The 57,671-nt window shown below is 61.6% G+C and carries 40 protein-coding genes, 1 tRNA gene and 1 pseudogene (1 of these 42 running past the window's edge); 19 read left to right on the top strand and 23 right to left on the bottom strand.

All coding sequences use genetic code 11. The features are described 5' to 3' along the window. A protein-coding gene (locus tag PCO31010_RS23215) for an enoyl-CoA hydratase/isomerase family protein (protein WP_150666345.1) crosses the window boundary here: on the bottom strand, positions 1-83 show its beginning. 1,030 nt of this gene lie to the left of the window's left edge; only the first 83 of its 1,113 coding nucleotides appear in the window; its start codon is at positions 81-83; its stop codon lies beyond the left edge, outside the window. A gap of 158 nt (positions 84-241) precedes the next feature. After that, positions 242-2,065, bottom strand: coding sequence for a translational GTPase TypA (typA, locus tag PCO31010_RS23210; protein ID WP_150666344.1), 1,824 nt, complete (start codon positions 2,063-2,065; stop codon positions 242-244). A gap of 308 nt (positions 2,066-2,373) precedes the next feature. On the opposite strand from typA, the gene PCO31010_RS23205 reads away from it, so the two are divergent. The 4 genes from PCO31010_RS23205 to PCO31010_RS23190 all read left to right on the top strand — a co-directional run bounded on the left by PCO31010_RS23205 (position 2,374) and on the right by PCO31010_RS23190 (position 7,474). Beyond that, a complete protein-coding gene (locus tag PCO31010_RS23205; RefSeq protein WP_150666343.1) occupies positions 2,374-2,883 on the top strand; it encodes a MarR family winged helix-turn-helix transcriptional regulator in 510 nt (169 codons plus the stop codon). A 141-nt stretch (positions 2,884-3,024) separates the two neighbouring features. Continuing rightward, positions 3,025-4,548 carry an efflux transporter outer membrane subunit gene (locus PCO31010_RS23200; protein ID WP_150666342.1) on the top strand — a complete coding sequence of 508 codons (1,524 nt, stop codon included), beginning with the start codon at positions 3,025-3,027 and terminating at the stop codon, positions 4,546-4,548. Positions 4,549-4,635: 87 nt separating this feature from the next. After that, positions 4,636-5,880, top strand: a complete 1,245-nt coding sequence (locus PCO31010_RS23195) for an HlyD/EmrA/EmrK family protein (protein WP_150666431.1) — start codon at positions 4,636-4,638, stop codon at positions 5,878-5,880. 37 nt (positions 5,881-5,917) lie between these two features. Beyond that, a complete protein-coding gene (locus PCO31010_RS23190) occupies positions 5,918-7,474 on the top strand; it encodes a DHA2 family efflux MFS transporter permease subunit (protein WP_150666341.1) in 1,557 nt (518 codons plus the stop codon). Positions 7,475-7,616: 142 nt separating this feature from the next. On the opposite strand, the gene PCO31010_RS23185 is transcribed toward PCO31010_RS23190, so the two are convergent. The 3 genes from PCO31010_RS23185 to PCO31010_RS23175 form a co-directional block, all read right to left on the bottom strand. Continuing rightward, positions 7,617-7,925 carry an AzlD family protein gene (locus tag PCO31010_RS23185; RefSeq protein ID WP_150666340.1) on the bottom strand — a complete coding sequence of 103 codons (309 nt, stop codon included), beginning with the start codon at positions 7,923-7,925 and terminating at the stop codon, positions 7,617-7,619. Next, on the bottom strand, positions 7,918-8,640 hold the full coding sequence (locus PCO31010_RS23180; RefSeq protein ID WP_150666339.1) for an AzlC family ABC transporter permease: 723 nt from the start codon (positions 8,638-8,640) through the stop codon (positions 7,918-7,920). The genes PCO31010_RS23185 and PCO31010_RS23180 overlap by 8 nt, the downstream gene beginning before the upstream one ends. 125 nt (positions 8,641-8,765) lie before the next feature. Further along, complete coding sequence (locus tag PCO31010_RS23175) at positions 8,766-9,944, bottom strand: hypothetical protein (RefSeq protein WP_150666338.1); 1,179 nt, start codon at positions 9,942-9,944, stop codon at positions 8,766-8,768. Positions 9,945-10,269: 325 nt separating this feature from the next. Here PCO31010_RS23175 and PCO31010_RS23170 point away from each other — a divergent pair, with 325 nt between their 5' ends. The 5 genes from PCO31010_RS23170 to PCO31010_RS23150 all read left to right on the top strand — a co-directional run bounded on the left by PCO31010_RS23170 (position 10,270) and on the right by PCO31010_RS23150 (position 16,992). Next, positions 10,270-10,764 carry an acyl-CoA thioesterase gene (locus PCO31010_RS23170; protein WP_039398880.1) on the top strand — a complete coding sequence of 165 codons (495 nt, stop codon included), beginning with the start codon at positions 10,270-10,272 and terminating at the stop codon, positions 10,762-10,764. 119 nt (positions 10,765-10,883) lie between these two features. Next, positions 10,884-11,093, top strand: coding sequence for a cold-shock protein (locus tag PCO31010_RS23165; RefSeq protein ID WP_150666337.1), 210 nt, complete (start codon positions 10,884-10,886; stop codon positions 11,091-11,093). A 155-nt stretch (positions 11,094-11,248) separates the two neighbouring features. Continuing rightward, positions 11,249-16,339 carry an RHS repeat-associated core domain-containing protein gene (locus tag PCO31010_RS23160; protein WP_174985082.1) on the top strand — a complete coding sequence of 1,697 codons (5,091 nt, stop codon included), beginning with the start codon at positions 11,249-11,251 and terminating at the stop codon, positions 16,337-16,339. Further along, a complete protein-coding gene (locus PCO31010_RS23155; RefSeq protein WP_150666335.1) occupies positions 16,266-16,718 on the top strand; it encodes a hypothetical protein in 453 nt (150 codons plus the stop codon). Before PCO31010_RS23160 ends, PCO31010_RS23155 begins: the two co-directional genes overlap by 74 nt. A 61-nt stretch (positions 16,719-16,779) precedes the next feature. After that, a complete protein-coding gene (locus PCO31010_RS23150) occupies positions 16,780-16,992 on the top strand; it encodes a cold-shock protein (protein ID WP_150666334.1) in 213 nt (70 codons plus the stop codon). A gap of 56 nt (positions 16,993-17,048) precedes the next feature. Here PCO31010_RS23150 and truB read toward each other — a convergent pair whose 3' ends face one another. The 7 genes from truB to scpB form a co-directional block, all read right to left on the bottom strand. Beyond that, positions 17,049-18,035, bottom strand: coding sequence for a tRNA pseudouridine(55) synthase TruB (truB, locus tag PCO31010_RS23145; RefSeq protein ID WP_150666333.1), 987 nt, complete (start codon positions 18,033-18,035; stop codon positions 17,049-17,051). Between the two features lie 133 nt (positions 18,036-18,168). Then, positions 18,169-18,612, bottom strand: coding sequence for a 30S ribosome-binding factor RbfA (rbfA, locus tag PCO31010_RS23140; RefSeq protein WP_150666332.1), 444 nt, complete (start codon positions 18,610-18,612; stop codon positions 18,169-18,171). 83 nt (positions 18,613-18,695) lie between these two features. Next, positions 18,696-21,662, bottom strand: a complete 2,967-nt coding sequence (gene infB, locus PCO31010_RS23135; protein ID WP_150666331.1) for a translation initiation factor IF-2 — start codon at positions 21,660-21,662, stop codon at positions 18,696-18,698. Positions 21,663-21,742: 80 nt separating this feature from the next. Beyond that, positions 21,743-23,218, bottom strand: coding sequence for a transcription termination factor NusA (gene nusA / locus PCO31010_RS23130; RefSeq protein ID WP_150577792.1), 1,476 nt, complete (start codon positions 23,216-23,218; stop codon positions 21,743-21,745). Continuing rightward, on the bottom strand, positions 23,215-23,673 hold the full coding sequence (gene rimP, locus PCO31010_RS23125; RefSeq protein WP_039398892.1) for a ribosome maturation factor RimP: 459 nt from the start codon (positions 23,671-23,673) through the stop codon (positions 23,215-23,217). The genes nusA and rimP overlap by 4 nt, the downstream gene beginning before the upstream one ends. A 364-nt stretch (positions 23,674-24,037) precedes the next feature. Next, a complete protein-coding gene (locus tag PCO31010_RS23120; protein ID WP_425495030.1) occupies positions 24,038-25,870 on the bottom strand; it encodes a pseudouridine synthase in 1,833 nt (610 codons plus the stop codon). Positions 25,871-26,023: 153 nt separating this feature from the next. Then, entirely contained in the window at positions 26,024-27,175 is a 1,152-nt protein-coding gene (scpB, locus tag PCO31010_RS23115; RefSeq protein ID WP_150666330.1) for an SMC-Scp complex subunit ScpB, read from the bottom strand. Between the two features lie 338 nt (positions 27,176-27,513). Between scpB and fnr the strand changes: the two genes are divergently transcribed. Both fnr and PCO31010_RS23105 read left to right on the top strand, forming a co-directional pair. Beyond that, complete coding sequence (gene fnr / locus PCO31010_RS23110; RefSeq protein WP_150666329.1) at positions 27,514-28,260, top strand: fumarate/nitrate reduction transcriptional regulator Fnr; 747 nt, start codon at positions 27,514-27,516, stop codon at positions 28,258-28,260. 288 nt (positions 28,261-28,548) lie between these two features. Next, complete coding sequence (locus PCO31010_RS23105) at positions 28,549-28,971, top strand: YybH family protein (RefSeq protein WP_174985106.1); 423 nt, start codon at positions 28,549-28,551, stop codon at positions 28,969-28,971. 28 nt (positions 28,972-28,999) lie between these two features. Here PCO31010_RS23105 and PCO31010_RS23100 read toward each other — a convergent pair whose 3' ends face one another. Beyond that, positions 29,000-29,920: a LysR family transcriptional regulator gene (locus tag PCO31010_RS23100; RefSeq protein ID WP_150666327.1), complete on the bottom strand. Its 921-nt coding sequence runs from the start codon at positions 29,918-29,920 to the stop codon at positions 29,000-29,002. A 140-nt stretch (positions 29,921-30,060) separates the two neighbouring features. Here PCO31010_RS23100 and PCO31010_RS23095 point away from each other — a divergent pair, with 140 nt between their 5' ends. Beyond that, on the top strand, positions 30,061-31,077 hold the full coding sequence (locus tag PCO31010_RS23095; RefSeq protein WP_150666326.1) for a zinc-binding alcohol dehydrogenase family protein: 1,017 nt from the start codon (positions 30,061-30,063) through the stop codon (positions 31,075-31,077). A 105-nt stretch (positions 31,078-31,182) separates the two neighbouring features. Here the strand turns inward: PCO31010_RS23095 and PCO31010_RS23090 are convergent, their stop codons facing one another. From PCO31010_RS23090 to hrpA, 4 genes are all read right to left on the bottom strand, one after another. Further along, positions 31,183-32,022 carry a competence/damage-inducible protein A gene (locus PCO31010_RS23090; protein ID WP_150666325.1) on the bottom strand — a complete coding sequence of 280 codons (840 nt, stop codon included), beginning with the start codon at positions 32,020-32,022 and terminating at the stop codon, positions 31,183-31,185. Positions 32,023-32,125: 103 nt separating this feature from the next. Beyond that, positions 32,126-33,052 (bottom strand): EI24 domain-containing protein, encoded by a 927-nt coding sequence (locus PCO31010_RS23085; RefSeq protein WP_150666324.1) that lies wholly within the window; start codon positions 33,050-33,052, stop codon positions 32,126-32,128. A gap of 76 nt (positions 33,053-33,128) precedes the next feature. Further along, positions 33,129-34,124 (bottom strand): YVTN family beta-propeller repeat protein, encoded by a 996-nt coding sequence (locus PCO31010_RS23080; RefSeq protein WP_150666323.1) that lies wholly within the window; start codon positions 34,122-34,124, stop codon positions 33,129-33,131. Positions 34,125-34,341: 217 nt separating this feature from the next. Beyond that, positions 34,342-38,556, bottom strand: a complete 4,215-nt coding sequence (gene hrpA / locus PCO31010_RS23075) for an ATP-dependent RNA helicase HrpA (RefSeq protein ID WP_150666322.1) — start codon at positions 38,554-38,556, stop codon at positions 34,342-34,344. A 44-nt stretch (positions 38,557-38,600) separates the two neighbouring features. On the opposite strand from hrpA, the gene argA reads away from it, so the two are divergent. Both argA and PCO31010_RS23065 read left to right on the top strand, forming a co-directional pair. Further along, complete coding sequence (gene argA, locus PCO31010_RS23070; protein WP_039398905.1) at positions 38,601-39,950, top strand: amino-acid N-acetyltransferase; 1,350 nt, start codon at positions 38,601-38,603, stop codon at positions 39,948-39,950. Positions 39,951-40,143: 193 nt separating this feature from the next. Next, complete coding sequence (locus PCO31010_RS23065; protein WP_039398907.1) at positions 40,144-40,419, top strand: oxidative damage protection protein; 276 nt, start codon at positions 40,144-40,146, stop codon at positions 40,417-40,419. 217 nt (positions 40,420-40,636) lie between these two features. Here the strand turns inward: PCO31010_RS23065 and PCO31010_RS23060 are convergent, their stop codons facing one another. Together PCO31010_RS23060 and rpiA are read right to left on the bottom strand one after the other, a co-directional pair. Then, positions 40,637-41,710 (bottom strand): serine endopeptidase, encoded by a 1,074-nt coding sequence (locus PCO31010_RS23060; RefSeq protein WP_150666321.1) that lies wholly within the window; start codon positions 41,708-41,710, stop codon positions 40,637-40,639. 15 nt (positions 41,711-41,725) lie between these two features. Beyond that, entirely contained in the window at positions 41,726-42,418 is a 693-nt protein-coding gene (gene rpiA, locus PCO31010_RS23055) for a ribose-5-phosphate isomerase RpiA (protein WP_150666320.1), read from the bottom strand. A 147-nt stretch (positions 42,419-42,565) separates the two neighbouring features. Between rpiA and tal the strand changes: the two genes are divergently transcribed. Then, the gene (gene tal, locus PCO31010_RS23050) at positions 42,566-43,516 is read left to right on the top strand and encodes a transaldolase (RefSeq protein WP_150666319.1); all 951 of its coding nucleotides are present in this window, start codon (positions 42,566-42,568) and stop codon (positions 43,514-43,516) included. A 65-nt stretch (positions 43,517-43,581) separates the two neighbouring features. Here the strand turns inward: tal and PCO31010_RS23045 are convergent, their stop codons facing one another. After that, positions 43,582-46,842, bottom strand: coding sequence for a hypothetical protein (locus PCO31010_RS23045; RefSeq protein WP_150666318.1), 3,261 nt, complete (start codon positions 46,840-46,842; stop codon positions 43,582-43,584). 159 nt (positions 46,843-47,001) lie between these two features. On the opposite strand from PCO31010_RS23045, the gene PCO31010_RS23040 reads away from it, so the two are divergent. After that, positions 47,002-50,517, top strand: coding sequence for a cell envelope integrity TolA family protein (locus tag PCO31010_RS23040; RefSeq protein ID WP_150666317.1), 3,516 nt, complete (start codon positions 47,002-47,004; stop codon positions 50,515-50,517). A 57-nt stretch (positions 50,518-50,574) separates the two neighbouring features. Here the strand turns inward: PCO31010_RS23040 and rlmB are convergent, their stop codons facing one another. Together rlmB and rnr are read right to left on the bottom strand one after the other, a co-directional pair. Beyond that, positions 50,575-51,345: a 23S rRNA (guanosine(2251)-2'-O)-methyltransferase RlmB gene (rlmB, locus tag PCO31010_RS23035; RefSeq protein WP_046291687.1), complete on the bottom strand. Its 771-nt coding sequence runs from the start codon at positions 51,343-51,345 to the stop codon at positions 50,575-50,577. A gap of 632 nt (positions 51,346-51,977) precedes the next feature. Next, positions 51,978-54,206, bottom strand: a pseudogene (gene rnr / locus PCO31010_RS23030) (ribonuclease R); the annotation flags it as partial. A gap of 279 nt (positions 54,207-54,485) precedes the next feature. Between rnr and PCO31010_RS23025 the strand changes: the two are divergent. Next, positions 54,486-54,570, top strand: a tRNA-Leu gene (locus PCO31010_RS23025). A gap of 44 nt (positions 54,571-54,614) precedes the next feature. Here the strand turns inward: PCO31010_RS23025 and PCO31010_RS23020 are convergent. After that, positions 54,615-55,565: a LysR family transcriptional regulator gene (locus PCO31010_RS23020; protein ID WP_246184750.1), complete on the bottom strand. Its 951-nt coding sequence runs from the start codon at positions 55,563-55,565 to the stop codon at positions 54,615-54,617. A gap of 122 nt (positions 55,566-55,687) precedes the next feature. Here PCO31010_RS23020 and PCO31010_RS23015 point away from each other — a divergent pair, with 122 nt between their 5' ends. Both PCO31010_RS23015 and PCO31010_RS23010 read left to right on the top strand, forming a co-directional pair. Next, on the top strand, positions 55,688-56,296 hold the full coding sequence (locus PCO31010_RS23015) for a short chain dehydrogenase (RefSeq protein ID WP_150666314.1): 609 nt from the start codon (positions 55,688-55,690) through the stop codon (positions 56,294-56,296). Positions 56,297-56,597: 301 nt separating this feature from the next. After that, a complete protein-coding gene (locus PCO31010_RS23010; protein WP_150666429.1) occupies positions 56,598-57,512 on the top strand; it encodes a LysR substrate-binding domain-containing protein in 915 nt (304 codons plus the stop codon). Positions 57,513-57,671 lie beyond the last annotated feature (159 nt).

Raw genomic sequence — 57,671 nt, 5'->3', positions numbered from 1 at the left:
GACAACGCATTGAGTGCCTTCGGGCGCGTCAGCGTGATGAAGCCGATACGGCCACGGATTTCGGTTCGAACAAAATCGGTCATGTCAGGCAAGGACTCCGGAAACGTCAACGGATTGGGGGATGAAAGTTCGGGATGACAAAAGCAAAAAGCCGGCGCATGGCACCGGCTTTTCTTCCAACAGACAGATCCCGCAGCGCGACGGACTCTTCATCCGTTGCGCCGCGTTTCCGTCGCCGGCTTTACTTCTCTTCGCGCGAAGCGCGCTTGCGCTCGTGCTCGATCAGATGACGCTTGCGCAGGCGAATCGTCTGCGGCGTGACTTCGACCAGTTCGTCGTCGTCGATGAATTCCACGGCGTATTCGAGGCTCATCGCGATCGGCGGCACCAGACGCACGGCTTCGTCGGTACCCGACGCGCGCACGTTCGTGAGCTGCTTGCCCTTGATCGGGTTGACCACGAGGTCGTTATCGCGGCTGTGAATACCGATAATCATGCCTTCGTAGAGGGCGTCACCCGGCTTCACGAACATGCGACCACGATCCTGCAGCTTCCACAGGGCGTAGGCCACGGCATCGCCGTTGTCCTGCGAGATCAACACGCCGTTACGACGCTCACCCAGCGAACCATCCTTGACCGGTGCGTACGCATCGAAGATGTGGCTCATCAGGCCCGTACCACGGGTCATCGACAGGAAATCGCCCTGGAAGCCGATCAGGCCGCGAGCCGGAATGCGGTATTCAAGACGCGTACGGCCACGGCCGTCCGACACCATGTCCAGCATTTCGCCCTTGCGACGACCGATTTCTTCCATGACGCCGCCCTGGTGTTCGTCTTCCAGGTCGATGGTCAGCATTTCGTACGGCTCGTGCTTCACGCCGTCGATTTCCTTGATCACCACGCGCGGACGCGACACGGCCAGTTCATAGCCTTCGCGACGCATGTTCTCGATCAGAATCGTCAGGTGCAGTTCGCCACGGCCCGACACTTCAAAGATCGAGTCGCTGTCGGTGTCCTTCACGCGCAGCGCCACGTTGTGATTCAGTTCCTTGTCCAGACGGTCGCGGATCTGACGGCTCGTCACGAACTTGCCTTCGCGGCCAGCCAGCGGCGACGTGTTCACGCAGAAGTTCATCGTGAGGGTCGGCTCGTCGACGGTCAGCAGCGGCAGCGCTTCCGGCGTATCCGCGTCGCAGATGGTCACGCCGATACCCACGTCTTCGATACCGTTGATCAGCACGATGTCGCCAGCTTCGGCGCCTTCGTCCGACATCACGCGCTCCAGACCCTTGAAGGTCAGAACTTGATTGATCTTGCGCTTGAGAATTTCACCGTCCGGGCCCGAACGCATCACAACTTGCTGGCCCGGCTTGACGCGGCCACGCGTGATACGGCCAATACCGATACGGCCGACGAACGTCGAGTAGTCGAGCGAGCTGATTTGCAGCTGCAGCGGCGCGTCCGGATCGGCAGCGCGAACCGGCACGTGTTCGAGAATCGCATCGAACAGCGGCTTCATGGTGCCTTCGCGGACATCCGAATCGAGGCTTGCGAAACCGTTCAGGGCCGAAGCGTAGACGACCGGGAAGTCGAGCTGTTCGTTGGTCGCGCCGAGCTTGTCCATCAGGTCGAACGTCTGGTCGATGACCCAGTCCGGACGTGCGCCCGGGCGGTCGATCTTGTTGACCACGACGATCGGCTTCAGACCGAGGCCCAGGGCCTTGCGGGTCACGAAGCGCGTTTGCGGCATCGGGCCTTCGACGGCGTCGACCACCAGCAGAACGCTGTCGACCATCGAGAGCACACGCTCCACTTCACCGCCGAAGTCCGCGTGTCCCGGGGTATCGACGATGTTGATGTGCGTGCCTTCGTATTCGACGGCGCAGTTTTTGGCGAGGATCGTGATGCCGCGCTCTTTTTCGATGTCGTTCGAGTCCATCACGCGTTCAGCGACTTGCTGGTTTTCGCGGAAGGTGCCCGACTGGCGCAGCAACTGGTCGACGAGCGTGGTTTTGCCGTGGTCGACGTGCGCGATGATGGCGATATTACGGAGAGCGCGGGTCATGAAAGGGGTGCTCGAAAAAGCCTTTGAGGAATCCGCGATTCTACCACTTGCGCATGTCTCACGTCATGGCCTTTCTGCATTGCAACAACGGCATGCACCATTGATTCGCCGATTGCCCCTCATTCGTCACGAAACAGACCGGTGATTCTCCCCCCTCCCCGTCCCCGCGTTTTCGATGCCACGCACCAAATTAGAGCGTTAACTCTAATTTTTTCCGCAATATTTGCCTAGTCAACTATTGCATCGACTTGAAATTAATTAAGTACCCGCTATAATCGTGACAAGTCAACTATTGCAGCTGCATGAAAATGTCCGATCCTTCCGTCACTTTCTCCGCGACCGCGCCGACGTCTCAGCCGGAAGCACCGCAAGCCGATCCCCCGCGTAACGGTTACGACATCGATGATTCCCTCGGGTATCTCGTGGCGCGTGTGCGTCAGCTGATCCTGGCGGAACTGACGAAGGAAACCTCGCAGTACGGCCTCACCAGCACGCAGGCGACCATGCTTTACAAGGTGGCGACCGGCAAGAGCAAGACGGCAGCGGACCTCGCCCGTGACTACTGTATCGATGCAAGCGCGGTCACCCGCCTGCTCGACCGGCTCGAAGCGCACGGATTGCTCGTTCGCGAGCGCAGCAAAAGCGACCGCCGCACCGTGAACCTGAGTGCAACGGAGGCTGGCAATGCAATGGCCGACCGGATGCCCGACATCTTCACCCGCGCTGCCGACCACCTGATGGGCGGTTTCAGCGTCGAGGAAATCGGGTTTCTGAAGAGTTTGCTGCGACGGGTGATCGCCAACGGCGAAGGCGGATGACGGCGCGAGCCCCCGAGAAATCCATCCGAATTGCCTCGATTCCCGTTCAGAAATGCTTGTCGAGTCCACTATTGCAAGTCCTCGTCAGCCCCTGATTCCCGATTACTGTCAGTACAAGACTTCACTCGTAAAGGTTTTGCGATGAAAGCGGCCTCACCGTTCCTCCCGCATCTGCGGGCCCGCTCAGCGATTTCCGCCCTCTGTCTGGCGGCTGTGACGCTGGGTTTTGCCGGTTGTGCGAACTTCGCCGGCATCCATAGCGACAAGCAGATCACCACGCCTGAGCACTATCAAACCCAGCGCAGCCTGCCCTCAGAGGGTGGTCAGTGGCCGGGCACCGATTGGGCCCAACGCTTCGGCGATCCGCAACTCGTCTCCCTGATCGACGAAGCGCTCGCAGGCAACCCCGATCTCGCCATGGCCGCCGCCCGCCTGAAGGCTGCGCAGGCGCAGACGGAAGGCGCCGCAGCTGCGTTGCTGCCGTCGGTCAATTTCAACGGCGACGTATATCGCCAGAAATTCACCGAAAACACCATCTACCCGCCGGGCTACGGCGGCGCATGGTTCACGCAGGGCGATCTGAATGCGTCGCTGTCGTGGGAACTCGATCTGTGGGGCAAGAACCGTTCGGCACGAGCACAAGCCACGTCGGCCGAGCGCGCCGAAGAAGCCGGAGACCAGGAAGTGCGTCTCGCGCTGTCGACGGCCGTCGCCCGCTCTTATAACCAGCTCGCGCAGCAATACGCGTTGCACGACGTGCTCGACCGTATCAGCAAGCAGCGCCAGAACCTTGGCAAGCTGACGGCCGATCGCGTGCGCGCCGGTCTCGACACGCAAGTCGAACAGAAGCAGGCCGACAGCAACAGCGCCGACATTCAGACGCAAATCGCACAGCTCGACGGTCAGATTCTGCTCACGCGTCACCAGCTCGGCGTGCTGCTGGGCAAGGGCCCGGACCGCGGTCTGGAAATCGCACCGCCGAAGCTCGCGCAACTCGCTACACCGGCCCTGCCGGACAACCTGCCGCTCGCCCTGCTCGGCCGCCGCCCGGACATCGTCTCGGCTCGCTGGAGCGTGGAATCGCAACTGCAGGGTGTGGACGTCGCTAAAGCGCGTTTCTATCCGGACGTGAACCTGAACGCCGCATTCGGCTTCTCTACCTTCGGGCTTGGCAAGCTGATCGATCCGAGCAGCCAGAACATTCAGGCCGGTCCGGTGATTACGTTGCCGATCTTCGACGGCGGCCGCCTGCGCGCCAACCTGAAGGGTCAGTACGCCGCGTATGAAAGCGCCGTCGCAAACTACGACTCGACGCTCAACAAGGCGCTCGGCGATATCGCCGACCGCATGTCGTCGATCCGTTCCGCCGACAAGCAGATGGTGTCGCAACGCGTGGCGCAAGAAGCCGCACAACGCGCCTACGACCTCGCCATCGACCGCTACAAGGCGGGGCTGACACCGCAGTTGACCGTGCTGACGGCCGAGTCGTCGCTGCTGGCGCAGGAACAGGCTCGCGTGAACATCGACAGCGCACGTCGCGACCAGCAAATCGGCCTGATCAAGGCGCTGGGCGGCGGTTTCGACGCGCAGTCGGCGGGACTCGTCGTGGGCCAGGAGCGCACGGCAAAGACAGACGCAGAGGCGGGCAACGCTCAAACGCACTGAGCGCACTGAACGCACTGAACGCACTGAACGTCACGCAAAACAAGACAAACGTCAAAAGCACATTGAGAGATTAGTACGGAGCAAATGATGAGCGACAACCAACAACAAGCGCCTGCCCAACCGGCACCGAACAACGGCAAGCGCCGCCGCATGATGCTGACGCTGACGGCCGTGATCGCGATTGCGGCCATCGGCTACGGCGCCTATTACGCGCTGTATGCGCGCTACTACGAAGACACCGACGACGCGTATGTCGCAGGCAACGTCGTGCAGATCACGCCGCAAGTGGCCGGCACCGTCACCGGTGTGAAGGTCGACGACACGCAGATGGTCAAGGCTGGCCAGCCGCTGGTCACGCTGGATCAGACCGACGCTCGCGTCGCCCTGCTGCAATCCGAAGCCAACCTCGCGCAGACCGTGCGTCAGGTCCGTACGTACTTCGTGAATAACGATGCGTACGCCGCCACGGTCGCAATGCGTCAGTCGGAACTCGCGAAGGCGCAGGCCGACGTGAAGCGCCGTGAAATGGCCATCGCCACGGGTGCCGTGTCGCGCGAAGAACTGGCCCACGCGCAAGACGCCGTGAAGTCGGCGCAGGCCGCGCTGGAACAGGCGCGTGCACAACTGGTGTCGAACAAGGCGCTCACCGACAAGACGTCGGTGACCACGCATCCGAACGTGCAACAGGCGGCCGCGAAGGTGCGTGCGTCGTACCTCGACTACGCCCGTACGTCCATCCCGGCACCGGTTGACGGCTACGTCGCCAAGCGCTCGGTGCAGGTCGGCCAGCGTGTCGCCACGGGCGCACCGCTCATGGCGCTGGTGCCGCTCAACGAAGTGTGGGTCGACGCCAACTTCAAGGAAGTGCAGATCTCGCACATGCGCGTTGGCCAGCCGGTCACGCTCACGGCAGACGTGTACGGTTCGTCGGTGGAATACAAGGGCACGGTGGCTGGCTTCTCGGCCGGTACGGGCAGCGCCTTCTCGCTGCTGCCGGCACAGAACGCCACGGGCAACTGGATCAAGGTGGTGCAACGTCTGCCGGTGCGTATCGCGCTCGACCCGAAGCAGTTGCAGCAGCATCCGCTGCGCGTGGGTCTGTCGATGCAGGTCAAGGTGAACGTGCGGAATACCGACGGCAAGGAACTGGGCGAAGCGCCGACCCTGCCGGTGTATTCGACCGACGTGTACGACAAGGTCGGCCACGACGCTGACGACATCGTCGCCAAGATCATCACCGAGAACGCCGGTGCTGCGGCTGCCAATGCAGGCGCGAGTGCAGGCGATGCCAACGACACGCGTAACCAGCCGGCCCGCGCTCGTCCCCTGTAAATCGGAGGGGGGTGCCCCCCACCCCCTTTGACAACTCATGGCAACTCAAAACGCTCCTGCCCCGCTCTCGGGAGGGCAGCTGGTACTCGGCACCATCGCGTTGTCGCTCGCCACGTTCATGAACGTGCTCGACACTTCGATTGCCAACGTATCGATTCCCGCCATCTCCGGCGACCTCGGTGTCTCATCGAGCCAGGGAACGTGGGTGATTACGTCGTTCGCCGTCGCCAACGCCATTTCGGTGCCACTCACGGGCTGGCTGACCGAGCGCTTCGGTGCAGTGCGACTGTTCATCACGTCGATCCTGCTCTTCGTGCTGGCTTCGTGGCTGTGCGGCATGGCGCCCACGCTCGAAATTCTGCTGGCCGCCCGCGTGTTGCAGGGCGCCGTGGCCGGTCCGATGATTCCGCTGTCGCAATCGCTGCTGCTCTCGAGCTATCCGCCCGCGAAGAGTTCGATGGCCCTCGCCTTATGGGGGATGACGACACTCGTCGCCCCGGTGATGGGCCCGATTCTCGGCGGCTGGATCTCGGACAACTACCACTGGCCGTGGATCTTCTACATCAACATTCCGGTGGGTATCGCCGCCGCTTACGTCACGTGGATGATCTACAAGAAGCGTGAGACGCCGACACAGCGCAAGCCCATCGACACCGTCGGACTGGCCTTGCTCGTGTTGTGGGTCGGCTCGTTGCAGGTGATGCTCGACAAGGGTAAGGAACTCGACTGGTTCAATTCGTCGACGATCGTCATCCTCGCGCTCGTTGCGCTGGTGTCGTTCTGCTTCTTCGTCGTCTGGGAAATCACCGAGAAGCACCCGGTGGTCGATCTCACGCTGTTCAAGCGGGTCAACTTCACCGGTGGCGTGGTCGCCATCTCGGTCGGTTACGGGTTGTTCTTCGGCAACCTCGTGATCCTGCCGCAGTGGTTGCAGATCTATCTCGGCTACACGGCAACGGAAGCCGGTCTGGTGATGGCCCCGGTCGGGTTGTTCGCGATCATCCTGTCGCCGATCATCGGAAAGTTCCTGCCCAAGCTCGACGCCCGCTGGGTCGTGACCGTCTCGTTCCTGTTGTTTGCGCTCGTGTTCCTGATGCGCTCGCACTTCAACACGCTTGTCGACACGCGCACGCTGATGATCCCGACGTTCCTGCAAGGCGTACCGATGTCGATGTTCTTCATCCCGCTGACAGCCATCATTCTGTCGGGTCTGCCGGGGCATCGCATTCCGGCGGCGGCGGGGTTGTCGAACTTCGTGCGGATTACGTGCGGTGCGGTCGGCACCTCGATTGCAACGACCGTGTGGGATAACCGCATCTCGCTGCACCACGCACAGCTGACGGAGAATCTGACGCCCTACGACGCCACGTTCAACGGCTCGGTCCAGTCGCTCAATCAGCTCGGCATGTCGACCCCGCAGGCTCACGGTTACATCGACCGACTGGTCACGCAACAGTCAGCGATGCTCGGTGCGAACGATATTTTCTGGATCTCGGCGGTGTTGTTTGTGCTGATGATCGCGATGGTGTGGATTACGCGACCGATTCGAGGTGGCGGTGGTGGCGGCGCAGATGCCGCAGCCGGCGCCCACTGAAGTCAAGGCTTCCCCCCGAGTGCCCGGCCCTGCTCTGTACTACCGGGCACTTCTTGAACCCCGCTGAAGTTAGCGGGGTTTTTTTATGGGTGCGGAGAAATGAGCCGCTGTGCGGTTCACCCGGGGGACGGCAGATTGACGCTCAGCCGACGAGATAGCGCAATGCCCTTGTCGCCACAATGCTGATGACCACGGTCGGCAACAGAGAAAAGCGCAGCGAGACGAGTAGCGTCACAGCCAGCGCCAGCAGATCGGCTGGCCGGTCCGACACGAAGGACGGCGCGATGACTGAGATCAGCACACAGCCCGGCAGGCACTCCATCACCGAACGCGTGCGCGGGCTCAGCACGCGATCGCGCAACAACAGGAAGCCGACGATTCGTGTGGCGTACGTCGTGGCCGCCATCAGCGCCACCGTCGCAACGGGCAGAAACACTGCGGCATCAATCATGACGCGGCTCCATCAGCACGGCAGCCAGCAAGCCTGCGACCGCACCGGCGGCCACGTACCACGACCCCGGCACATATAGATAGGTCAGCGCAGCCGCGACAAGACTCACCAGCCACGGCAAACTCTTGCGCATGCCGCGCCACATCCCGCGAAGCAGCACGAGGAAGACAGCGGTGAACGCCATATCGAAGCCGTACTGTTCGATGTCGCCAAGCACTGGCCCCAGCACTGCACCAAGCGCGGTAAAGGCAATCCACGCGAGCCAGAGATTGACAGCGACACCGAGGTAATACGGCAAGCTAATACGGTCGGCCTTACGCGCCTGCGTGTCGGCCAGTGCCATTGCCCAGGCCTCGTCACACATCAGAAACAACGATGGCAACGCACGACGCAGCGGCACGTGACGCAACAACGGTGCGAACGCAGCCCCCATCAGAATGTGACGCGAATTGACGAGGCACGACATGGCGACGATCAGTGCGAGATGCGGCGGCGAGGTCCACAAATGGACCGCCGTGAACTCGGAACCACCGGCGAAGTTCATGCCGGTCATGAGCGGCACGAGCCACGCGGGCATGCCTTTCTGAGTGGCTTGCGCACCGAGCACCATCGCGAACGGCACGAACCCCAACATGACCGGCAATGAAGCACGCATACCGCGCGCGACTTCGATTTTGACATCGGACTGCTGTGAAGACGCAGCCGAAGAAGACATTCCAGACACAAACACTCCTGCAATAACGACGGATAACCACCGGCATCGCAGCATAGCGAACCCGGCTTGCCATCGTCTTGTATGTTCTTGCGGTTTTGGGACGGCGGGCGCGGCGTTTGAGATCGTCAATGATCCACGAGCTCAGGTGAATCGACATAAACACTCTGAAGTGCCTCGGGATCTACAGGGTCGCCAACGTCTGCGTCGCCACCACCGCTGACCTCTGACTGCACAGGCTTCACGAGCGACTCGGCGCTGGCCGCTGCCAGCTTTGTCGCGGCCCCCGCCTTCTCCAGCCACGTGTAAAAATCCAGCAACCCTGCGGGCAGCGACACCGTGTCGTCGCTGAACGGCAAGCGCGCAATCAGAATCACGAACGCCGCAGCAGACGCCTGTCGAATTTGCCTCGCGATGGACTTCTGCCATTGCGGATCGTCGTGATGTGCCAGCGCATTGCGAACTTTGTCGAAAATCCCCGATACCGCGCGTTTGGGCAACGATACCTTGACGGGCAAATCGTCTCCCGTGACTTTTTGCGTCCCCGGCCCTAACACGTCCAGCACCTTCGCAAACCCGCCACGCGAATTGATCCATGAGATCAGATTCGCCAGGCTGTCGCCCTGAAACGGCTGACTGCCGGGGTTCCGGAATTCCTTCCCCCAACAGATCAGGTCGCCTAGTGCGAGCACAGCGAAGTACGGCGCCACCATCATCCCCGGGGTAAATACCGCGTTACCGACGACCAACACCTTGCAACTCGCCTCCCGGGTCACGCGCGGTTTCCCAGGCCGCACCCATTCGCAGACCATGACGTTCGCCCACCGGGAGAAGAGATCGGGCGCGATGTACGGGGACAAGCAACTCACCAGCTGACTCGCCAGATTAGCGACATGGGTCGCCACCACAACGATCCCAAGCAGCCCGGGATAGCTGACCGGCATTGCGACGGCGGCGGGTTCCGATGGCCCGGCGGGCGCGAGAGCGTCTGTGGGCGATGACAACGACAGCAGGGACGCACCCGGTGCCGTCAATGTATGAGGTGCGTCCGAAACAGCACCCTCGACCTTCGAATTGTTGTCGCCATCATCGGGAGGCAGAGCTTTCGCGGCAAACTGTTGCGCCATCACTTCACGCAGAATCTCGTTCATCCCGGCTTCGACGTCTGCCATCGAACTATCTTCGCCAAACGGCGCATCGAGCGTCGCAGACGCGTTGGCGTTGCGTACATTTTCGAAGTCGTTGAGCAAGGGGACTGTCGCAGCGTCGTGCTCGTGCGACAGGGTCTCGGACAGAGGCGCCCGCATACGCTCGATCGGAATGCAAACGTGTGGAGAACCACCTGGAGTCTGGATCATGACGCACCGCCCTACTCGTTGGTTTCGGCCCTGACAAACCTCGCCACGACCGAGGCCTGCGCTGGCACAACCGCGACACTCTGCGCCGCGCGCCGCACCGGGCGCTTGCGGAATTCGCTCCCGGGTGCCGGGTCGGGAAACGGTGGATCGGGCCGGGCATCGGCAGGTGTGACGCAATCGCAGTATCATTGCGCATCCCCCGGCCTGACGCCCCCACGGTCACACGCCGTTCGACGGCCGGGAAAGTACTATCCGTCAGCAAAAACAAAACACCATGAATACCCCGCAGAACCCGATCGAACGCTCTGAAGTCACTTTCCGCTTTCTGGCCGAACCGGCTGCCGTCAACTTCGGCGGCAAGGTACACGGGGGCTCGCTGATGAAGTGGATCGACGAAGTGGCCTACGCTTGCGCCGCGACGTGGTCGGGCCGCTATTGCGTGACGGTCAGCGTCGGCAATATCCGCTTCCGTCGTCCGATTCTGGTGGGCAATCTGGTGGAACTGCGCGCGCGCATCGTGGCCACCGGCCGCACCAGCATGCACATCCACGTGTCGGTTCACGCGGGCGATCCGAAGTGGGGCGAACTGCGTCAGACGACCGACTGCCTGATGGTGTTCGTCGCCGTCGACGAGAGCAACCACCCGGTGGGCGTGCCGTCCTTCGAGCCGAAAACCGACGAGCAGAAGGCATTGGCCAAGTACGCCATGGACGTGAAAGCCGCGCTCGACGCCATCGTCGAACTCAAGCCGGAAAACGTCGCCAGCTGACGCGTCCGATCAGGTCATGCGGACGTCCCCCGTCCGCAGAGTCGGTATGCCGCCCGTGGTGCGGCAATAGCAGATTCAGGCACCGGGTTTCGATTTGTCGCTTCGAAGGAGAGCAAATCATGCCGCGCGGCACCGTCAAGGATTACTACCCGGAAAAGGGGTATGGATTCATCACGCCGCATGGGGGCGGAGAAATCGTTTTCGTCCATGAAAGCGAGATTTGCACGCCCGGTGCCTCCCAGCTTCAGACAGGTCAGATCGTCGAGTACGAGACCACCCGCGGAGACGCCTATCTGCTTGCGATGAACGTTCGCAACGCGTCCGACTAAGGCCGTTCAGGCCGATGACCTGTCAACGTTGACAGGTCCCTCCTCCAGAAGTCTTCAGCGCTTCAATGCCGGGCGCGGTGCCTGTCAACGTTGACAGTTACCGGCGATTCGATCCGGTGCTGGAATGTCCTCTCCGTCCTGGAGAGAGCCCGATCATGAGCGCGATCAAACACTTCAGCGGCAGTGCTCAGTTAGCGTTTGAAACTTACGCAGACCTGAACCGCAAGATCCTCATCAGTCCGCAGACCGGCGAAGGCATCCTGCGAATTCCGATTGCGGGGTTGTTTGCCGACGTCATTGCTTCACCGTCACTCTTGCTCGCTCTCTCGTGCAAGGCGCATGAGGGCGATCTGAACATCGTTCCCTTCGGGGTCATGACGGTGGGGATAGCTCCCTCAAAGGACCGCTTTACGAGCTTACCCCTTTGCGACGGCAGATCGCTAAATTTCGAGTTGGAATCGGGCGACACCTTCAATGGTGGCGACTTTTTGAGCGAGCGCAATGGCGATGATGTCGTCGTGTATCACAAGAACGGGGCGTGCGAGACCTTTGTTGTGATTTCGGCTTTCGGGATGCCATCCACTGCGGACGCGGAATGCGACGGCTGGGTTTGTCCTACTCGCTATGTTTCGCCTTCCGGCAGGTCGTTGAAATATGAGTGGAAACAGTTCTGGGAGGGTCCGCGCGTCACTGCCATCGACGACGACGACGGGCGGATTCTTGAAGTCGAATGGGTCAAGACGAAGCGCACAATCGGATCTACTGGCAAGACCGCATCGGCCTTTCAGAAAGCCATCCTATTCCCCAATAGCGACCAGGAAGTCATCCTTACGTCGACGGAGGTCACCACGTCCTTTGGGTTCAAGCAAACGATTGAAGTAGCCAGTGCTACCGGATCTGCTAAGACGATTTACTACCTTGAGAATCACGACGGGCAAGTCGCAAAACTCGAAGTTCGCCGACAGACATCGGTTCCCTCGGACAAGGCCGGCGATCCGGCGGTCGTGGAAACGTCGACGCACACCGAATCCATGGAATTCAATGGCAACCGGATCGTCAAGCACACCCTATCTCCGGGCGGCGGCATTGCCCCCCTGGTCGAAAGCTACAAGTACGAAACCGGCAAAACCACCGTTACCTGCACGCAAGAAGACAAGACCGTCCTCACGCGCGTGTACACCTCCGAAGACAGGCGCCAAACCGAGGCCGTCACCGCTGCCGGCGTCACCGTCCTCAAGGAGCAAAGCGTCAGCATCGACGAAGCGCGTGGCATCGCGACACATAAATCGATCAAGAAGATTGGTGGTGTGATCGTCGATGAGCTGACGCTCGAATACGACGCCATCGGCAACCTCGTCAAGTCGACGAAAGACGACACAGTGACGGAATGGACCTATTTCAATAACTACAACGCCTACACCGTCGTCGAGAAGGCAACCAACTATCAGGACACAAGTTTCTTCGGACTTCTCCTGAAAGCGCTCGATTACGTTAATCCTATTGGCCTGGGGTTCGTCGCGTTCGGCTCAGGCGGATTGACGTGGGGCACCAAAATCGACACGACGGTCGACATGGCTGTCACCGATAACAACTACGCGAAGACTGCATTTCAACTCCCCTATGACATGAACTATCCCGGTGACCCTAGCGGGTTGACGTCGCACGTTGAGTCGGAAATCGTCTACCGGAAAAATGGCGACAAGCTCCACCCGCAAAGACTCACTTATTTTAGTTACCTCAAGTTCATCCCGAAAACGGTTCCCAATGTCTCACGGCCACATGTCCCGCTTCCTCATAGAAAGCTAACGGTGCTCCAGCCGTCCTACGAAGAAGTCGACGTCAGCGCGGAACAACTGAAAGTCGCCAAAGACGCCGCAAAAGCACTGCTCGACAGTCTGGCGAAGCAGTGCAACAGCACCAGCAATAAGGACGATAAGGCAATCATTCAGACCCAGATCGACGATCTGAACAAGAGCCTCACGGCGCAGAGCAAGACTAACGCGCGTGGATTCCGACTCAACACAACAAGGGGCAAGTGGGCCGACCGGTCGATGCACCTGGAGGAAAACAACTATCAAACCAACGCCGACGATCCCGGGTTTGGGCAAGTCAGCACCCACCACACCTGGCTGCTCGCCGATATAGGCTACAAGTTGCCTGAATCGGAACTTAAAACCACCTTCGTCTACACGAAGGACGCGAAAGATAGCCGTAAGGTCACTATCAAAACCAAGACCCAAACGGCAGACGGCATCACCGTTACCACCAGCCAGACGCGCTCCACGATGACGGGTCGTGTCTACGAAACGATCGACGGTGAGAACCTCAAGACTCAATTCACCTATGACAAGTCCGGCTTGCTTGTGACGACAAAGGCCATGCGGGGCGACGTCACGCTCGGGCAGCGTGATTACGCGATCACCGCACTCAAGGACAAGCTCTGGGCGTATCAAACTACCGAATCCCCTTCCGGACAACTCGCTCGTGTTGTGAGGGACGAACTCTCACGTGAGCGGCAAGCGTTGATAAGTCCCGATGGAAAAACGTGGTTGCAAATGGTCAAGAGTTCCTATGATGCGCAAGGTCGCCTGTCTCAAACCGAGGAATTCGACTACGACCACGCTAACGCGAAATGCAGCACGCTGACGACGACCTGGACCTATGACGATGCCACCAACATGTGCACCGTCACCAAAATGCTCAAGGGCGCGAGCGACGAGGCGTTGGACACCAAGACGCTGGTCCTCACGAGCGCCGCCATGAGCGAAACGATGCTCGTGGGAAGCGTCGAGACGGTGCGCAGCTACGACGCCGACAAGCGCATGCTCGTCGAAACTTCAGGCGCGCCGAACGCCCCTGCCTTCCGAAAACTCAGCATGTTCGACGTCGGCGGAAATCTGACTTCGGTCAGTACCGAAACCATCGACGGTGACCGAAAAATCATGGCGGGCGACACGACGACGTTGACCTACGACAGCTACGGTCGCCTTCGGACGCTAACGCCGAAAATCGGCGGCGCCACGGACTTTACCTATGACAAGTTCGACCGACTGATCACGTCGACAATCGACGACATCGAAATCGGCAACAGCTATTCGGGAGCCAGCCTGGCCAATGTTGCCATCGCCGGCTACGTTAAGCGCACGGCAGAAGATGTCGCACAAGGGCTGGCGACACAAACAATTGATGGACTGGGCCGCCCCACGACGGAAACGATCAACGGCAACACCACCAAGTTCAGCTATGAGGGTGCATCGCGCTGGGGCCGGCGAGACGGCATCGGCAGTCGCCCTGCAACGCTAAGCGGCTACAAGAGCGAACTGGACAGCACGGGACTCAAATACACCGAGACCATCACCGACGATTCCGGCACTCGCCTATCGAGAACGATGTTCAGTCGCCGGGGCCAGATGCTCGAATTCCAAGACATCACAGGGACCAAGACGAAGTACCAATACGACGCCTTCGGCCGTCTGAAGAGCATGAAGAGCGACGTCTGTGAAAACACCTTTATATATTTCGATAACGGTCTGCTAAAGCAAGAAAACATTAAAGCCGTGGCGAGCGGTCTCACCATGACGGTGCTCTACACGTATAACCGCTCCGGCATCGAAACCAAACGAAAATTCACGTGTGCGGGACTTAAGACCCATTCCATCGAAAGTCAACGCATGGACGATGGCCGTATCGATCGCATTCTGCTCAACGTGGATGACATATGTGTCAACGGCGATCACTTCGAGTACGACAAGTCGCATCGCCTGTCCACCTGGTACTGCACGCACGCCGGTTCCGAAGGCGACGGTGGCAAGAAGTTCGTCAAACAGGCTTTCAGGTACGACCGAATCGGCAACGTACTCTGGAGCAACAACACGTTCTATACGGGCAATACCCGCCCAGACGCGCTGTCGACATCAACGACCGGACGGGAATATGAGCATCTAAGACCCGGCGTAATCGCCTCCATCGACGGCCTAGCGATGGAAAATGACAACGCCGGCCGACTGACCAAACATGGCAAGCGAAGCCTCAGCTATCACGACAACGGTCAGATAAACAGCTGCTCTGCGACTGCTAGCGGCAAAGACGATGGCTACGTCTTCAGCTACGACGATCTGGGGCGCGTTCGCGGTGGATCTGCCGGAAAGGGAAAATGGACCGACACCTACCACTATCGCGGTTCAAAGGCATATGCCGTCGCGCAGGTGGACGATGAGAAGAAGCACGGCTTCCAGCGTCGGATCCTGGTATGGAAAAACGACAGCCCATCCTGTCTTCTGCAACAGGCGTCGACGACCATCGGCGATAAAACAACGGACTCATATTCGTTCGAGCTGCGCGATCAGGCGGGCACGGTGTTCGCAAGTTTCGATCTCGCAAGCAAGGCCGTCACCTACTATCGCTATTCGCCGTACGGTTATCGAAATGTCGACCCCGGTTCTGTCACGTGGCTTGGATTCAAAGGCGAGCCTTTGAATTACGTAGGGTTCTATCATCTTGGCAATGGGTATCGCCACTACGACCCGGAAGCTTGCCGCTTCCAGACGCCGGACAGCATGAGCCCGTTTGGCGCGGGCGGCTGTGCGGCCTACGTGTACTGCGGCGGCGACCCGGTGAATTATCACGATCCGAGTGGACATGCCCCCGTGGCGCAATACAGCCGCCTCAGTACGATGCCAGCCATGTATACCAAGGAGTTCCGCATCGTTGCAGGTGTTTTCGAAATATTGGCTGCGCCCTTTACTGCGGGCACCTCGCTCGCTATGGCCGTCGCCCTCATCGGAATTGCCGCCGTGTCCGGCGCGTTCAGCATTGCGTCGACCGTGTTGGAAGACAGCGATCCGGAGCTGTCCGACATTCTTGGCTATCTCGGCATGGGGCTCGGTGTCGTGGTTCCCAATGCGCTGCAGTCGCGATTAATGGGCCGCGCGGCAAGGCTTGCAATGAACGGGAGCACACGTTTCGGCAGCAACGCATTGCGTGCCCGCATCACCGCCTGGGCCAACAAGTGCACGAATCGGGTGAATATACTGCACCTGGAGTCGATCTCTAACCCAATCGAATTGCAGGCATTTGGACCGCACCTGGAAAGGATCGGCGTTTTCTCATCCGGGTCGGCCGAGGATGCCTTCCACATGGGGGGCGCTCCGGTCCAGGATTACTTTTCCGCCAGTGCCGCGCAACAGCGCCGGCGTCTACACAGGGCAAGAGTTCAACGTCAACCCGAGCGGGCGCGGCGATGGTGAGCTGATCGGCGCCGCGGACTTGTCGAAAAACTACTACGAGGCCTCGACAAACGTGCCGAACTCCTTGCTATCCCGTAGCGACGCGACCCCCTACATCAAGGATGTCCCGGCGCTGGCCAAGCTCCCGGTGTTCGATGCGTCCGAAGTGCGCAACCGATTGTCTTACCAATATGGCGTGGACGTTTCGAGTGCTTTGAGACCCGTGTCACTGGAGCAGGCGATGAACACGCTGCGCAATGCCAACTACGTCTTCACGGACGCGGATGGTCTGTTCTGTCGCAACACGTTAAGTACCACCGCGCCGGGCTTTGCGAAAGCTGGCATCAGCAGCATGTTCGACGGTGTCGAGTGGTGGAAAGGCGCGCGCATGCTGTCGTGACGCGTGGTCCGCGTGGCTTCGCGTTGCAACGGTCGTCAGGCAATCACCGAAGGAGCCCAACATGGCACAAGGTAAAGTCAAATGGTTCGATAGCAGCAAGGGCTACGGCTATATCACCCCCGACGATGGCGGCACGGACGTCTTCGTTCACTATTCCGAGATTGTGAGCGATGGGGGCAAACCCATCGAAGCAGACACGCGCGTCGAATTTGAGGTGTCGAAGACCGTGAAGGGATTGCAGGCGATGAACGTCAAAGCGCTTAGCCCTTCGTGAGTTCGGCAGCGGCCGACCGCTGAGTTGCGCTCCCGGCCGCTTCCGATTGGCGTCGTTTACTGTGTCTTCAGCAACCGTTGCGGTGTGAGCAGCGCTTCGCTGTCCAGACGCGCGACACCCAACAGTCGCGCGGCCGTCTCTGCGGTGGCTTCTGCGTAGACCTTCACTTCGATGCCGTCATGCGACGCCGCGCACTCGCGCAGGGCTTGCGGGCAGCGTATCTCGTCAAGACGCAAACGCTGGCCGTGACTGAACCGCTTCGCCAACGTCTCGTCGAGCGACACCACCGGCAGCGTCTTGAGCAACGCATCGACCGGCGCGAGCTTCTCCACGCGTTGCGCATGATCGAGCGCGCTCAGGTCTTCGAGCGTCACCGCACCGTCGAGCGTCAGTGGGCCAACCGCCGTGCGGCGCAACGCGCGCAGATGCGCGCCACATCCCAACGCTTCGCCAATGTCTTCCGCCAGCGTGCGCACATACGTGCCCTTGCTGCACGTCACCCGGAAGGTGAATTCGTTCTCGTCCGGCAACGCGCACGCCGTCATCTCCAGCAAATGGATCGTGACGTTGCGGGCTTCACGTTCGAGGGTCTGCCCCGCACGCGCATATTCGTACAGCGGCTTGCCGTCGCGCTTGAGCGCGGAATACATCGGGGGCACCTGCGAAATGGGACCGGTAAAGCGCGGCAGTACCGCACGGATCGCCGCTTCGTCCACCGTCACCGGACGCGTTTGCAGCACTTCCCCTTCCGCGTCGCCCGTCGTCGTCGTCTCGCCGAGACGCACGCGTGCCTCGTAAGTCTTGTCGGCTTCGAGCAAGTCCTGCGAAAACTTCGTCGCTTCGCCGAAACACAACGGCAGCAATCCTGTTGCGAGCGGGTCGAGCGTACCGGTATGCCCCGCCTTCAACGCCTGAAGCAGACGTTTGGCCTTGATCAGGGCGTCGTTGGACGACAGGCCCAGTGGCTTGTCGAGCAGCAACACGCCGTCGAGCGGGAAACGAGGGAGTTTTTGGCGGGGTGCCTGCGAACGCGGGTCCGTCATGTGCGGGAGTACTTGAGAAATTCTTGTGGGATGTTGCCAGACCTCCGTCGCGGAGGCACAGGCATCGCAGGACTACCGGGCGCGCTTCGCGTTGGCCCGGTCGGTCCGGCAGGCGACATCGTCGACGGAGGACTTACTTGCCTTCGTCCTTGTTGACGCTGCCATCGTCGCTGTCGACGTCGTCACCGTCGTCGCCCTCGGCCGCTTCCGCATCTTCCTTAGCGCGGGTCGCGTTGGCCGTGTCGATCAGACGCGACATCTCGATGGCACGTTCGATCGACTGATCGAAGTGGAAATGCAACGTCGGCACCGTATGGATGTGCAACCGCTTGAACAGCAGATTGCGCAGGTAGCCAGCCGCTTCATTGAGCGCTTCGCCGGTCGCTTTCGGATCGCCGGTGAGCGTCGTGTAAAACACTTTCGCATGCGCGTAGTCGGGCGTCACTTCCACGCTTTGCAGCGTGACCAGACCAATGCGCGGGTCCTTCACTTCGCGCTGGATCAACTCCGAAAGATCACGCTGGATCTGATCGTTGATGCGAAGATTTCGACCGGGAACGCCACGTTTCTTTGCCATAACAAACTCGCTAGTAATGCAATGGCCCACGCCACCGGTTTCCCGGCTTGGTGGGCCATTCCACATCTGTTGTGCAAATCGCGTTACAGCGAGCGCGCAACTTCCGTGATTTCAAACGCTTCCAGTTGGTCGCCTTCCGTAATGTCGTTGAAGTTCTTCACCGACAGACCGCACTCGAAGCCTGACTTGACTTCCTTGACATCATCCTTGAAGCGCTTGAGCGAATCGAGCTCGCCCGTGAAGATGACCACGTTCTCGCGCAACACACGCACATGCGACGAACGCTTGACGAAGCCATCGAGCACCATACAACCCGCGACCTTCCCGATCTTCGGCACGCTGAACGTCTGGCGCACTTCGACGAGGCCCGTGATCACTTCCTTCTTCTCCGGCGCCAGCATGCCCGACATTGCCGCCTTCACCTCATCCACTGCGTCATAGATGATGTTGTAGTAGCGAATGTCGATACCGTTCGACTCGGCCAGCTTGCGGGCCAGCGCATCGGCACGCGTGTTGAAGCCGATGATGACCGCCTTCGAAGCCGTTGCCAGGTTGACGTCGCTTTCGCTGATGCCACCGACCGCAGCGTGCACGATCTGCACACGCACTTCCGGCGTCGAGAGCTTGTTGAGCGACTGAGCCAGTGCTTCCTGCGAACCCTGAACGTCTGCCTTGATGATGAGGGGCAGCGTCTTGACTTCGCCTTCGGCCATCTGCTCGAACATGTTCTCGAGCTTCGCGGCCTGTTGCTTGGCCAGCTTCACGTCGCGGAACTTGCCTTGACGGAACAGCGCGATTTCACGTGCCTTGCGTTCGTCCTGAACCACCAGCACTTCTTCACCGGCGCCCGGCACTTCCGAAAGACCCTGGATTTCCACCGGGATCGACGGACCTGCGTCCTTCGTGCTCTTGCCAGTTTCGTCCAGCATGGCGCGAACGCGACCATAAGCCTGACCTGCCAGCACCATGTCGCCACGCTTGAGCGTGCCCGACTGCACCAGAATCGTCGCGACCGGACCCTTACCCTTGTCCAGCTTCGCTTCGATCACGATGCCCTTGGCCGGGGCTTCCACCGGTGCCTTCAACTCCAGCACTTCGGCTTGCAGCAGCACGTTCTCGAGCAGATCGTCGATACCCGTACCCGTCTTGGCCGAAACCTCGACGAACGGCGAATCGCCACCGTACTCTTCCGGCACCACGCTCTCGGCCACGAGTTCCTGCTTCACGCGGTCCGGGTTCGCATCCGGCTTATCGATCTTGTTGATCGCCACCACGATCGGCACACCGGCCGACTTCGCGTGGGCAATCGCTTCCTTCGTCTGCGGCATCACACCGTCGTCCGCCGCGACCACGAGAATCACGATGTCCGTTGCCTGTGCACCGCGAGCACGCATGGCCGTAAAGGCCTCGTGACCCGGCGTGTCGAGGAACGTCACCGTACCGCGCGGCGTGTCGACGTGATACGCACCGATGTGCTGCGTAATGCCACCGGCTTCGCCCGACGCCACCTTGGCGCGACGGATGTAGTCCAGCAGCGAGGTCTTGCCGTGGTCGACGTGACCCATCACGGTCACCACCGGCGGACGCGGCAGCGCTTCAGCTTCCGTCACGTCGTTGCCGAGGTCGAGCAGCGTTTCCGGATCGTCCAGCTTGGCGGCGATTGCACGGTGGCCGAGTTCCTCCACCACGATCATCGCCGTTTCCTGATCCAGCACCTGGTTGATGGTCACCATCTGGCCCATCTTCATCATCAGCTTGATGACTTCAGCAGCCTTGACCGACATCTTGTGCGCCAGATCCGCAACGCTGATCGTTTCCGGCACGTGCACGTCGCGCACCACCGGTTCGGTCGGTGCCTGGAATGCATTGCGATCGTCCTGCGAATGACGGTCGCCACGACGGCCGCCACGACCACCGCCACGCCAGCCATCCGAACCGCCGCTCGCGTCGCCGCGGGTCTTCATACCACCACGCTTGTTGCGGTTGTCCGCATCCTTCTGCCAAGCGCCCGGCTTCTTGTCCTTCTTGTCCGCTGCGCCAGCCGTCGTCGACGCCGGTGCGGCGGCCGGCTTCTTGTCTGCCGGTTTTGCTGCGGCACCTTCCGGTTTGGCCGGCTTGTGCAGCGTGCCCTTGGCAGCGTCCGCCTTGGCCGGTGCGGCCGCAGCAGGTGCCGGCTCCGGTGCCTTCAGCACGCGGCGCGGGGCGTTCATCATTTCGCGAATGGCGCGCGCTTCGGCTTCCGCCGCAGCACGACGCTTGCGAATCGCTTCCTCTTCGGCACGGGCCTTGTCGGCAGCTGCGCTCGCCTTTTCGGCGGCAGCGCGGGCTTCCTCGCTGGCCTTGCGGGCCTGCTCGCGCTCGGCGTCGGCCTTGGCGGCGGCAGCCTTGTCGGCTTCCGCTGCCTTCTCGGCGTCGGCCTTAGCAACCTTGTCGGCTTCTTCGCGGGTCTGCTGCGCCTGCTTCTCAGCTTCGGCGTCGGCCTTGGCTTCCGCCTTGGCCTTCTGCTCTTCTGCAGCCTTCGCAGCGGCAGCCGCGCGCTCGGCTTCCTCACGCACACGGCGCTCGGCAGCTTCCTTCTCTTCGCGCTCGCGACGCTCGGCTTCTTCGCGCTCCAGTTGTTCCTGGCGACGCTTCAGCTCGGCCGCTTCCGCAGCCAGACGCTCTGCTTCGCGGCGTGCGTCTTCCTCACGCAGACGAAGCGCTTCGTCTTCTGCTGCGGCAGCCGCGTTGTCCGCGCCTTCGGCGACGTCGTCACGCTTGACGAAGGTGCGCTTCTTGCGCACTTCGACCTGAATCGTACGCGCCTTACCGGTCGCGTCGGCCTGCTTGATTTCCGAGGTCTGGCGACGCGTCAGAGTAATCTTCTTTTTGTCGCCGTCGCCAGCGCCGTGCGAACGGCGCAGGTGCTCCAGCAGACGGGCCTTGTCGGCTTCCGTCACGGAATCGTCGGCGCTGAGTTTGTCCACGCCGGCGGCTTTGAGTTGCTCCAGCAACACGCCGGCCGGCATTTTCAGTTCTTCAGCAAATTGGGCTACGTTGATGCTCGCCATTCAAACCTCTTCAAGCAAGGCCAGGCGCCTTGCGGTTAACTTCAAAGTTCACTGTTCCATATGCATGCCGGGGCAGGTCATCATTGGAACCAGTGCTCTCGCGCTTTCATGATCAGGGCCTTTGCGGCTTCCTCGTCGACGCCGGTCATCTCGGTCAGTTCGTCGACGGCCAGCTCGGCCAAATCATCGCGCGTCTGAATTTCATGCTCGGCCAGCTTGGCCAGCAACTCGGGCGTCATGCCGTCGAGGCTCTTCAGATCGAGCGCAACGCCCTCAACCTTCTCCTCGGTGGCAATCGCCTGCGTCAGCAGTGCGTCGCGTGCACGATTGCGCAGCTCATGGACCGTGTCCTCGTCGAACGCTTCGATTTCAAGCATTTCGTTCAGGGGCACGTAGGCGATCTCTTCCAGGCTCGAGAAACCTTCCTCGATCAGGATGTCCGCCACTTCCTCGTCCACATCGAGACGCTGCATGAACAACGTGCGCAGCGTGCCACGCTCTTCGTTCTGCTTCTCGGCCGATTCGTCCGGCGTCATGATGTTGATCTGCCAGCCGGTCAGTTCCGACGCGAGACGCACGTTCTGACCGCTGCGACCAATCGCCACCGCCAGTTCGTTCTCGTCGACGACGACGTCCATGCTGTGCTTCTCTTCGTCCACGACGATCGACTGCACCGCCGCCGGCGCCAGCGCGCCGATCACGAACTGCGCGGGGTCTTCCGACCACAGCACGATGTCGACGTTCTCGCCACCGAGTTCGTTACGCACAGCCTGCACACGCGTGCCGCGAATACCCACGCAGGTGCCGATCGGATCGATACGCTTGTCGTAAGCCACCACTGCGATCTTGGCGCGCATGCCCGGGTCACGAGCTGCCGACTTGATCTCCAGCAGACCCTGCTCGATTTCCGGCACTTCCATGCCGAACAGCTCGATCAGGAATTCCGGTGCCGTGCGCGAGAGTTCGATCTGCGGACCGCGTGCCGTGCGGTCCACCTTCACGATGTACGCACGAACGCGGTCACCGATACGCAGGTTTTCCTTCGGAATGAGTTGATCGCGACGCAGCAGTGCTTCCACACGACCCGACTCGACGATCAGGTTGCCCTTGTCGAGACGCTTGACCGTGCCGGTCATGATCTTCTCGCCACGCTCCAGGAAGTCGGAGAGGATCTGCTCGCGCTCGGCATCGCGAATGCGCTGCAGAATCACTTGCTTGGCCGCCTGCGCGCCGATACGGCCGAACTCGACCGATTCCACCGCTTCTTCGACGAAGTCGCCGACTTCGAGGGACGGATCGTCTTCCTTGGCTTCGAACGACAGAATCTGCTTGTCCGGCTCCTGCAGACCCGCTTCGTCCGGCACTACCAACCAGCGACGAAAGCTCTCGTGCTCGCCCGACTCACGGTCGATGTGCACGCGAATGTCGACGTCTTCGCTGTAGCGCTTCTTCGTGGCCGAAGCCAATGCTGCTTCAAGCGCGCCGAACACGACATCCTTGTCGACGTTCTTTTCGCGCGCGAGCGCATCGACCAACAGCAATACTTCGCGACTCATCGTTTGCGACTCCTAAAATCAATCTGCGGCACAAGGCGCGCACGGTCAATATCCGCGAGGGTGAATTCGAGCAGCGCCGGGCCGCCCTTGCCTTCGAACTCAAGGCTCAAGTTTTCGCCTTGCGGTGCCTGCAAAATGCCGCGGAACTGCTTGCGGCCTTCAAGCGGCACACGCAACGTGAGACTTATTTCGACGCCGGCAAAACGCTCGAAGTCACGCAGCTTGCGCAGCGGACGGTCAAGCCCCGGCGACGACACTTCAAGTCGGTCGTAATTGACGTTCTCGACCATCAGGACGTGCGAGAGCTGACGGCTTACCGTCTCGCAGTCATCGATAGAGATGCCTTCCGGCTTATCGATATACACGCGCAGCAGTCCGCCGCCCGCGCGCTCAAGATCGACCAGCTCGTAACCCAGGCCTTCGACCGTGGTCTCGATCAGTTCTGGCAATTGCAACTTTGCTCACCCTAGAAAAACTCGCGCGCATCAGCAGCGCCCGACATGTCTGCGCGCCCCGCATGGGACGCCGCACGATACCTGCCTCGACCGTCCGGGCCGGTGTGCCTGAGTCGACACACCCACTCCCCGACGTGGCGGCATCGGCCGCGCTAAACGCTCGCGGCAAAAAAAAATGGGCGAAACGCCCATTTCTTACAGCCTCATTGCGCATGAGGTGCGCATCGCAGCAGAACGCCCGACACGCAAACCAGCTTATTCATTGATTTTATATGGTTTTGGGCCGATTTGCAACGCTTGACGCCCGAAATGCCTGAGGAACAGGCCACAGTGTCACATTGTCGCAATGCAAGATCGGCACCCTTCAGCGAGACCGGTTGCCGCCGCGATTGCCACGGTTGCCCTGGCCTCCGCCGCCGCCCGTCCGGTTGCCGCCACGGCTGCGATTGCCGTTAGCGTTGCCGCCGCCGTAGCCCCCATTTCCACCGCCTCCGCCATTTCCGCCGTTGCCGCTGCTGTTACCACCGCGCGACTGACCGCCGAAACCGCCCGTGCTATTGCCACCGCCGAAGCGGCGACCTTCACCGCGCGGCGACGGCGTCTGAAAGCCGCCGCTCGGACCGACAAACGCGGTCAGCGGATTGGCGCGCGGACGACGCGACTGCCCCGGCTCGCGAGCAAAGACACCCAGCGCCGTTTGCATCGGATCCGGCTGACGGCGCGGCTCCTTCGCGGCACCGGCCTTACCGCCACGGCCACCATTTGCGCCATTACGCGCACCCTTTTCGTCCGACGCTGCGCCGGGCATCTTCATGCCGACAGCGGCGAACAGCGAACGCACCTGCGCTTCGTCCATCTCCTCATAGCGACCACGCTTGAGGCCGCGCGGCAGCGTCAGCGGGCCGTAACGCGTACGGATCAGACGGCTCACCATCAAACCGGCCGCATCGAACATACGACGCACTTCGCGATTGCGGCCTTCGGCCAGCGCCACGTGATACCAGTGATTCGAACCTTCGCCGCCGCCATCTTTCAGGCGCAGGAAGTTGGCCTCACCGTCGTCCAGCTTGATGCCGTGCAACAGTTGCTGACGCGACGCTTCGGTCAGTTGCCCCACGGTGCGCACGGCGTATTCACGCTCGATTTCGTAACGCGGGTGCATGAAACGGTTGGCCAGATCGCCCGACGTCGTCAGGATCAGCAGACCTTCCGTGTTGAAGTCCAGACGTCCGACGGCGAGCCACTTGGCCGTCTTCATCGGCGGCAGGCGGTCGAACACCGAGGTGCGGCCTTCCGGATCGGCATGGCTGACGATTTCGCCGGCAGGCTTGTGATACAGCAGCACGCGCGGCGGCTTGCTGGTGATACGACGCTTGACGAGCTTGCCGTTGATGCGAACCTGATCGGTCGGCAAAATGCGCTGCCCGATGTGCGCCGGCTCGGAATTCACCGACACGCGACCCGCAAGAATCAGTTCTTCCATTTCGCGACGCGAGCCCATACCGGCCTCGGCCAGCACCTTATGCAGCTTCGGCGCTTCGTCGTCGGGCGAGAGCACGCGACGATCGGCCGGACGGCGACCGCGCTTGGCGGCTGCGTTGTCGCCCTCGGCGTCGTCACCATCGAAACCGCCCGACGTCACGAAGGCGAACAGATCGCTGTCGCCAGCATTCCCTGCGCCACCCTTGCCACCGGCACCACTGCGAGCCCCGCCCGTCGGGCCCTTGCGGCCACGACCCTGCGTCTTGCTCGCGGCGCCCTGGCCGCCTCGATCACCCTGCGCATTTTGGGCACCCTGAGCGCCGCGCTGCTGACGGCCACCCGGCGCAGCACCGCCGGCCTGTGCCGGTTGCGCAGCCTGCTGGGCGTCGTCACGCTTGCCGCCACGCGGCTTGCGCGTGTTGGCACGGCCTCGCGTCTGCGCGGCGGACGGCGCACCTTCGGCACCGGACGCCGGGCCTTGCTGAGCCTCGGGAGAAGGTTGGCCTGACGCGGCGTCCGAGCCGGCGAACTCGCCGGTGTCGTCGCCTTCACGCTTGGCTTGCTGAGCCGCACGGCGGCGCGCGATCAGACTGCGCGGGCCACGGCGCAAACCGCGGCGCGACGCCTTTTCATCGCCGCCCTCGCCTTCCGGCGAACGTGCTTCGGCACCGGCATCGCGGGCGTGCAGGTCCTGGGATTCTTCGTTTTGTTTCAACACAACCTCATTGGAAAACGGGATCGTCGTGGGCAGGCTTAGGTCGCTGCCCTGATCCGTGTTCGCACCATGAATGCGCGGCAAAAGCCTGCCGCGACTTCGTTCTTATCGCTAACGGCCCCGAAGGCGTGCGCGGCGCAGAGCGCCGCCGCCTCAGGTACCGGTGACGAGATTCTTGTCGTCCCCGTCGTTCTCGTCGTCATCCATCGCACCGGGCGTAGGCTGCCCGGCGGCGGCTTCGTTCGCTGCCGGGTCGACAGCGTGCGGGGAAACCTCTTGCGCCAACGACGCTGCGGGATCTGCCGCCTGCGTCGCACTTTCTTGCGCGCCTTCTTCTATATCGACGTTCTGCACATCTTGCGGCGAATCGTCGCCGACAGGAACCGCAGATTCCGATACTTCGGAAAATTCCTCGTGTTGCGCATCGGCATCGTCCTGCTCACTGACGTGCGCCGTGTCCGCGAGTTCCGCCACGTCGGGCGGATTCTCTGCCGATGCATCGGCGTCGAGCGCCACAACATCGGTCGATGCCTGCACTTCGCCTTCGGCCAGCACGGCGTCGAGCAGCGCGTCTTCCGACAGCGCGTCGTCACCGACCGGTGGCGGGCGCTGGCCTTCCGGCAGCCCCTGGGCGAGCGGCAAATCGTCGGCACGCGTTTGCGCCAGACGGGCCAGTGCCTCGGCATCGGCCACCGGCGCGTCGTCCGTAGCTTCTGCTTCGCCCTCTTCGCCCTCGGCACGCTCGCCGAATTCGATGTTCTGCTGCGCCAGCAGATCGATCTGCGCCTGCGCGGCCGGGTCTTCCAACGGCGGCAACGCATCGAGCGCGCGCAGGCCGAGGTCGTCCAGGAAGTCCTTGGTCGTCGCATACAGACCGGGGCGTCCCGGCACGTCGCGATGACCGATCACTTCGATCCAGCCACGATCCTCGAGCTGCTTGATGATCTGCGTGTTGACCGTCACACCGCGAATCTCTTCGATATCGCCACGCGTGACCGGTTGACGGTAAGCAATGATCGCCAGCGTCTCCATCACAGCGCGCGAGTACTTCGGCGGCTTCTCTGGATTGAGGCGGTCAAGGTATTCACGCATGCGTGGACGGCTCTGGAAACGCCAGCCGGTGGCCAACGCCACCAATTCCACACCTCGGCCATCCCATTGCACGCGGATTTCCTCGAGTAGCGCGCGCACCGTGTCACCAGACACGGCGTCATTGAAGAGCTTACGCAGATCGCCGACCTTGAGCGGCTCCTGCGCGCAAATCAACGCGGTCTCGAGGACGAGTTTCGCCTCTTGGGTATTCATGTGCGACTAAGCAGACCGGGGGCTTGGCAACCCGGTATCAGGAATAAATGGATGCTTGGAACCAGAAAACGGTCGTCGATGGAAGACTACCGTTTCGCATAAGCGCGCGCCCTATTGTGTTCGGTCGTAGTGACGGCGGCGCGACCAGAATGCTTCGAAACGACCTGCCGGGAAAACGCCCAGGCCGATAGTGCGGCAAGACGGACGTCCGGTATGTGCGCAATTATTACTGAAACATCCACGCCCGTAAAGCGCCGTCACAAACCTTAGCGTCCCGACTGTCGAAACGACGGGTCGACGCCTCATGGTAAACTCTCGGAATAACTTCAGGGGCCTCCATGACCACCGACATCGGTCGCATTCCCGGCAACCCCATTCCGGTTGCCCAGCCTCGTTGTTCCACATGCTCGCTAGGGCAGTTCTGCCTGCCCGTCGGCATCCCTGAGCCGGAGCTGGAACGACTGGACGCACTCGTGAGCGAGCGCCGCCGCCTCAAAAAGGGCGAAGTGCTCTATCACGCCAACGATGATCTCACCGCCGTCTACGGCATTCGCTTCGGGTCGCTCAAAAGCTGCGTCACGGCCCCCGACGGCCGCGAACAGGTCGTCGGCTTCCACCTTCAGGGCGAACTGATCGGCCTCGACGCCGTGGCCGACAACCATCACCCCACCACTGCCGTGGCGCTCGAAGACAGCGAACTGTGCATCGCCCGCTTCGGCGAGCTTGAGACGCTTTCGCGCCAGGTGCCGTCGCTGCAACGCCAGTTGCATCGTCTGATGAGCCAGGAAATCCGCAACGAGCACCAGCAACTGCTCGCCCTGGGGACGATGCGCGCCGAGGAGCGCCTGGCGGTCTTCCTACTGAATCTCTCCGAGCGCCTGTCCGCCCGGGGTTACGCTGCCAACGAGTTCGTGCTGCGCATGAGCCGTGAGGAAATCGGCAGCTTCCTGGGTCTCAAACTGGAGACGGTCAGCCGCCTGTTCTCGCGTTTCGCGCAGAACGGGATGATCGAAATCCGTCAACGCCACGTCAAGATCATCGACGGCGTCGCCCTGCGCGAACTCGCCGGCGTGCATCACTGCTGATCCGGCTGCCGGGGGTGCGGAGCGCCCCCGCTCATACATCCCCACAGAACTGAGCGCCGCGACTTTCTCGCGTTGCCGATTTGTCGCCAATTCGCGACTACTCCATTACCGATAAGCTACCGGCGCGGCCCTCCCGGCGCCTTGCGCCAGATCAAAAGGAACGACGTTCGACAAGCCCCGGCAAACGCTCCATAATCGGCGCGTTCGCTGCCCCGCCTGTCGGTCGAGGGCGACCACGCATACGACACGCGCTTGTCTCCGATGGAGGACGCCGTTATGCCCGCTGCCATATTTCTCAGTCCGGAAGACGCCGAACACGCGTTCTACGAAGCGCTGCGCGCCGGCGATACGGACTTGCTGATGGATGTCTGGTCGGAAGACGAGGAAGTCGTGTGCATTCACCCTGCGGGACCACGGCACGTCGGCCCGGCGGCGGTCAGAGCAAGCTGGCAGGAGGTCCTCGCCAAAGGCGGCTTACAGGTGATAGCGAATCAACTTCAAGTGGCGCACAACCCGTTGTGCGCCGTTCGCAACGTTCTTGAGCAGATTCAGGTCGAGAGTCAGCCGGAAGCGCGCTTCGCGTTCGTGCTCGCCACGAACGTCTATTTGAAAGAAGCTGACGGTTGGCGTCTGGTACTGCATCATGCCAGCCCTGCCATCGGCCACGAGGACACCGGGTCGCAGATGCCGAGGACGCATCGGCTCCATTGAGTGGGCCTGAATCAGCCTTCGTCGGACCTTAATCCACCGCCGTCGGCCACTGCGCCTCCCAGTACGGCACCGGGCTGAAGCGCGCCTGCAGGAACTCGATCATCGCCTGTGTCTTGGGCGGCACGAACACCCGGCTCGGATAGACGGCCCAGATCGCGACCTCCTCCGCAAGCGGATACGCAGGCAACACCGGCACCAGCTCTCCGCGCTGCAAGTGGGCCGCAACGTCCCACGTCGACTTCAGCGCAATACCCAACCCCGCCAGCACAGCGTCGCGCAGCACCTCGCCGTTATCCGACACCAGTCGCCCGGACACGCGCACGCTCATCGGGCCGCCCGGCGTCACAAACCGCCAGTCGCGCTGGTCGCCGAGCGTCAGACACTCGTGCTGCGCGAGATCGCCGGGATGCTTCGGTGCGCCATGCGCCGCGAGATATGCGGGCGACGCGCACAGCGTGCGCCGGTTGGCCGCGAGCTTGCGCGCGATCAGCGTCGAATCGCGCAATGCCCCAACGCGAATCGCCATATCGACGCCCTCCTCCAACAGATCGACGACACGGTCCGTCAATCGGAAATCCAGCGAAATACCGGGATATCGAGCCAGAAACTCGGGCAATGCGGGCGAAATATGCTGACGCGCGAACGACGACGAACACGACACCCGCAACAGGCCCTGCGGCGCGGCGAATCCCTGCCCGACGCTCGCCAACGCTTGCGCCTCTGCCGCGAGCAACGTCTGCGCCTGCACGAGGAACACCTCCCCCTCCTGCGTCAACGCCACACGCCGTGTCGTACGGTGCAACAGCCGGGCGCCCAGCACGCCTTCGAGTTGCACGAGCCGTGTGCTCGCCGTCGCCGGGGACAGCCCACGCTCGCGCCCCGCCGCCGACACATTCCCCAGGGCGGCAACCCGAACGAACAACGCTACGGTATCGAGGTCCAATGCCATTTGATGGATTTCCCAAAAAATCTTTTCCGCATTATCCGAATTATCAAAGCAATCGACTAGCCGTAGTCTCTCGCTATCGCATCCGGTGCGTCGCCAAGTCACCCCATGCAGGCGCTGCACCCCACTTTCAGGAGAAAACGATGAAAGCCATTGCATTGACCCGATATCTGCCGATCGACGACCCGAAGTCGCTTGAAGACGTTGAACTGCCGACGCCGACGCCAGCCGGGCGCGATCTGCTAATCAAGGTCGAAGCCATTTCCGTGAATCCGGTCGACACCAAGGTGCGCGCACCAAAGGACAAGGTCGAAGCGAGTCCGCGCGTGCTGGGCTGGGACGCCGCAGGCACCGTGGCAGCTGTCGGCCCCGACGTCACGCTCTTCAAGGTTGGCGACCCCGTGTACTACGCAGGCAGCATCACGCGCCCCGGCGCGAACAGTGAGTTCCATCTGGTGGACGAACGGATCGCTGGCCATATGCCCGCGTCGCTCGACTTCGCGAACGCCGCTGCCCTGCCGCTCACAACGATCACCGCGTGGGAAGCCCTGTTCGACCGCCTCGGCGTGGCCCCCGATGGCAGCGACGAAGGCAAGTCGGTTCTGATCGTCGGTGGTGCAGGCGGCGTGGGTTCCATCGCCATTCAGCTCGCACGACGTCTGGCCAAGCTCACCGTCGTCGCCACGGCCTCGCGCCCGGAATCGGCCGACTGGTGCCGTCAGCTCGGCGCGCAACACGTCATCGACCACTATCAAGACATGCCGACGCAGCTCAAAGCAATCGGCCTGCCGCAAGTGGACTTCGTGCTGTGTCTGAACGACACCGATACGCACTTCCCGGCGATGGCCGAAGCGGTCGCGCCGCAAGGCAAGATCTGCTCGATTGTGGAGAACGCCGGGCCGCTGGAAATCGGTCTGCTCAAGAGCAAAAGCGCCACGTTCGTTTGGGAATTCATGTTCACGCGCGCCATGTACGAGACGCCGGACATGATTGCGCAGCACAAGCTGCTGACCGAAGTCGCCCGTCTGGTGGACGCGGGCACGCTGCGCACGACGGTCGGCCAGGTGATCGGACCGATCAACGCCACGAATCTGCGTCGCGCCCACGCGCAACTCGAAGGCGGACGCACCATCGGCAAGCTGGTGCTCGCCGGATTCTGACGCGAGCGCCGGGCGGCGCACAAACGAAAACGGCGCTTGCCCGCATAGGCAAGCGCCGTTTTGGCGTTTATGAGGGGTCCGTCGGACGCCCTCAGCGCACCGCCATCACTTGCCGGACGGCACCGTGCCCTCCGGCAGCGCCACCGCCTCGGCGGGATGGATGATCTCGCCACCAAGCGCCTCCACCCCGGCGATCAGGCGCTCGAAAGCCGCGCCGACCAGAGACGGGTCGCCCTTCACGCCGAGATCGATGTGGCGGCGCGCATACACCGCGCCGCGCTCGGCATCGCCCACGCTCGGCAGGCTGAACACCTTGATGCCATCGTACTCGGCCTCGATGGCTTCCATGAGCGGCGTGAGCGTCGATTCGGCCAGACCGAACACCAGCACCGAGCGTTCGGTGTGTTTCGTCAGGTGATGCAGATCCGCGTAATACGTGTCGAGCGCCCACGCCATCATCGGCCACGCCATTACCGGAAACCCGGGCATGAAGTGGTGTTGCTCGACGGAGAACCCCGGAATCTTGTTGTACGGATTGGGCAGCACACGCGCACCGACCGGAAATTCGCCCATCTTCAGACGATGGCGATTGTCGGCCTGCGTCATATCGGCGCGACCGTCCGGGCTCGTGTCGGCGATGCGCTCCATGATCAGCGCCTCGGCTTCCGGCGTGAGCACCAGCGGCACATTGAGCGCCGCCGCCGCGCATTGACGCGTGTGATCGTCCGGCGTGGCGCCGATGCCGCCCGTCACGAAGACGACGTCGTCGCTCGCGAACGTACGGCGCAGCGTGGCGGTAATACGCGCCGGATCGTCGCCCACATACTCCGCCCAGCCGAGCTGCATGCCGCGCTCGGCGAGCAATTCGATGAACTTGGGCAGGTGCTTGTCGTGACGGCGTCCCGAGAGAATCTCGTCGCCGATGATGATGATGCCGACCGCCATGATGCTTCCTTTTCTCTTGTCGTCAGACCGTGGGGGCCCCGGGTGCCCCGGGTGATAGTGCAGCGCTGCCCGGCGGCAGCGCAGTGTGACGATTGTGCCACTTTCAGAGCGAACCGTTCGGCGAGCCCGGCGACTCGGATGGCCCCTGTAGTCGCGGAGGCAAATCCTCGCTCTCCGGCTGTGGCGCCCCCGCCTCGGGCAGTACTGTTGCGGCGAAGGTCGGTTCCCGGTGCGCGTCTTCAGCGCGCATGCGCGACAGCGCCCGCAGGCAATAGTGGGCGAACCACAGCGCCGAGAACACGAAGATCACCACGTAGAGCCAGATCGCGAGCAGCGCAATGACCGGGAACAGCACGATCATGACGACGGACGAGACCCACAACAGCGTCGGCAGCGAGCCGAGCAACCCGGTCGCCACACCGATCACCAGCAACGGCAGACGCTTCTCGCGCACCAATCGCCGCCGCTCCTCAGCACTCGCGTGAAACGCCAGCGCGTCGTACGTCATGACGCGGTACGTGAGCCAACCCCACAGCAGCGGCGGGACGATGGCGAAGAACGGTGGCACGAGCCACAGCGGCAACGTGATGAGGGCCGCAATCAGGAAGACGAGCGTCGCGCCGAGCGATTGCCCGAGGCTGCCCCAGAACGAGCCACCCTGACGTGCCTCAAGATGAATGAAATGCCGCCGCGAGAGATGGCGCAACACGGCTGGCATCGACCATCCGGCAATGAGCAGCAGTGCGGTGACGACTATCAGCGGGACGAGCAGCGCAACGAGAATGAAAGGCGCGAGCGCCATGCGCACGCTGTCGACGCCGAAATAGCCGAAGAAGCGGTAAATCCACTGCGTGAATTCCCACTGTTCGAGCCAGACGCGAAGGAAATCGGTGAACGGTTCCCATCCGAACCAGATCACGGCGCCCCAGAGAAGACCGGAGACGATGAAGGGCATTGCGGTGAGCCACAGCATGCGGGGATGCAGCAGACTCACGAGCGCGCGGCCAAGCGCGCGAAGTATATCGTTCATGCAGGTGCGGTACGAACCGGTCCGGGGGTCTTTGCGACGCCCGGACGGTCAGGCCTTGGAAAGTAAGGCCTTGATGTTACAGCACCGGCGCGCGGTCGTAGAAATAGATCCCGTGGGGGGAGCGTCCGACCGGAATGGTGTTGATCAGCTTGCGCGACGCCAGATCGATGATGCCGACCTTGCGCGCCCAGCGGAACGTCACCCACAGTTGCTTCTTGTCGGCGGTCAGTTCCATATCGTCCGGTCCCGGCAGCAGCCCGGTGATGTTACCGACGTTGGTCAGCGAGTCCTGATCGATGATGCTGATCGTGCTGGAGACGCGGTTCGAGATCAGCACGTGCTTGCCATCGGCCAGCGAACGGAAGTTGTGCGCACCCTTACCCGTCGGAATCGTCTTGACGACCTTCTGGTTGCGCCAGTCGACTACGGCCGCGTAGTCCGCACCGGTCATGCCCACGAGCAGATACTTGTCGCTCGGCGTGAGCCACACACCGGCCGGGCTATCACCCACCTTCATCTTCCAGATCACCTTCTGGGTCGCCAGATCGATGGCGGCGACTTCGTTCGATTCCTGCAACGAAATGAAGACGAGCTTGCTGTCCTGCGTGAACACCAGGTGGCTCGGCATCTTCTTGATGGGAATGCGCTGCGCCACGCTCAGGTTCTTGCCGTCGAAGCGATAGACGTCCACCCGGTCCAGACGCAGTGCGTTCGCCACGAACCACTTCTTGTCCGGCGAAAAACCGATCTGATACGGATCTTCGATGTTCTCGATCTTGCGCTGAATCTGCCCCGTCTTCGGATCGAGGAAGACGAGATTGTTGCCGACCGAGTTGGCGACGATGAGCGACTGGTTGTCCGGCGTAGCCATCAGGTGATGCGGCTCTTTGCCGACGGGGAACGTCTGAATGACCTTCTGCGTGGCCTTGTCGATCAGGCTGACGCTCGCGTCGGCCGAATTGAGCACGACCACAACGCTGTCGGGTGTCGGCGTCGCAGCCCGCGCGGGGCTGGTCAGCGCCGCCAGACCGAAGGAAGCCGCCAGACTGGCAGCGATCAGAAGTTTGCGCATTACGGAGTCTCTCGAAAATCGCTCGGAAAAGTCCCGCTATTGTAGGCCGGGAACGCCCTCCCAGCCCGCGTCCTGCGGACTTTTTTGATCAGGCGAAACACAATTCCAACACTTCATGACACAACGCAAACTTACGCGAACAGCCGCGAAGATTGGATACAAAAATGGCGTCCGGCAAGACTGCCGGACGCCATCGAATGCCCAGGTCACACGGCCTTCAGCGCTGTAACGCTTCCCAGACCTTGTGCAGACGTTTGACCGACACCGGCATGGGCGTGCGCAACTCCTGCGCGAAGAGCGACACCCGCAGCTCTTCGAGCAGCCAGCGGAACTCGTCGAGCCGCGCGTCGTGCGAGTCACGGCGTTGCGACGTCGCCCGTTGCCAGTTCTGAAGCAGTGGCCCGAGTTCGCTCATGGCGCGGGCGTCGCGCGTCGGATCGGCCTTGAGCTTGTCGATGCGCCCCGCCATCGCCTTCAGATAACGCGGGAAGTGCGCCAACTGTGCATACGGCGTGTCGATGAGAAAACGCTTGCCGATCAGACGTTGCAATTGCGCCGTCATGTCGGCGTGCGCCTGCGCGAACGGCTTGGCCTGCGTCAGCTTCTTCTGAAGCGCGGCGTACTCGGTGAGGATCTGTCCGGCGAGCCGGGCAATTTCCTGCGCGAGCAACGTCAGACGGCCCCGCCCTTCATCCTTGCGCGCAACGAACGACGCGTTATCGCCCGGCCACGGCAGTTGCAGGCAGGCCCGCTCCAGCGACAGATCGACGATCTGGTCGCGCAGTTCTTCCTGCGTCCCCAGTCCCATGTACTGCATCGCCATCTGCTGCAAGCCGGGGATGTTCTTCTCGAGATACTTCACCTGCTCGCGCAACTGAATGGCGAAGAGACGTCGCAGCCCGGCGCGATGCTGGCGCTGCGCCTCGTCCGGATCGTCGAACACTTCGAGATCGCAATGATCCCCTCGGTCGACCAGCGCCGGGTAGCCGAACAGCGTCTGCCCGCCCCGACGAATTTCCAGCATCTCCGGCAACTCGCCAAAGCTCCAGGTCGTGAGGTTGTCGTAGCGGCCGGGTTCGACGGCGGCGGCCGGTGCAGCACCGGGCACCTGCGACTTGCCACCGCCCTTGCCTGCCTTGCCCCCTTCGGAAGCCTGCCCACCCTTCGACACGCCGCCCGCTTGCGGCTCGGCGGCCACGTTGCCCGTGGGCGTCGCGCCGCTCTTGGCTGCGATTTGCTGGAACGTGCGTTGCGCCTGCTGGCCGAGTTCGGCCCGCAGTTGCGCCAGATTGCGCCCCATGCCGAGTTGACGGCCGTGTTCGTCGATGACCTTGAAGTTCATCGACAAGTGCGCCGGGAGCACTTCGAGCTTGAAGTCGCTCGACTTGAGCATGACGCCGGTCAGCTCGCGCGCGTCGGCCATCAGCGCATCGAGCAGCGCGCCCTGACCGAACGTCGCACGGTCGAGGAAACCCGCCGCGTACTCCGGCAGCGGTACGAAATGGCGACGCAACTTCTGCGGCAGCGACTTCATCAGCAGATGCGCCTTCTCCTTGAGCATGCCGGGCACGAGCCACTCGCAGCGGCGTGCGTCGACCTGATTGAGCGCATAGAGCGGCACAGCGAGCGTCACGCCGTCGCGCGGTGAGCCGGGCTCGAAGTGGTACGTGAGCGCCATTTCGACGCCCGCGATGACCGTCTTCTTCGGGAACAGGTCGGTGGTGACGCCCGCCGCCTCGTGACGCATGAGATCGTCGCGCACGAGGTAAAGCAGCTTGGGCGAGCCTTTAGCCGTCTCCCGATACCAATGTTCGAAACTCGCGCCGTCGTACAAATCGGCGGGCACGTGAGCGTCGTAGAACGCGTAGATCAGTTCGTCGTCGACGAGCACGTCCTGACGGCGCGACTTATGTTCGAGCTGCTCGATATCCGCAATGAGCTTGCGGTTGTGGGCGAAGAACGGGAGTTTCGTCTCCCATTCGCCTTCCACCAGCGCGCTTCGCAGGAAGATTTCCCGCGCGCGACGCGGATCGCGCGGACCGAAGTTCATGCGTCGCCGCGCGTAAATCGTCAGGCCGTACAACGTGCCGCGCTCGTAAGCGGTGACCTGCGCGGGCTTCTTCTCCCAATGCGCGTCGGACAGCGATGTCTTCACCAGATGCTTGCCCACACGCTCGATCCACTCGGGCTCGATGCGGGCAATGCAACGCGCGTAGAGACGACTCGTCTCCACCAGTTCGCCTGCCATCACCCAGCGTCCAGCCTTCTTTACCAGCGACGAGCCCGGCCAGATGTGGAACTTGATGCCGTGCGCGCCGAGGAAATGCGGATCGTCGTCGGCCTTGCAGCCAATGTTGCCGAGCAGACCCGCGAGCAGCGCCAGATGCACCTGCTCATAAGTCGCTTCCGATTCGTTCAGACGCCAGCCCTGCTCGCGCACCACAGTGAGCAACTGGCTATGGACGTCGCGCCATTCGCGCAGACGCAACTGCGACAGGAAGTTTTCCCGACAGGCTTGCGCCAGCAGCCGGTTGGACTTCTTGTGCGCAATCGCCTCTTCGAACCACTTCCATATCTTGATCCACGACAGGAACTCGGACTTTTCGTCGGCGAACTTCTTGTGCGCGTTGTCGGCGGCGTCCTGTGCTTCGATGGGCCGGTCTCGCGGGTCCTGCACCGCCAGACCGCTGGCGATGATCAGCACCTCGCGCAGCGACTGCTGATCGCGCGCGGCAAGGATCATGCGCCCCACGCGCGGGTCGAGCGGCAGGCGCGCCAGTTCGCGCCCAAGCGGCGTCAACTGGTTGGTGTCGTCGACCGCGCCCAGTTCGTTCAGCAGTTGGTAGCCGTCGGCGATGGCGCGTCCCGGCGGCGGTTCGATGAACGGGAATTCCTCGACCTTGGCCAGTCGCAGCGACTGCATGCGCAGAATGACCGCCGCCAGCGACGAGCGCAGGATTTCCGGGTCGGTGAAGCGTGCGCGGGACTGGAAGTCGGTTTCGTCATAGAGACGGATGCAAATGCCGTCGGCGACACGACCGCATCGCCCTGCTCGCTGGTTGGCCGCCGCCTGCGAGATCGACTCGATCTGCAGTTGCTCGACCTTGTTTCGGTACGAGTAGCGCTTCACACGCGCCGTACCGGCATCGACCACATAGCGGATGCCGGGCACGGTCAGCGACGTTTCCGCAACGTTGGTCGCGAGCACGATGCGTCGCGCGTTGGACGGCTTGAACACACGCTCCTGATCGGTCGCAGACAGGCGCGCGAACAGCGGCAGAATCTCGGTGTGCGGCGGATGGTGCTTGCGCAGCGACTCGGCCGCTTCGCGAATCTCTCGCTCGCCGGGCAGGAAGACGAGCACGTCGCCCGAGCCTTCGCGGCAAAGCTCGTCGACCGCGTCGACGATGCCGTCCATCAGATCGCGCTCACGGTCGCGTGCGCTGGCGCGGCTGCCGTCACGGCCTTCGGCATTCGCAATGCGCACATCGTCCTGAATCGGGCGGTAACGCACCTCCACCGGGTACAGACGGCCACTCACTTCGATGACCGGTGCGGGACGCAGCGTCTCGCCCTCGCCTGTGCCGAAGTGGCGGGCGAAGCGGTCGGCGTCGATGGTCGCCGAGGTGATGATGACCTTCAGATCCGGGCGACGCGGCAGCAGTTGCTTGAGGTAGCCAAGCAGAAAGTCGATGTTCAGACTGCGTTCGTGCGCCTCGTCGATGATGAGGGTGTCGTACGCACGCAACAGCGGGTCGGTCTGCGTCTCGGCGAGCAGAATCCCGTCCGTCATCAATTTGACGGACGCGCCGTTGGAGAGCGTGTCGTTGAACCGGACCTTGAAGCCGACGATTTCGCCCAGCGGCGAGTTCAGTTCGTCAGCAATGCGACGCGCGGTGGCCGATGCGGCAATCCGTCGCGGCTGGGTGTGGCCGATGAGACCGGTGCCGCCTGCGCCCAGACCACGCCCGAGTTCGAGGCAGATCTTGGGCAACTGGGTCGTTTTCCCCGAGCCCGTTTCCCCGCTGACGATCACGACCTGATGGCCGGCAATGGCGCGCGCGATCTCCTCGCGTCGGCCGGAGACCGGCAGCGCTTCGGGGAACTGGATCTCGGGCACGCGGTTGGCGGCGGCCTGTCGGGCGGCAAGCCGCTCTGCGTCACGCGCCGCGCGCTCTGCGGGCGATAGGCGGCGCGAGGCGTCGCCCCGGCCACCCTGTTCGCCTTGTCCGCCCGGCTGGCGCGCACTGCGTCCGCCGCCCTGCGTGACGTTCGTCGCAGACGTCTGCGGCTCGCGCGGCTCGTTCGTTTTGCCCGGCTTTTTAGGGTTATGGGTTTGCGCGGTGCTCGTTGTTTGGGCACGCGTCCGCCCCGGCGCCGTCACTTTCGGCTTCGGGGGCTTAGATTGTCGATTTCGTTCATCACTTGCCATGGGCGCGCATTATATAATCTGCGCATGTTTGCGCACGTACACCCATGCTGACCGAACCCGACCCCGCCCTACAAGACGAAGAGACCGCCCATCAAGCCCAGTTCGTGGACTGGCTGCGCTCGGTCGCTCCTTACATCCATGCCTTCCGTGACAAGACCTTTGTGGTCGCCTTTGGCGGCGAACTGGTCGCAGCCGGTGGACTCGACTCCCTGATTCAGGACGTCGCGCTGCTGTGCGCCATGGGCATGCATATCGTGCTGGTGCACGGCTCGCGACCCCAGGTCGAGGAGCAGATGCGCCTGCGACATATCGAATCGCACTTCGCTCAGCAGTTGCGCATCACGGATGCCGCCGCGCTCGAAGCGGTGAAGGAAGCCGCGGGTGAACTGCGTCTGGATATCGAGGCATCGATCAGCCAGGGGCTGCCGAACACGCCGATGGGCAACGCGCGCATCAGCGTCGTGTCAGGTAACTTCGTGACTGGACGCCCGGTCGGCATCGTCGATGGCGTGGACTTCCAGCACACAGGCGTGGTCCGCAAGGTCGACGCCGAGTCGATCCGCCTGTCGCTCGCCAACGGCAAGATCGTGCTGCTCTCGCCGCTCGGCTTCTCGCCGACCGGCCAGTCGTTCAATCTGACGATGGAGGACGTGGCATCGTCCGCCGCCATCGCATTGCGCGCGGACAAGCTGATCTTCATCACCGAGACGCCTGGCGTTCTCAATGAATACAACGAGTTGCAGCGCGAACTGACGCTGGAAGACGCCCAGCGCATGCAGTCTCAGGGCACCATTGATCGCGACTCGGCCTTCTATCTGAAGTACGCGACGCGCGCGTGCCGCGCTGGCGTGGGCCGCGCCCACATCGTGCCGTTCTCGCTCGACGGCAGCATGCTGCTCGAACTCTTCTCGCACGATGGCGTGGGCACAATGATCTCGTATGAGAATCTGGAAAGCCTGCGCGAAGCGACCATCGACGACGTCGGCGGTATTCTGCAACTCATCGAGCCGCTGGAATCGGACGGCACGCTGGTCCGCCGCGGTCGCCACCAACTCGAACGCGACATCGACCACTTCTCGGTCATCGAGCACGATGGACGCCTCTTCGGTTGCGCTGCGCTCTACCCGTACCCCTCCGAGCGCATCGGCGAGATGGCCTGCCTGACGGTCGATCCGGAAGCGCAAGGCTCAGGCGACGGCGAACGCCTGCTCAAACACATCGAGCAACGCGCCCGTGCCCGCGGTCTGGAACGCCTGTTCGTGCTCACGACCCGCACGGAACACTGGTTCCTCAAGCGCGGCTTCGTCAAAGCAGGTGTCGACGATCTGCCCGCCGACCGCCGCCGCCTATACAACTGGCAGCGCCGCTCGCTGGTGCTCATCAAGAAGCTGTAATCAGGGCGGGCAGGTCCCGCGTGTTGCTCGGCTCTATCCCTTGCATCCCGCGTCCCTGCCCCCATATCCGGTTTTCGGCCGCCATCGTTGGCCCTCGGGACGTGACTTTCGCGAGCTTTCCCTCGCCCCCCTCCCGCCACCAACGCGCTGCCCCCATTCACACTACACTCGACGATCACGAAGGAGTTCCCTCATGGCCCGCATGGTTCAATGCATCAAACTCGGCACCGAAGCCGAAGGTCTCGATTTCCCCCCGATGCCCGGTGAACTCGGCAAACGCCTCTGGGAAAGCGTCTCGAAAGAAGCCTGGGCCGGATGGCTCAAGCAACAAACCATGCTGATCAACGAGAACCGCCTGAACATGGCCGATCCCCGTGCGCGTCAGTACCTCGTGAAGCAAACCGAGAAGTACTTCTTCGGCGACGGTGCCGATGTCGCTCAAGGTTACGTGCCGCCGCCTTCGGAGTGAGCTAAAACCTCCCTCCGGGCGGATCGGCACCCTATTCCGGCGCTCAGACATAAACCCAACTCGCTCCAGAACAGGGCACCGATCCGCCCCGCATACGCCCTCAGTACTTCTCCTCGGGACGTATGCCACAACGACAAAGGGCACATGCCACCGGCATGTGCCCTTTGTCTGTTCTGCTGACCGCCCGATGTACGGGGGTCGACCGTCCATCTTTCTACTACGCGGGATTCGCTTGCGACTGCGGATCGGCATTCACACCCGTCGACCGCGCACCACATTGATGGCAGAAATGCGCAAACGCATTTTTCCGCGTCTTGCACGTGCCACAGTGGTCGAACAGACAGATGCCACAGTGCACGCAGTAATCCCGCGTCGGATCGTCCAGCTTCACCGCCCGCTCACACCCCGGACATACCGACTTCGCCAGCCTTGCCTGCGCCAGATCGTATGACAACGTCTTGCGACGCTGCTCGTCCGGCAGTTGCTCTTCCGCTTTTTGTCGCGCCAGATAACGCTGCAACGACACGATGGCGTACCGGCCAATCAGTACCGTCAACACAATCCCGACGAGATATCGCACATAGCCGCCGTAATCCGGCAGGTACGGCACCAACTCGACGAAGAACGCGAACAGCGCGAAGAAGATAAAGCCCCAGACGAACGGCCACCACGTACTCTTGCGCTGACGCACGAACAACCAGCCACCGATCGCCAGCAACGGCAGTGTCAGCGCCAAGCGGATGCCGAAGACCTTGAGTTCCTGCGAGCGCTGAATCGCCGCCAGTTGCTCACCTGCCGTCACGTCGAGGGCGACGCGCTTTGTACGGGCCGCCTGCACGGCACGCTGCGCATCCAACTGTTTCGATTCAAGCGTGTCGACCTGCGTTTGCGCGTCGCGCTCCGCAGTCTTGAGCGTGTCGAGGGCGTGGGTGCGGGAGACGAGTTCGGCGTCCTGACTGGCTTGCGCCGTCGCAGTTCGCGTCGCCACCCAGTCGTTGAACGACTCGCGCGCATTGCGGTAAGCAGTACTGCGCGCCTTGAGCTGCAAACGCGCAGTCTCCAATTGGGCGCCGACGTCTTCTTGCTGTGTCTGCGCCTGTTTGATAGCGGCGTCGGCACGTTCAGCCTGCGCCCGGTCAACGAAGGAATCGAGCGTCGGCGCAGGCGCTACGCCCGGCAATTTGTCGACGACAAGACCGCCAAGCCCAATGAGGAACGCCGCGAACAACACGGCGATCAGCCACAGGCCACGGCGGAACCAGGTTTCAGGGAGACGACGCGATCCAGCCATCCTGCCCTCCCGGGATCAGTTTTTATAGTCGATGGTGCGCACGCCTTCGGACGTACCCATGAGCGTAATGTCCGCACCGCGCTGCGCAAACAGGCCCACCGTCACCACGCCGGGGATCTGGTTGACCTTCGTCTCGAACGCCACCGGGTCGAGAATCTGCAACCCATGCACATCCAGAATAGCGCAACCGTTGTCGGTCATGTACGGGCTGCCGTCGGCACGCACGCGCGCCTGCGGGCTGCCGCCCAGCGCTTCGAGCGCGCGAGCGACACTTGCCTGTGCCATCGGGATCACTTCGACCGGCAACGGGAAGACGCCCAGCACGGCCACTTCCTTGGAGGCATCGACCACGCAGACGAATTCCTTCGCCACCGACGCGACGATCTTCTCGCGCGTCAGTGCGCCGCCACCGCCCTTAATCATGTGGCCAAGCGCATTGATTTCGTCCGCACCGTCGACGTAGACGGGCAGGCTGTCGATCTGGTTGAGATCGAACACTTCGATGCCGTGCTTGCGCAGACGCTCGGTGCTTGCTTCGGAACTGGAGACCGCGCCGCGATACCGGTCCTTATGGGCCGCGAGCGCATCGATGAAGCAGTTGGCGGTGGACCCGGTGCCCACGCCGATCACGCTGCCCTCGGGCACGTGTTGGTTCACATAGTCGGCAGCAGCCTGGCCGACCAGGCGTTTGAGTTCGTCCTGGGTCATGGGGAATTCCGGCAAAGTTTGGTAAAGTCGGAAGTTTACCGGAGTCGGGCGTGACGCGCCGTTTTTCGTCATCCCGCCCCCGTCTTGCTGTTCCGGCCCCGCGCCGGATGTCATGTCACGCAGTGCTTCTCTCGCAAGGCCGCTCTCATGAATCTGCTCGATCAACTCAAGCGTCACACCATCGTCGTTGCCGACACGGGCGACTTTCAGGCGATGGATGCCTACAAGCCGCAAGACGCCACCACCAATCCCTCGCTGATCCTCGGCGCCGTCCAGAAAGACGCCTATCGCCCGATCCTCACGCGTGTGGTCGGCGAGCACCGCGCCGAGTCGACGGACGAGATCATCGACCGTCTGCTGATCGCCTTCGGCAAAGAGATTCTGGATATCGTGCCGGGCCGCGTCTCCACGGAAGTGGACGCCCGTCTGTCGTTCGATACCGCAGGCACCGTCGCGCGCGCCCGGAAGCTCATCGCCATGTACGAAGCCGAAGGCATCGAACGCGATCGCGTGCTGATCAAAATCGCGTCGACGTGGGAAGGCATTCGCGCCGCCGAGATTCTGGAGCGCGACAAGATCCGCTGCAATATGACGCTGCTGTTCTCGCTGGTGCAGGCCGCCGCGTGCGCCGAAGCCGGGGCCCGGCTCATTTCGCCGTTCGTCGGACGCATTTACGACTGGTACAAGAAGTCGGCCGGTGCGAACTGGGACGAAGCGGCGAACGCTGGTGTCAATGATCCGGGCGTGCGTTCGGTATCGGCCATCTATCGCTACTACAAGCACTTCGGCCACGACACGGAAGTGATGGGCGCAAGCTTCCGGTCCACCGGCCAGATTCTGGCGCTCTCCGGCTGCGATCTGCTGACGATCAGCCCTGCCCTGCTGGAACAACTGCGCACGACCGAAGGCGAGGTCAAACGTCAGCTCGATGTGAAGGACGCGCGCTCGGCCGACATCGCACGCGTTAAGACGGACGAGCCGTCGTTCCGCTTCGCCCTCAACGACGATGCGATGGCCACCGAAAAACTCGCGGAAGGCATTCGCGCATTTGCGGCCGATGCCATCAAGCTCGAAGCGCTGATCGACGCAGCACGCTAAGGTCCGGCGGGCCCCGGTCGACAAACGACCGCGGCCCGCCATCGCGACAGCCGGCGCAGTCCGCCTTATCGGGCAGGCTCGAAGGCGTGTCCCGATGAGAGCTTGGAGCTGCACGGTTCTGGGGCGCGCAACATCGCAAATCTAATCTCAAGTTCGTTGGGCGTCGGCAACCCTCTTAGCGCATTCAGTCTTCCCTGAAACTCCACGTCTCTCGGATCTGCCCTCAAGGCTTCCAGCCGTGCATTCAGACGATGGATCTCTATTTCGCTCCTGGCGGCAGCCTCTTTTTTAAGATACTCCCTCGTAAACTCCCGGGCAGCTTTCTTCGTTTCGTGCTTCACCGAATATCGGGCGTAGGCCGCTATGTCGATTCGAACATGCGCTTCCGCTTTCTGCTTCGCCGCTTTATTTGCTTCGGTATAAGCCTGAAGCGATGCCACTCTTGCAGCGTCCAGCGCCATGGACTTTGCCTCACGTTCGGCGGCGTATTTCGCCGCGCTGCTCGATGCTTGTTCGGCCTGAGATTTGGCGCTTGCGGCCGCTTCGCTTCGCGCCGCTTGCGCCGCATCCTCGACTTGTTGTCGAACCTGCTGTTTGGCCAGGGTGGTTTTCACGCTTTGCACCGCCCGACTTGCCGATGTCGTCAAGTTTTCCGACGCGGCATCACTGGCTCCGGAAAGCACCGTCCTATACTCCTTGCGTGCCTCCCGGACCTGCGCATCGAACACATCCTGAAGCGCTTTCTGACTCGCAGTTGGATTACGCTGCTGGAACTCGGCGTAGGCTGCGGTTCGCCGCGCAATGATCGCATCAACGGCGGCTTTACGACCGCCGATGAGGGCACGGCCATACGACGGTCCCAGGTCATCGATCAGGGTTGTGGCAATGTGCGACGGAGGCTCAGTGTCGGGAATGACCTTTTGCCACTCCTCCTTCAAGGTGTCGTGAATCATCTCGCGAAACTCCCGCTGCTCTGCGATCGTGATCGTGGGCATGGCCTCTCGGAGTCGATTGGCCAGTCGCTGGTTGTCTGCGGCGTCGAGTGCGGACAAGGAAAGCACTTCGCGCGCCTGGACGAGGACCTCTTTGAGCGTGACATCGTTGAACTCAAGGCATTCCGCGGGCTGAACCTGAATGAGCAGACGCGTTGCCAACGTCAACGTCCGGCGCAAGCTGACATAGTGCGGCAACTCCCTGATGCCCGGCACCAATTCGGCCTCCTCGAGCCACGCGACCAGCGAGTCGCGCCCATCGCGTGGTAGATGCGGGGCGCGCAGCAGTTCAACATAGAAGCAGCGTGCGCTACCGCTCGGCTTGCTTAACAAGACTTCGAGCAGCGTGTCGCGCGGCACCCCGGCTTCCTTGAGTTCATGCAAGAGACTCGCCCATGCTCGGGCAAGCATAGGATTTGCGGCCACACGTCTTCCGAGCATCGACACATAAGCGCGGCCTTCCGGGGATAGCAGCGCATCGGAGACCTTGTCAGATCGCACCACCTCCGTGCGCGTCAAAACCCCTAACAAGCGCAAATAGTAGCTGTTGCCGTAGATCGCCAATTGCGCAGTGTTCGTGTAGCTGCCATTGGCCTCAACAAGACTATCCGTCAAGGCCCCCAGCATCTGCGGTGTCGGCAGGCGACGGCCGACCTTGTACATCTGCGCAAAATTCCCAGTAATGAGATGTCCGTGGAGTTCGTTGATCGAGGCGCTGAATTCCTGCAGGGCTCGGACTGCCGGATTACGACTGTTCGCGGTCGTGACGCCATAATCGCGGTGATAAACGACGCTGACCGGCTGGTTCGTCCGCGTTTGCAGCATCCCCAGCGCACCGGCGCATGAATCACAGGCGTCGAGCAGCGTGTTGACGTGAATGCTGCCGGTGACGGGATGCTCACGCGCTTCGCGAGCGATGACCGCGGCGAGAATCTGCTCGGCATCGTATCGTCGGTCGATGTTCGTATTGCATTCGGGGTCCAGCACCGGCAAGTTCATCTGCACACTGGACTGGCCCGTCGCGTCCGGTGTTCCACGGGTGTACTTTGCCAGACGGCGCTTGGCATCGATAAAGGTGAGATCGTCGATACTGATCTCGTCGGCGTCGCCCATCGATTCGTGTATTGCGAGCTTCAGGCCGTCTACGCGAGCGCCTCCTGACAACGAGAAATAGACTTTGCGGCCTGCGGTAGTATCGGCGGCGGCAAATGCAAAGTTGCTTTCGCGCAAACTCGATTTCAGGTCCGCAACCCCTGCGGGGTTCTCAATGTTCCACTCGCCATCGGTTTCAAACACCAGATCCGATCCGAGCACCGTTCGATAAACGGCCAGATCGAATTCGTCGCGCTCGGCGTTGAATACGTCACGGCGCGACATGCTGGCCTTGCTGCCATCGACGAATTTTCGCTGCGCTTGCTCCGAGGTAAATATCCGGTAGGCGTCGTCGGCAACAGCGGATGACGGCCGCGTTTTGCCTGAACGAACTTGTTCAGCCTCAAGCTGATGAACCACGTTGCGAAAGCTCTCCGTGCAATGGAGTTCGGCGGTATCGGTTTTGATTTGATGCTTGATCTCCCGAAACTGCTCGATCAAACGTTCGTCTTCCGGGACTCGGGGATCCAGCCAATCGAAGGTCACCTGCCCGGTATGGTCCTGCCGCATGCGTGAGGAATGAAAGCGATCCGGCTCCACCTGGACAACCACGGTCGATGTCGTGCCCGGAATCCGCGCCCCAAAGATTTCTTTTTCGAATGGCACGCCTTGCACGATGTCGGAAAGCACGAGCGGCACCAACGAGGGTTCAGGACGCGACGCGCCCTCATCTCCCGTCGAGCCGGTATTGGCGGAACTCGGCGTGGGAAGTTCGCTTGAAATCCTTCCTTTGATCGAATCATTGAAGGCCGGTGTTGGTGGAAGGCCCATTGCGTTGGCGTCCTCCGAAGAGAATGCGCTAAGTCGAGAGCCTGAGGGATTGACTCTGACGTATTGCTGATTGTGGACAAACAGCCCTATCGGACTCGCATGCTTGTCGCCGCCGTCTACAACATCACGCGATGGGCCCGGCACTGTCTCCAGCGCACGCGACAGGGGCGACGCAGGGCTGACGCGAAAACGCGATAACGCCGAGGTGATGTGGGTCGCGAGAGGCGACTGAAGGAGCTGACGCACCGCTTTGGGCGGCGTGCCAAAATCGCTGATCTTTCGCGGAGATTTACTCGTGACCAGTTTCGGCCACACGGGAGTTCGGTTGGGCGAGGCGGCATCGGTGTGTGGTCGGACGAACTCCCTCGATTCCCGACGCGGCGTGGCGCCATGCGGGGGATTGTCGAGCATGTCGGCCGCCACTCGTCGCGACGAGGGACCGGCCACTGCGAAAGTTTGATCGATGGTAGGCAAAGTGTCAGCGCCGCTTTTCGGCTCTTGGGTGGAGGTACTTGTGACACTAGGGTCGCGCAGGGCTAAGGCCTTCCATAAATCGCTGTGCGCCCTGGCGTGAGCAGTTCACGCCAGGCATCCAAGCCAATTTTGAAAGTCATCGGTGGGGGCGAGGCGGACATTTGCGTTGTTCTCAACTCGTCAGGCGCCATAGCAACGCCCGGCGCGCAGCAAGCGGCTTTCGAGCGAGGTTCGAAGCCAATCTGCCGCAGGGCGCTAAGCGCCAAGCCATTCATGCGCCCAGGTTCGATCGACACCCCCCCTCCAACGCCCTTGCGCGGACCGTCAGATGAACTCGACGCCACCTCGCTCCGGACTCGCCCGAGCAGCGACTTCATCGCCTCCACCGACACGTCGAACAGCGTGCCCGCCTCCGCACGGACCTGGCCGAGTTTGAAGGCAAGCAACTCTCTCACTCGCGTCACCGACCTTATGCACACGTGGGAAACACCCACCGCCCCCGATGTGGCCACCAGCAACGACGACCTTCCCAAGCGACTGTCCCGTACACCATCATCGATCTCGGAAATCAGCGTTGTTCCGGCCTCTTTACCCGAGCGGAGGCGTCATGTCTCGGAGAGCGCAGTACCGACAGACAAAAGGCACGAAGCGCGCGCCTTCTTTGCCATCGGGGGACTGTTCGCCACGGTGTCGAAGAACGACTTACGGCCGAGTGCGTTATCCGCACGCGGTGCGCGATATTTTGGGTTGCCCCCCAAGCCCCAATACCGCCCCTACATCTCTGGCGTGGTCTCGCAGAACAAAGTCGAATCCGGTGAAGGGCAGGCCGATGCGAAGCTCGTTAGCGTAGAACTGTCGAATATCGTCGACGGCGTGCCGTTTGAAAAATCGGTGGTCGGGGTACATCTCATGAACATCGGAAATATCGTCGTTCGTGTCGATGCGGAGGTCTTCTACGCCACGAGTACCCTTTCTCCCGGCGCCACCCAGGTGCGCCTTCGACGACTCGACTCGGACAACCGGAACGATCAGCAAAAAATCGAGAAATACCTGGCGTTTAAGCGTCGGCTCAAAACCGACGCCATGATGAAGAACCCGCCGATCACAGCAGTGAACGTGGCGCGCGGTTTTACGCAACGCGCAGGCTCCCCCGAAATGGAGGCGGTACGCGCAGCGTTAGAAACACTCACGTCCCCCGTCGATCTTACGAGCTATGTCGAGGACTGCCGTGCGGACTTGCGCAGTCGTCAACGCTTTGACCCCTATTTCCACAAACGCGATCTGGATATCTACAGGACCCTGTTGGGGGACGATCTGGTATTCAAGGAGAACGGCCAATGGAACCTTTCTCACGATGCGGGCGTTGCCGACATACGAACGCATTTAATGAATGGCAACCTCGCGTTTGCGGTGGTCGGCGCCGAGTCCGGCGTCAATGTCTACTTTGCCACTTCGGACAGCGAACGCCTCGAAGGCTTGCGGCTGCACATCCATGAGGCCATAGGCGACGAGGATGCCGTCACTATTGGCGACATCACTTACATCGATGCGAAACGGCGACTCGAGCGGATCACGAAAATCTCCAACGCGCCGGGCCCCTCACGGGCACGAATCAATCTGCCCACCCTAACCACGCCCAGCGCCCGGCAACCCGAGCGATTTCGCGACGCCGAGCAGATTATCGCGGCGGTCATCGAGCACGACATGCGAGATGACCCGATCATCACGAGCATTCATTTCAACAGCCTTCTCGATACTTGCGACTCTTGTGCAGTGGCCCTCCGCTTAATCGGAAAGTTCGCGGGCCAGGACATCAGCTTTGTCTATCACCGCGACTACGGTGTCATGAGTCGGAACAGCGAAGATCGTCGAATTCGTATGCTCAAACAGCTGGCCACCTCCGCCAACCGGATGCGCGATGCGCTCATCAACGACGATTACGCGACGCTGCACGAAGTGTCGAGGACACTACTGGCACCGGAGATGCTCGGCGTGATTTCGAGCACACTTCGCATCTCGTCAATGTCTCCAGCACGCCCGAACATTTACCCCGTTGCCAACGCGCTGTATCTGCACTTACTAGCGTCGCTCATCCGTGAGGAAGCCACATTCGCCCACGATACCGTTGCCATGCTTCGTTCCGACGAAGGCAAGATCTACGTCGCCCTGGTCGGCTATCGAATACGTAACGACCAATACCTGGCACGCGCCTGGTGCACGTTGATGCGAGAACTCACGCTTTCGGGCATCTCGGCCGAAGCGTTGCAATCGATTCTGCTCGCCAGGGCGAACCAACACCTTCGCAGCTTCTGGCAGGAGCTGTTGAGTGCACGCTCGACCACGCGTGGGAATCATTTGGATCAGGTGTATTACCTTTTGAAGCAAGATGACCTGAACCCGTCGCTCACGAATGCGCGTCGCGTGAGCGGCCTTCTGAAGGCAGTGCACCTTCGGGTGCTGCGTTATTTCAAAGTCTCTCGTCACGCTCCCGCCAAAATGGATCGTTCCTATAGGGCACGAAAACCGATCCCCGAAGTGCTCGAGGCGATCCGCAGGGTGATCTCCGAAGAAAGCGTGATCGAGTTGGAACGGGAACGTCTGCGAAGCGCGCTGAGTGAGGCGATGCCGACGATGACAGTCGGCGAACAGCGCAAATTGAGAGACATGGTCACGACGACAGTCAACGAAGCCTGGCGAAAGGAGCTTCCCGGAGAATCGCCACCCTCCGAAATTACGCAAAGCGTGCTTGCGAGCGTTGGGCCGAGACTCGGCAGACATCTGACCGAACTCAGAGGGCCCGCCATTCGTGAAATCATCGATGAGACGATTCGGCGCTACGGAGAGCATTTGTACCGACACCCCAATGCGACGGAAGAACAGATGGCTGCGACGTACCGTGAGCACCTGACATCGGCTAGCACCCGATATGCGGCGTTGCTCGCCGACGACGTGCCTCGCGGGACACCAAGCCCCAGTGGTGAACAGCCTGAAATTGAGTCTAAGCTCAGCACCGAGGCCCGAATCGTCAGCGACAGGGAGGCCCGCAAAGCAGCGCGAGCCGCCGAACATGCTGCCGCCTGGGCGCGTGCAGAGGCGGCCACCAAGGCGCGTACAGAGGCGCAGCAGGCGGTAGCTTCCACATCGAATTACGCCAGAGTACAGGCACAAGATCGCGCCAAAGAGGAAGCTCGCCAAGCCGCAATACGGGCGACGACGCACGCAAATCGCAAAGCGATGGAGGACGCCAAAAAGGCGGCGATCATCAAAAGTCAGCGCGAAGCCCGGGAGGCTACAGAAAGAATTGCGAGAGACAGGATCCGGGCGGCAACAGACGACGCTAAACGACAAGCCCGCATGCGCGCGGTGGCGATTGTCAAAGAGCGAATCGCCGCAAGGAAGCAGGCTAACACCAGCGCCGGGGGGAGAAGCGGTCGCCCTTCGGACGATGTGTGCACCGAGTCGCATTTTGAAACCAAGCTTTCCATCTTGCGATACGGCGAGATCGGTGCCCTTGAGCGACTCAAAGTCGAATCCGGTCCTATCGGTGACGCGAAAAAGACTGGCGAGGCCTCCGGGTCGCACGCCAAAGTGGCGCTGACGTCAAAACAATGACCTCATCGCAGGATCGCCCTCGGCAGCCTCAATGCCTGCCAGAGGGCGGTGCAATGTTTACTTGCCCTTGACCGCGACCTTGCGCTGACGCACGGCCTCGTAAAGGCACACGGCGCTTGCCACCGACACGTTAAGGCTTTCGCAGCCGCCAGCCATCGGAATACTCATCAGTTCGTCGCACGTCTCGCCCACGAGGCGGCGCATGCCCTCGCCTTCCGCGCCCATGACGATCGCCATCGGGCCGGTGAGCTTCGTGCCGTAGATATCGGCGGGCGCGTCGTCGGAGGTGCCGACCACCCAGATGCCGCGGTCCTTGAGTTCGCGCAACGTGCGCGCGAGGTTCGTCACCATGATGTACGGGACCGTCTCCGCCGCACCGCTGGCGACCTTGGCCACCGTCGCATTCAGACCGACTGCACGGTCCTTCGGGGCGATCACGGCGTGCGCGCCCGCACCATCGGCCACGCGCAGGCAGGCGCCGAGGTTGTGCGGATCGGTCACGCCGTCGAGGATCAGCAGCAGCGGGTCGCCCGAGATGCCGTCGAGCAACTCGTCGAGATTGAGGGCCAGCGAGATTTCCTCTGCCTGCGCCACAACGCCCTGATGGCGCGACGTGCCGGTCATGCCGTCGAGACGCTTGCCATCCGCCTGAACCAGCTTGATCTTGACGCCAGGTGCGTTCTTGTACGACTCCACGGCCTTGAGGAAATCCGTCATACGACGGTCGCGACGGGTCGGGTCGTAGTAGATCTCTTTGACGCTGGTGGCGTCGTGACGCAGGCGTGCGGTCACGGCATGGAAGCCGAACAGCATTTTCAATTTACTCATTTCATTTCCTCAAAATAGCGTGTGCCGTGGCGTCTGTTGCCGTGACGGGGGATGCTGCCGCTTGCCTCACGCACAACTGTCGTCGCCTAAAGCACGACGGCGGCGGGAGCCACATGGGCCGCCGCCGCCGCAATCCATCGCGGGTACCGGATGCCGGTGATTTCCGGCAAAGGCGCCCATCTTACTGCAAACCGCTCACTGCACCGTCGTTCGATGCATCGTGCCATGCGCAGCGCAGGGGCTGTGCACGGCACGCGCATCGATTAGCGACGCGGCTTCTTCGTCTGACCACCGGGGCCGCCCTGACCGCCCTGACCGCCCTGACCACCTTGTCCACCCTGTCCACCCTGTCGCTTTGCCGGTGCCTTGCCGCTACCGCTGTGCTTCGCGGGGGCTGCGCCGCGCTCGGCACGCGCGGCTTTCACCTTCGCGGACTTGGGCTTGGCGGGCCGCTTGCCGGCCGGTGCGGGCTGCACGCCGTTGAGCAGTGCGCCGCCCTTGGGCAGTTGACGGATGGTCGGGCCGGCGCTGGCGGAGCCTGCGATGCCGGGCGTGCCGGCGGCGGGCGTCGGCACCGGGGCACCGCCGCGTTCGCTGCGGCCGGACGTCTTCGCGAGCGAGCGGGCGTTCGGTTCGCGCACGAGGCGGAAGTCGATCTTGCGGGCGTCCAGATCCACGCGACTGACTTGCACGCGCACGCGGTCGGTGAGTCGATAGCGGATACCGGTGCGTTCGCCGCGCAGTTCGTGGCGGACTTCGTCGAACTGGAAATAATCGCTGCCCAGTTCCGTGACGTGCACGAGGCCTTCGATAAAGAGATCGTCGAGTTGCACGAAGATGCCGAACGACGTGACGGCGCTGACCGTGCCGCCGTACTCCTCGCCGAGCTTGTCGCGCATGAAGTAGCACTTGAGCCAGGCTTCGACGTCGCGGGACGCTTCGTCTGCGCGGCGTTCGTTGGCGGAGCAATGCAGGCCGAGTTCGTCCCAGATGGCGTCGCGCTTCTTCGCGCTCGGCGACTTCTTGTTCTTGTCGTCGTCCTTTTGCAGCTTGCGTGCGTGGGGCGAGAGGCCCGTCGTCAGCTCGACACCGGCGGGGATTTCCGGCTCGTACTTCTTGCCCGCGAGAATGGCCTTGATGGCGCGGTGCGTGAGCAAGTCCGGATAACGACGAATCGGGCTGGTGAAGTGGGTATAAGCCGGGTACGCGAGACCGAAGTGGCCGATGTTGTCCGGGCTGTAGACGGCCTGCTGCATCGAGCGCAGGAGCATCGTCTGGAGCATGGGCGCATCGGGCCGGGACTCGATTTGCGTCATCAGTTCCGAGTAGTCGGACGTGGCCGGTTCGTCCCCACCACCGAGCGAGAGCCCGAGCGTCTTGAGGAAGGTGCGCAGCACCTGGAGGCGTTCGCCCGAGGGGCCTGCGTGAATACGATACAGGCCGGGTTGTTTGTGACGCTTGAGGAAGTCGGCTGCACAGACGTTGGCTGTGAGCATGCATTCCTCGATGAGGCGGTGGGCATCGTTGCGCGTACGCGGGAGGATCTGCTCGATCTTGCCTTGCGCGTTGCAGACGATATACGTCTCCGTCGAATCGAACTCGATCGCGCCGCGCGACTTGCGTGCCTTGGCAAGCACCTTGTAGAGGTCGTACAGGTTTTGCAGGTGCGGCAGCAGCGTTGCGCGGCGTTGTGCTTCGGCGCCCTTCGTGTTGCCGAGGACGGCGGCGACTTCCGTGTAGGTCAGGCGTGCGGCGGAATGGATGACGGCCGGATAGAACTGATAGGCCTTCACTTCGCCGTTCGGTGCGACGAGTGCGTCGCAGACGAGTACGCAGCGGTCGACGTCCGGGTTAAGGGAGCACAGGCCGTTCGAGAGCTTTTCCGGGAGCATCGGGATGACGCGTCGCGGGAAGTAGACGGAGGTGCTGCGCGTGAGGGCGTCGGCGTCGAGCGGGCCGCCAGCCGCGACGTAATGCGAGACGTCGGCGATTGCGACGAGCAGGCGGAAGCCGTTCGTACGGCCGATCTTCGCGGGTTCGCAGTAGACGGCGTCGTCGAAGTCGCGGGCGTCTTCACCGTCGATGGTGACGAGGGGGACGTCGCGCAGGTCGATGCGGTGGCGCAGATCGGGGGCACGGACTTCGTCGGGGAGTGCACCGGCGGCGGCGAGGGCTTCGGCGGAGAACTGGTGAGGCACGCCGTACTTGCGCACGGCGATTTCGATTTCCATGCCGGGGTCGTCGATATCGCCGAGGACTTCCGAGACGCGGCCGATGGGCTGGCTATAGCGGCTGGGGTAATCGGTGAGTTCGACGGAGACGACCTGTCCGACCTTCGCTTTGCCTTGGGCGCGGGGTGGGATCAGGATGTCATGGCTGATGCGTTTGTCTTCGGGCGCGACGACCATGACGCCGTTCTCATTGAGGAGACGGCCTATGACATGGGTGTTGGCGCGGCTGACGACTTCGACGATATGGCCTTCGGGGCGACCGCGGCGGTCATAGCCGGCAACGCGCAGGAGGACGCGATCGTTGTGCATGACCTTCTTCATTTCCTCGGTGGGGAGGAAGAGGTCGTCGCCGTCATCGTCGCGTACGGCGAAGCCGTAGCCATCGCGGTGGCCGATGACACGGCCTGCGATGAAATTGGACGGGTGGGTCAACTGATAGTAGCCGCGGCGGTCGAGACGAATTTGGTCGTCACGTTCCATGGCGGCGAGGCGCTTGAAGAAGCCTTCGCGTTCTTGCTTCTTGATGGCGAGGGCTTCGGCGATATCGTTGGCGGACAGCGCGGAGTCTGCGGTGCGCAGGACACCGAGGATCTCTTCGCGACTCGGGATCGGATAGGGATATTTGCTCAAAGGTCGGTAGCGTTACTGTGCCGGTTGAGTCCGGCCGAGTGGCGCACCATGCGCCCGACGGTCCGTGGGTTGTAAGGATGCGCGAATAGCGGCGTCTTACAGTCAGGGACAATCATACGGCAAACCTCATGAAAACTGCCACCTGTGCGGAATTTGAGCGTGGGGGTTGAGGTGGGTGAGAGAAACGAAAATTTATTGAGCGAAAGTGTTGACACTCCCGCGTCGCATCCGCATAATCTCACTTCTTCGCAGCGAGCAAGCAGTAAGCGAGCTGACGGGGCCCAGATGGCGGAATTGGTAGACGCACTAGTTTCAGGTACTAGCGGGTAACACCGTGGAGGTTCGAGTCCTCTTCTGGGCACCAAAAAAATACAAAAAAGCCGATGATCGAAAGATCATCGGCTTTTTTCATACTTGCCCAGAAAGCAATGTGCCAGTGCACATTGCGTGGGGACTCGAAAGGCATCGCTTGCAAGCGATGCCGGGGTCGCGGAACGTGACCGAGTCCTCCAAAGCTTCCTTCAGCATTCCCCTCAGCCAGATCCCCAGCGGATTCCCTGAGCGTTTGCGGTGCCATCCAACGGCGGTGGTAAACGTCTCTGGCATCGAATCCAGTTGCAGCTTCGTCAACTGAAACGCATCGGCGATGGCTGAGGGTACGAACGCGACCACGTCATTAAATTCGAGAAACGGTTTAAGTGAGGTATAGCAAGCGAGCGTTGCTACGGGGGGGATGAGTGCGTCATGCGCGGCAAGAAATTGTGAGACTGCGTCATGGGAATAGCTGGCGCTGTCTGTGAAATCGACGCGAGGAAACATCGCGACATCGGAGAGATTACGAAGACCACGGACAATTCCGGACTGTTCCCCCACCACGCAGCAGTACCGTTCCTCAGCGAGAGAAACCCGCGCTAGCGAATCATCAAAAAACTTAGCAAACCCAACTGCAATATCCGCATCCCCGCGCTCAAGTTGTTCCGCGTGGGTCTCCCGATAAAAGTCCATCACCCGCACCGAAACCTTCGGCGCTGCCTCCCGAACCTTCGCAATAAACCTCGGCAATATCGAGAGCTGCGCGTACTCATTCGCAACAATCCCAACACTCCGCTCCAGCGCTGCCGGATCAAAATCCGCGAGCACCACGTCATCCACATCCGAAAGAATCCGCTCGAACTTGCGCGCAATATCCAGCGCGAAGTCCGTCGGCTCAATCCCAGTGCTATGCCGAACGAAGATCTCATGCGGCAGCGCGTCGCGAAGTCTTTTCAAATATCCACTAATTGCCTGCTGCGACATACCCATTTCCGCAGCAACTCTGGAAGCGCTCCTCTCACGCACCAGCCGCAAGAAAACGCGCATGTGTTTGAGGTCGATACTGTGCACAACGAGTCCTTGTAACGGATACAACCGGCGCTTGATTTACGCGGGTGTCTGCCATTTTTAAGATGCCACCTCATCTTCAAAAAACGAGGTAAGCAGAAATGAAAACTGTCATCGTCATAGGCGCCAGCGGCAAGATCGGTCAGGCGGCGATGAAGGGGCTCGGGAATCATCGGGTGATCACGGCCAGCCGTTCCGGTGAGGGTTGCGATTATCGCGTCGACACGACGGACAAGGCATCGTTGCGCGCCCTGTTCAAGTCGGTGGGCAAATTCGATGCCGTGGTGAGTGCGGCAGGGCATTGCGAATATGCGCCGTTCGTATCGATGACCGATGAGCAGTGGGAAGCCACCATTCAGGGCAAGTTTGTCGGACAGATGAACATCGTAAAAGTCGGTCTCGACCATATTGAAGACGGCGGTTCGTTCACCTTGATTTCGGGAATTTTGAACGTCAAGCCGATGCCGGAGGGCATTGCGGACGCCACGACGAGCGGCGCGATCGATACGTTCGTGAAATGTGTCGCGTACGAATTACCGCGTGGCATTCGCATTAACGCTGTCAATCCGACGGTCATCGAAGAAGCCTGGTCGGTATATGGCGAGATGATGCCGGGTTATCAGCCGGTGCCTGGTGCGCTGGTTGGCAAGGCATTCGAGCGATGCGTCGACAGCTTCATCACGGGACAGGTCATTTTCGTGGACGCTTGATCCGTCGTCCATTCCGCGTGAAAAAACAAGGGCGATTCCCAGCGGATCGCCCTTTTTGCGTGCCTGAACCCCACTGATCGACGGCGTACGCATCGGCGGTGCCGCAGACCGAAACACCCGAGCCAACGCGTAGTGAGAATGTGTAGCGTTTCCGTCACGACGACTATGGCGTCGTTCCAGAGCATAGGGAAATCTGTAGAATTTACCTCATAAAAAATTGAATATTGTTCAACGGACACTTAATTCGTTGAGCTTGTCGGGTGTTTTTGGTTTTTGTTGCTTGATACTTGTTGGGAAATACATGCCTGCCTTCACTCGCGGCGAGCTTGCCGATTTGAACGTGTTTGTCACTATCTGCCGCCGGCAGAGTTTCCGGGAGGCCGCCACTGAGTTGGGCGTGACGACCTCTGCCTTGAGTCATGCGATGCGCAATCTTGAGGCGCGTCTGGGCGTGAAGTTATTGAATCGCACGAGTCGTTCCGTGTCGCCGACGGCGGCGGGATCGGCATTGGCGAAGGAATTGGAGCAGGGCCTTGAGCAGATCGCATCGGCGATTGGCGCATTGGACCGATATCGTGCGTCGCCGGCGGGCCGGTTGCGTCTGAACGTACCGCGCGATGCGGCGCGATTGTTGCTGGACCCTATCCTGCCCCGCTTTGTCGCGTCTTATCCGGACATCGAGCTAGATGTCACGGTGGATGACCGGATGCTGGACATTGTGGCCGAGGGTTTCGACGCGGGTATGCGTTACGGCGACACGGTGCCTGGCGACATGATTGCGACGCCGTTGACGCCTGCGTTGAAGTGGATCGTGGTGGGTTCACCTGCGTACATTGCGCGTCATGGCCGACCGAAAGTGCCGCAGGATTTGATGTCACACAATTGCATCCGGATGCGGCTGGGTGATAACACGTTGTACAAGTGGGAGTTGGGCAATGGGTCGACGGCAGTGGAGTTGGACGTGCCGGGGGCATTGAGCATCAACGAGAGTGACGGCGTGATTGCGGCGGCGTTGGGTGGTTTGGGTTTGGGATATGTGTTGGAGCGCAACGTGGCGGCCGAGTTGGCGAATGGCACGTTGGAGGCGGTGTTGACGGAGTGGGCCGTGGATGGGCCGCCGTTGTCGATGTATTACCCGAGTCGGCGTCAGACGTTGCCGGGGTTACGGCATCTGATCGACATGATTCGTGCTGAGCATATGGGGCGTGCGGCTTGACGTTTTTGGGTGTGTTGTGGGGATGTGTGAAAGATTTTTGAATTTTTTAGCCCCTTAGTATTGACAGCATGTAACACCCTCGGCATAATCTCACTTCTTCGCAGCGAGCAAGCAGTAAGCGAGCTGACGGGGCCCAGATGGCGGAATTGGTAGACGCAC

The sequence above is a fragment of the Pandoraea commovens genome, assembly GCF_902459615.1.
Taxonomy (GTDB): domain Bacteria; phylum Pseudomonadota; class Gammaproteobacteria; order Burkholderiales; family Burkholderiaceae; genus Pandoraea; species Pandoraea commovens.
The sequence above is the reverse complement of the archived record's forward strand: the minus strand, read 5'-3'. Positions and strand labels throughout refer to the sequence as shown.

What these genes read in the sequence shown, in the direction of transcription:
- PCO31010_RS23080 (WP_150666323.1), bottom strand. Translation starts at nt 34,124, where the DNA reads ATGCGCAAACTTCTGATCGCTGCCAGTCTGGCGGCTTCCTTCGGTCTG.
- rpiA (WP_150666320.1), bottom strand. Translation starts at nt 42,418, where the DNA reads ATGACCCAGGACGAACTCAAACGCCTGGTCGGCCAGGCTGCTGCCGAC.
- fnr (WP_150666329.1), top strand. Translation starts at nt 27,514, where the DNA reads ATGACCACCGACATCGGTCGCATTCCCGGCAACCCCATTCCGGTTGCC.
- argA (WP_039398905.1), top strand. Translation starts at nt 38,601, where the DNA reads ATGCTGACCGAACCCGACCCCGCCCTACAAGACGAAGAGACCGCCCAT.
- PCO31010_RS23195 (WP_150666431.1), top strand. Translation starts at nt 4,636, where the DNA reads ATGAGCGACAACCAACAACAAGCGCCTGCCCAACCGGCACCGAACAAC.
- rlmB (WP_046291687.1), bottom strand. Translation starts at nt 51,345, where the DNA reads ATGAGTAAATTGAAAATGCTGTTCGGCTTCCATGCCGTGACCGCACGC.
- PCO31010_RS23150 (WP_150666334.1), top strand. Translation starts at nt 16,780, where the DNA reads ATGGCACAAGGTAAAGTCAAATGGTTCGATAGCAGCAAGGGCTACGGC.
- PCO31010_RS23095 (WP_150666326.1), top strand. Translation starts at nt 30,061, where the DNA reads ATGAAAGCCATTGCATTGACCCGATATCTGCCGATCGACGACCCGAAG.
- truB (WP_150666333.1), bottom strand. Translation starts at nt 18,035, where the DNA reads ATGACGGACCCGCGTTCGCAGGCACCCCGCCAAAAACTCCCTCGTTTC.
- scpB (WP_150666330.1), bottom strand. Translation starts at nt 27,175, where the DNA reads ATGAATACCCAAGAGGCGAAACTCGTCCTCGAGACCGCGTTGATTTGC.
- PCO31010_RS23085 (WP_150666324.1), bottom strand. Translation starts at nt 33,052, where the DNA reads ATGAACGATATACTTCGCGCGCTTGGCCGCGCGCTCGTGAGTCTGCTG.
- PCO31010_RS23165 (WP_150666337.1), top strand. Translation starts at nt 10,884, where the DNA reads ATGCCGCGCGGCACCGTCAAGGATTACTACCCGGAAAAGGGGTATGGA.
- rbfA (WP_150666332.1), bottom strand. Translation starts at nt 18,612, where the DNA reads ATGGCAAAGAAACGTGGCGTTCCCGGTCGAAATCTTCGCATCAACGAT.
- PCO31010_RS23045 (WP_150666318.1), bottom strand. Translation starts at nt 46,842, where the DNA reads ATGCTCGACAATCCCCCGCATGGCGCCACGCCGCGTCGGGAATCGAGG.
- PCO31010_RS23160 (WP_174985082.1), top strand. Translation starts at nt 11,249, where the DNA reads ATGAGCGCGATCAAACACTTCAGCGGCAGTGCTCAGTTAGCGTTTGAA.
- PCO31010_RS23060 (WP_150666321.1), bottom strand. Translation starts at nt 41,710, where the DNA reads ATGGCTGGATCGCGTCGTCTCCCTGAAACCTGGTTCCGCCGTGGCCTG.
- hrpA (WP_150666322.1), bottom strand. Translation starts at nt 38,556, where the DNA reads ATGGCAAGTGATGAACGAAATCGACAATCTAAGCCCCCGAAGCCGAAA.
- typA (WP_150666344.1), bottom strand. Translation starts at nt 2,065, where the DNA reads ATGACCCGCGCTCTCCGTAATATCGCCATCATCGCGCACGTCGACCAC.
- PCO31010_RS23065 (WP_039398907.1), top strand. Translation starts at nt 40,144, where the DNA reads ATGGCCCGCATGGTTCAATGCATCAAACTCGGCACCGAAGCCGAAGGT.
- PCO31010_RS23170 (WP_039398880.1), top strand. Translation starts at nt 10,270, where the DNA reads ATGAATACCCCGCAGAACCCGATCGAACGCTCTGAAGTCACTTTCCGC.
- PCO31010_RS23090 (WP_150666325.1), bottom strand. Translation starts at nt 32,022, where the DNA reads ATGGCGGTCGGCATCATCATCATCGGCGACGAGATTCTCTCGGGACGC.
- PCO31010_RS23100 (WP_150666327.1), bottom strand. Translation starts at nt 29,920, where the DNA reads ATGGCATTGGACCTCGATACCGTAGCGTTGTTCGTTCGGGTTGCCGCC.
- tal (WP_150666319.1), top strand. Translation starts at nt 42,566, where the DNA reads ATGAATCTGCTCGATCAACTCAAGCGTCACACCATCGTCGTTGCCGAC.
- infB (WP_150666331.1), bottom strand. Translation starts at nt 21,662, where the DNA reads ATGGCGAGCATCAACGTAGCCCAATTTGCTGAAGAACTGAAAATGCCG.
- PCO31010_RS23175 (WP_150666338.1), bottom strand. Translation starts at nt 9,944, where the DNA reads ATGCGGGCGCCTCTGTCCGAGACCCTGTCGCACGAGCACGACGCTGCG.
- PCO31010_RS23190 (WP_150666341.1), top strand. Translation starts at nt 5,918, where the DNA reads ATGGCAACTCAAAACGCTCCTGCCCCGCTCTCGGGAGGGCAGCTGGTA.
- PCO31010_RS23020 (WP_246184750.1), bottom strand. Translation starts at nt 55,565, where the DNA reads ATGCGCGTTTTCTTGCGGCTGGTGCGTGAGAGGAGCGCTTCCAGAGTT.
- PCO31010_RS23015 (WP_150666314.1), top strand. Translation starts at nt 55,688, where the DNA reads ATGAAAACTGTCATCGTCATAGGCGCCAGCGGCAAGATCGGTCAGGCG.
- nusA (WP_150577792.1), bottom strand. Translation starts at nt 23,218, where the DNA reads ATGAGTCGCGAAGTATTGCTGTTGGTCGATGCGCTCGCGCGCGAAAAG.
- PCO31010_RS23185 (WP_150666340.1), bottom strand. Translation starts at nt 7,925, where the DNA reads ATGATTGATGCCGCAGTGTTTCTGCCCGTTGCGACGGTGGCGCTGATG.
- PCO31010_RS23205 (WP_150666343.1), top strand. Translation starts at nt 2,374, where the DNA reads ATGTCCGATCCTTCCGTCACTTTCTCCGCGACCGCGCCGACGTCTCAG.
- PCO31010_RS23180 (WP_150666339.1), bottom strand. Translation starts at nt 8,640, where the DNA reads ATGTCTTCTTCGGCTGCGTCTTCACAGCAGTCCGATGTCAAAATCGAA.
- PCO31010_RS23010 (WP_150666429.1), top strand. Translation starts at nt 56,598, where the DNA reads ATGCCTGCCTTCACTCGCGGCGAGCTTGCCGATTTGAACGTGTTTGTC.
- PCO31010_RS23200 (WP_150666342.1), top strand. Translation starts at nt 3,025, where the DNA reads ATGAAAGCGGCCTCACCGTTCCTCCCGCATCTGCGGGCCCGCTCAGCG.